Source organism: Actinosynnema sp. NPDC037264 (assembly GCF_055603705.1).
The window spans coordinates 396,908-452,701 of sequence record NZ_JBVJVK010000002.1 but is presented as its reverse complement, the minus strand read 5'-3'; the positions used below and the strand labels follow the sequence as shown (position 1 = coordinate 452,701).

Annotated in this window: 56 protein-coding genes (1 of these 56 running past the window's edge); 31 read left to right on the top strand and 25 right to left on the bottom strand. The window is 72.9% G+C overall.

From position 1 onward, the window contains the following. Together ACZ7GX_RS04595 and ACZ7GX_RS04590 are read right to left on the bottom strand one after the other, a co-directional pair. On the bottom strand, positions 1–410 hold the 5' portion of the coding sequence (locus tag ACZ7GX_RS04595) for a pectinesterase family protein (protein ID WP_498772793.1). Its footprint begins 1,582 nt before the window's first position; 410 of the gene's 1,992 nt are visible here — the first part of the coding sequence; it begins with the start codon at positions 408–410; its stop codon lies beyond the left edge, outside the window. Between the two features lie 595 nt (positions 411–1,005). Further along, positions 1,006–2,235, bottom strand: a complete 1,230-nt coding sequence (locus ACZ7GX_RS04590) for an NsdA family TPR-like regulatory protein (protein WP_498772791.1) — start codon at positions 2,233–2,235, stop codon at positions 1,006–1,008. A 211-nt stretch (positions 2,236–2,446) separates the two neighbouring features. Between ACZ7GX_RS04590 and ACZ7GX_RS04585 the strand changes: the two genes are divergently transcribed. Further along, positions 2,447–2,716 (top strand): hypothetical protein, encoded by a 270-nt coding sequence (locus ACZ7GX_RS04585; RefSeq protein WP_498772789.1) that lies wholly within the window; start codon positions 2,447–2,449, stop codon positions 2,714–2,716. A 4-nt stretch (positions 2,717–2,720) separates the two neighbouring features. Here ACZ7GX_RS04585 and ACZ7GX_RS04580 read toward each other — a convergent pair whose 3' ends face one another. Next, positions 2,721–3,431: an SDR family oxidoreductase gene (locus tag ACZ7GX_RS04580; RefSeq protein ID WP_498772787.1), complete on the bottom strand. Its 711-nt coding sequence runs from the start codon at positions 3,429–3,431 to the stop codon at positions 2,721–2,723. Positions 3,432–3,525: 94 nt separating this feature from the next. On the opposite strand from ACZ7GX_RS04580, the gene ACZ7GX_RS04575 reads away from it, so the two are divergent. Next, positions 3,526–4,077: a TetR/AcrR family transcriptional regulator gene (locus ACZ7GX_RS04575; RefSeq protein WP_498772785.1), complete on the top strand. Its 552-nt coding sequence runs from the start codon at positions 3,526–3,528 to the stop codon at positions 4,075–4,077. Positions 4,078–4,246: 169 nt separating this feature from the next. Here ACZ7GX_RS04575 and ACZ7GX_RS04570 read toward each other — a convergent pair whose 3' ends face one another. The 4 genes from ACZ7GX_RS04570 to ACZ7GX_RS04555 form a co-directional block, all read right to left on the bottom strand. Then, a complete protein-coding gene (locus ACZ7GX_RS04570) occupies positions 4,247–4,654 on the bottom strand; it encodes a DnaJ family domain-containing protein (protein WP_498772783.1) in 408 nt (135 codons plus the stop codon). A gap of 148 nt (positions 4,655–4,802) precedes the next feature. Next, a complete protein-coding gene (locus ACZ7GX_RS04565) occupies positions 4,803–5,894 on the bottom strand; it encodes a cellulose binding domain-containing protein (RefSeq protein WP_498772781.1) in 1,092 nt (363 codons plus the stop codon). 11 nt (positions 5,895–5,905) lie between these two features. Beyond that, a complete protein-coding gene (locus tag ACZ7GX_RS04560; RefSeq protein WP_498772779.1) occupies positions 5,906–7,525 on the bottom strand; it encodes a cellulase family glycosylhydrolase in 1,620 nt (539 codons plus the stop codon). Between the two features lie 305 nt (positions 7,526–7,830). Continuing rightward, positions 7,831–8,856 (bottom strand): LacI family DNA-binding transcriptional regulator, encoded by a 1,026-nt coding sequence (locus tag ACZ7GX_RS04555; RefSeq protein ID WP_498772777.1) that lies wholly within the window; start codon positions 8,854–8,856, stop codon positions 7,831–7,833. Positions 8,857–8,958: 102 nt separating this feature from the next. Here ACZ7GX_RS04555 and ACZ7GX_RS04550 point away from each other — a divergent pair, with 102 nt between their 5' ends. After that, complete coding sequence (locus ACZ7GX_RS04550) at positions 8,959–9,927, top strand: acetylxylan esterase (RefSeq protein WP_498772775.1); 969 nt, start codon at positions 8,959–8,961, stop codon at positions 9,925–9,927. Positions 9,928–10,026: 99 nt separating this feature from the next. Here the strand turns inward: ACZ7GX_RS04550 and ACZ7GX_RS04545 are convergent, their stop codons facing one another. Genes ACZ7GX_RS04545 through ACZ7GX_RS04535 form a run of 3 tightly spaced genes read right to left on the bottom strand, consistent with a single transcriptional unit; the run spans position 10,027 to position 16,374 of the window. Beyond that, positions 10,027–13,050: a glycosyl hydrolase 115 family protein gene (locus tag ACZ7GX_RS04545; RefSeq protein WP_498772773.1), complete on the bottom strand. Its 3,024-nt coding sequence runs from the start codon at positions 13,048–13,050 to the stop codon at positions 10,027–10,029. A gap of 7 nt (positions 13,051–13,057) precedes the next feature. Further along, on the bottom strand, positions 13,058–15,391 hold the full coding sequence (locus ACZ7GX_RS04540; protein WP_498772771.1) for a beta-xylosidase/alpha-l-arabinosidase: 2,334 nt from the start codon (positions 15,389–15,391) through the stop codon (positions 13,058–13,060). After that, positions 15,385–16,374: a LacI family DNA-binding transcriptional regulator gene (locus tag ACZ7GX_RS04535; protein WP_053716050.1), complete on the bottom strand. Its 990-nt coding sequence runs from the start codon at positions 16,372–16,374 to the stop codon at positions 15,385–15,387. The genes ACZ7GX_RS04540 and ACZ7GX_RS04535 overlap by 7 nt, the downstream gene beginning before the upstream one ends. Positions 16,375–16,618: 244 nt before the next feature. Between ACZ7GX_RS04535 and ACZ7GX_RS04530 the strand changes: the two genes are divergently transcribed. From ACZ7GX_RS04530 to ACZ7GX_RS04510, 5 genes are all read left to right on the top strand, one after another. Further along, positions 16,619–17,863, top strand: coding sequence for an extracellular solute-binding protein (locus tag ACZ7GX_RS04530; RefSeq protein WP_498772769.1), 1,245 nt, complete (start codon positions 16,619–16,621; stop codon positions 17,861–17,863). A gap of 32 nt (positions 17,864–17,895) precedes the next feature. Further along, positions 17,896–18,717, top strand: a complete 822-nt coding sequence (locus ACZ7GX_RS04525) for a carbohydrate ABC transporter permease (RefSeq protein WP_498772767.1) — start codon at positions 17,896–17,898, stop codon at positions 18,715–18,717. Then, positions 18,714–19,532, top strand: a complete 819-nt coding sequence (locus tag ACZ7GX_RS04520) for a carbohydrate ABC transporter permease (RefSeq protein ID WP_498772765.1) — start codon at positions 18,714–18,716, stop codon at positions 19,530–19,532. The genes ACZ7GX_RS04525 and ACZ7GX_RS04520 overlap by 4 nt, the downstream gene beginning before the upstream one ends. Before the next feature lie 24 nt (positions 19,533–19,556). Continuing rightward, positions 19,557–20,585: an endo-1,4-beta-xylanase gene (locus ACZ7GX_RS04515; RefSeq protein WP_498772763.1), complete on the top strand. Its 1,029-nt coding sequence runs from the start codon at positions 19,557–19,559 to the stop codon at positions 20,583–20,585. 341 nt (positions 20,586–20,926) lie between these two features. Beyond that, positions 20,927–21,970, top strand: coding sequence for a LacI family DNA-binding transcriptional regulator (locus ACZ7GX_RS04510; RefSeq protein ID WP_230570671.1), 1,044 nt, complete (start codon positions 20,927–20,929; stop codon positions 21,968–21,970). A gap of 10 nt (positions 21,971–21,980) precedes the next feature. Here ACZ7GX_RS04510 and ACZ7GX_RS04505 read toward each other — a convergent pair whose 3' ends face one another. Next, the gene (locus tag ACZ7GX_RS04505; RefSeq protein WP_498772761.1) at positions 21,981–22,526 is read right to left on the bottom strand and encodes a hypothetical protein; all 546 of its coding nucleotides are present in this window, start codon (positions 22,524–22,526) and stop codon (positions 21,981–21,983) included. Further along, entirely contained in the window at positions 22,526–23,761 is a 1,236-nt protein-coding gene (locus tag ACZ7GX_RS04500; protein ID WP_498772759.1) for a lytic polysaccharide monooxygenase, read from the bottom strand. Before ACZ7GX_RS04500 ends, ACZ7GX_RS04505 begins: the two co-directional genes overlap by 1 nt. Before the next feature lie 187 nt (positions 23,762–23,948). On the opposite strand from ACZ7GX_RS04500, the gene ACZ7GX_RS04495 reads away from it, so the two are divergent. Continuing rightward, entirely contained in the window at positions 23,949–24,842 is an 894-nt protein-coding gene (locus ACZ7GX_RS04495; protein WP_498772757.1) for a PfkB family carbohydrate kinase, read from the top strand. Here ACZ7GX_RS04495 and ACZ7GX_RS04490 read toward each other — a convergent pair. Beyond that, positions 24,819–25,358 carry a Scr1 family TA system antitoxin-like transcriptional regulator gene (locus ACZ7GX_RS04490; protein ID WP_498772755.1) on the bottom strand — a complete coding sequence of 180 codons (540 nt, stop codon included), beginning with the start codon at positions 25,356–25,358 and terminating at the stop codon, positions 24,819–24,821. The genes ACZ7GX_RS04495 and ACZ7GX_RS04490 overlap by 24 nt on opposite strands. A 146-nt stretch (positions 25,359–25,504) precedes the next feature. On the opposite strand from ACZ7GX_RS04490, the gene ACZ7GX_RS04485 reads away from it, so the two are divergent. The 4 genes from ACZ7GX_RS04485 to ACZ7GX_RS04470 all read left to right on the top strand — a co-directional run bounded on the left by ACZ7GX_RS04485 (position 25,505) and on the right by ACZ7GX_RS04470 (position 28,456). Then, positions 25,505–26,380, top strand: coding sequence for a helix-turn-helix domain-containing protein (locus tag ACZ7GX_RS04485; RefSeq protein WP_498772753.1), 876 nt, complete (start codon positions 25,505–25,507; stop codon positions 26,378–26,380). Next, complete coding sequence (locus tag ACZ7GX_RS04480) at positions 26,380–26,742, top strand: DUF397 domain-containing protein (protein ID WP_498772751.1); 363 nt, start codon at positions 26,380–26,382, stop codon at positions 26,740–26,742. Before ACZ7GX_RS04485 ends, ACZ7GX_RS04480 begins: the two co-directional genes overlap by 1 nt. Positions 26,743–26,931: 189 nt before the next feature. Then, on the top strand, positions 26,932–27,936 hold the full coding sequence (locus ACZ7GX_RS04475; protein ID WP_498772750.1) for a C40 family peptidase: 1,005 nt from the start codon (positions 26,932–26,934) through the stop codon (positions 27,934–27,936). Between the two features lie 172 nt (positions 27,937–28,108). Continuing rightward, positions 28,109–28,456 carry an STAS domain-containing protein gene (locus ACZ7GX_RS04470; protein ID WP_498772748.1) on the top strand — a complete coding sequence of 116 codons (348 nt, stop codon included), beginning with the start codon at positions 28,109–28,111 and terminating at the stop codon, positions 28,454–28,456. A gap of 12 nt (positions 28,457–28,468) precedes the next feature. Here ACZ7GX_RS04470 and ACZ7GX_RS04465 read toward each other — a convergent pair whose 3' ends face one another. From ACZ7GX_RS04465 to ACZ7GX_RS04455, 3 genes are all read right to left on the bottom strand, one after another. Continuing rightward, complete coding sequence (locus tag ACZ7GX_RS04465) at positions 28,469–29,233, bottom strand: ATP-binding protein (RefSeq protein WP_498772746.1); 765 nt, start codon at positions 29,231–29,233, stop codon at positions 28,469–28,471. Between the two features lie 83 nt (positions 29,234–29,316). Continuing rightward, on the bottom strand, positions 29,317–30,207 hold the full coding sequence (locus tag ACZ7GX_RS04460; protein WP_498772744.1) for a sunset domain-containing protein: 891 nt from the start codon (positions 30,205–30,207) through the stop codon (positions 29,317–29,319). A 200-nt stretch (positions 30,208–30,407) separates the two neighbouring features. Beyond that, entirely contained in the window at positions 30,408–31,055 is a 648-nt protein-coding gene (locus ACZ7GX_RS04455; RefSeq protein ID WP_230570660.1) for a hypothetical protein, read from the bottom strand. A 116-nt stretch (positions 31,056–31,171) separates the two neighbouring features. On the opposite strand from ACZ7GX_RS04455, the gene ACZ7GX_RS04450 reads away from it, so the two are divergent. Continuing rightward, on the top strand, positions 31,172–31,516 hold the full coding sequence (locus tag ACZ7GX_RS04450) for an ArsR/SmtB family transcription factor (RefSeq protein ID WP_053716034.1): 345 nt from the start codon (positions 31,172–31,174) through the stop codon (positions 31,514–31,516). Continuing rightward, positions 31,513–32,130: an SRPBCC domain-containing protein gene (locus ACZ7GX_RS04445; protein WP_498772742.1), complete on the top strand. Its 618-nt coding sequence runs from the start codon at positions 31,513–31,515 to the stop codon at positions 32,128–32,130. The genes ACZ7GX_RS04450 and ACZ7GX_RS04445 overlap by 4 nt, the downstream gene beginning before the upstream one ends. 4 nt (positions 32,131–32,134) lie before the next feature. Here ACZ7GX_RS04445 and ACZ7GX_RS04440 read toward each other — a convergent pair whose 3' ends face one another. After that, entirely contained in the window at positions 32,135–32,275 is a 141-nt protein-coding gene (locus tag ACZ7GX_RS04440) for a hypothetical protein (protein WP_498772740.1), read from the bottom strand. After that, on the bottom strand, positions 32,272–32,652 hold the full coding sequence (locus ACZ7GX_RS04435; RefSeq protein WP_498772738.1) for a hypothetical protein: 381 nt from the start codon (positions 32,650–32,652) through the stop codon (positions 32,272–32,274). The genes ACZ7GX_RS04440 and ACZ7GX_RS04435 overlap by 4 nt, the downstream gene beginning before the upstream one ends. A 116-nt stretch (positions 32,653–32,768) precedes the next feature. On the opposite strand from ACZ7GX_RS04435, the gene ACZ7GX_RS04430 reads away from it, so the two are divergent. Beyond that, a complete protein-coding gene (locus ACZ7GX_RS04430; protein ID WP_498772736.1) occupies positions 32,769–33,089 on the top strand; it encodes a DUF3140 domain-containing protein in 321 nt (106 codons plus the stop codon). Positions 33,090–33,092: 3 nt separating this feature from the next. Here the strand turns inward: ACZ7GX_RS04430 and ACZ7GX_RS04425 are convergent, their stop codons facing one another. Continuing rightward, a complete protein-coding gene (locus tag ACZ7GX_RS04425; RefSeq protein WP_498772734.1) occupies positions 33,093–34,400 on the bottom strand; it encodes an NAD(P)/FAD-dependent oxidoreductase in 1,308 nt (435 codons plus the stop codon). Between the two features lie 71 nt (positions 34,401–34,471). On the opposite strand from ACZ7GX_RS04425, the gene ACZ7GX_RS04420 reads away from it, so the two are divergent. From ACZ7GX_RS04420 to ACZ7GX_RS04405, 4 genes are all read left to right on the top strand, one after another. After that, entirely contained in the window at positions 34,472–35,188 is a 717-nt protein-coding gene (locus ACZ7GX_RS04420) for a beta-phosphoglucomutase family hydrolase (protein ID WP_498772732.1), read from the top strand. A gap of 23 nt (positions 35,189–35,211) precedes the next feature. Further along, positions 35,212–37,596, top strand: a complete 2,385-nt coding sequence (locus ACZ7GX_RS04415) for a glycoside hydrolase family 65 protein (RefSeq protein WP_498772833.1) — start codon at positions 35,212–35,214, stop codon at positions 37,594–37,596. Between the two features lie 348 nt (positions 37,597–37,944). Beyond that, entirely contained in the window at positions 37,945–38,109 is a 165-nt protein-coding gene (locus ACZ7GX_RS04410; RefSeq protein ID WP_498772731.1) for a hypothetical protein, read from the top strand. Between the two features lie 87 nt (positions 38,110–38,196). Next, positions 38,197–39,417 carry an ABC transporter substrate-binding protein gene (locus tag ACZ7GX_RS04405; RefSeq protein WP_498772729.1) on the top strand — a complete coding sequence of 407 codons (1,221 nt, stop codon included), beginning with the start codon at positions 38,197–38,199 and terminating at the stop codon, positions 39,415–39,417. A gap of 427 nt (positions 39,418–39,844) precedes the next feature. On the opposite strand, the gene ACZ7GX_RS04400 is transcribed toward ACZ7GX_RS04405, so the two are convergent. Next, on the bottom strand, positions 39,845–40,642 hold the full coding sequence (locus ACZ7GX_RS04400; RefSeq protein ID WP_498772727.1) for a hypothetical protein: 798 nt from the start codon (positions 40,640–40,642) through the stop codon (positions 39,845–39,847). Positions 40,643–40,704: 62 nt separating this feature from the next. Between ACZ7GX_RS04400 and ACZ7GX_RS04395 the strand changes: the two genes are divergently transcribed. After that, the gene (locus tag ACZ7GX_RS04395; protein WP_498772725.1) at positions 40,705–41,214 is read left to right on the top strand and encodes a DUF2087 domain-containing protein; all 510 of its coding nucleotides are present in this window, start codon (positions 40,705–40,707) and stop codon (positions 41,212–41,214) included. Between the two features lie 70 nt (positions 41,215–41,284). Here ACZ7GX_RS04395 and ACZ7GX_RS04390 read toward each other — a convergent pair whose 3' ends face one another. Further along, positions 41,285–42,109, bottom strand: a complete 825-nt coding sequence (locus tag ACZ7GX_RS04390) for an aldo/keto reductase (RefSeq protein ID WP_498772723.1) — start codon at positions 42,107–42,109, stop codon at positions 41,285–41,287. Positions 42,110–42,320: 211 nt separating this feature from the next. On the opposite strand from ACZ7GX_RS04390, the gene ACZ7GX_RS04385 reads away from it, so the two are divergent. The 6 genes from ACZ7GX_RS04385 (at position 42,321) to ACZ7GX_RS04360 (ending at position 48,861) form a co-directional block, all read left to right on the top strand. After that, positions 42,321–43,247, top strand: coding sequence for an NAD-dependent epimerase/dehydratase family protein (locus tag ACZ7GX_RS04385; protein ID WP_498772721.1), 927 nt, complete (start codon positions 42,321–42,323; stop codon positions 43,245–43,247). Between the two features lie 88 nt (positions 43,248–43,335). Next, positions 43,336–44,955: a carbamoyltransferase family protein gene (locus ACZ7GX_RS04380; RefSeq protein ID WP_498772719.1), complete on the top strand. Its 1,620-nt coding sequence runs from the start codon at positions 43,336–43,338 to the stop codon at positions 44,953–44,955. Then, positions 44,952–46,187, top strand: coding sequence for a glycosyltransferase family 2 protein (locus ACZ7GX_RS04375; RefSeq protein ID WP_498772717.1), 1,236 nt, complete (start codon positions 44,952–44,954; stop codon positions 46,185–46,187). The genes ACZ7GX_RS04380 and ACZ7GX_RS04375 overlap by 4 nt, the downstream gene beginning before the upstream one ends. A 2-nt stretch (positions 46,188–46,189) precedes the next feature. Then, on the top strand, positions 46,190–47,074 hold the full coding sequence (locus ACZ7GX_RS04370) for a glycosyltransferase family 9 protein (protein ID WP_498772831.1): 885 nt from the start codon (positions 46,190–46,192) through the stop codon (positions 47,072–47,074). Continuing rightward, complete coding sequence (locus tag ACZ7GX_RS04365) at positions 47,032–48,309, top strand: UDP-glucose dehydrogenase family protein (RefSeq protein ID WP_498772715.1); 1,278 nt, start codon at positions 47,032–47,034, stop codon at positions 48,307–48,309. Before ACZ7GX_RS04370 ends, ACZ7GX_RS04365 begins: the two co-directional genes overlap by 43 nt. A gap of 78 nt (positions 48,310–48,387) precedes the next feature. Beyond that, the gene (locus tag ACZ7GX_RS04360) at positions 48,388–48,861 is read left to right on the top strand and encodes a VOC family protein (RefSeq protein WP_498772713.1); all 474 of its coding nucleotides are present in this window, start codon (positions 48,388–48,390) and stop codon (positions 48,859–48,861) included. Positions 48,862–48,865: 4 nt separating this feature from the next. Here ACZ7GX_RS04360 and ACZ7GX_RS04355 read toward each other — a convergent pair whose 3' ends face one another. Continuing rightward, positions 48,866–49,570, bottom strand: coding sequence for an ABC transporter permease (locus tag ACZ7GX_RS04355; RefSeq protein ID WP_498772711.1), 705 nt, complete (start codon positions 49,568–49,570; stop codon positions 48,866–48,868). Further along, entirely contained in the window at positions 49,567–50,481 is a 915-nt protein-coding gene (locus tag ACZ7GX_RS04350; protein ID WP_498772709.1) for an ABC transporter ATP-binding protein, read from the bottom strand. Before ACZ7GX_RS04350 ends, ACZ7GX_RS04355 begins: the two co-directional genes overlap by 4 nt. Positions 50,482–50,590: 109 nt before the next feature. On the opposite strand from ACZ7GX_RS04350, the gene ACZ7GX_RS04345 reads away from it, so the two are divergent. Then, a complete protein-coding gene (locus ACZ7GX_RS04345) occupies positions 50,591–51,736 on the top strand; it encodes a sensor histidine kinase (RefSeq protein ID WP_498772707.1) in 1,146 nt (381 codons plus the stop codon). Beyond that, positions 51,733–52,335, top strand: a complete 603-nt coding sequence (locus tag ACZ7GX_RS04340) for a response regulator transcription factor (RefSeq protein ID WP_498772705.1) — start codon at positions 51,733–51,735, stop codon at positions 52,333–52,335. Before ACZ7GX_RS04345 ends, ACZ7GX_RS04340 begins: the two co-directional genes overlap by 4 nt. On the opposite strand, the gene ACZ7GX_RS04335 is transcribed toward ACZ7GX_RS04340, so the two are convergent. Further along, positions 52,293–53,684 carry an aldehyde dehydrogenase family protein gene (locus ACZ7GX_RS04335; RefSeq protein ID WP_498772829.1) on the bottom strand — a complete coding sequence of 464 codons (1,392 nt, stop codon included), beginning with the start codon at positions 53,682–53,684 and terminating at the stop codon, positions 52,293–52,295. The two genes, ACZ7GX_RS04340 and ACZ7GX_RS04335, sit on opposite strands and share 43 nt — an antisense overlap. 70 nt (positions 53,685–53,754) lie before the next feature. Here ACZ7GX_RS04335 and ACZ7GX_RS04330 point away from each other — a divergent pair, with 70 nt between their 5' ends. Continuing rightward, a complete protein-coding gene (locus tag ACZ7GX_RS04330) occupies positions 53,755–54,150 on the top strand; it encodes a ChaB family protein (RefSeq protein ID WP_498772703.1) in 396 nt (131 codons plus the stop codon). 146 nt (positions 54,151–54,296) lie between these two features. Then, entirely contained in the window at positions 54,297–54,776 is a 480-nt protein-coding gene (locus ACZ7GX_RS04325; RefSeq protein WP_498772701.1) for a DUF1772 domain-containing protein, read from the top strand. Here ACZ7GX_RS04325 and ACZ7GX_RS04320 read toward each other — a convergent pair. Next, positions 54,773–55,594: an SDR family oxidoreductase gene (locus ACZ7GX_RS04320; RefSeq protein WP_498772699.1), complete on the bottom strand. Its 822-nt coding sequence runs from the start codon at positions 55,592–55,594 to the stop codon at positions 54,773–54,775. The genes ACZ7GX_RS04325 and ACZ7GX_RS04320 overlap by 4 nt on opposite strands. Positions 55,595–55,794 lie beyond the last annotated feature (200 nt).

Here is a 55,794-nt window from a genome sequence, read left to right as displayed (position 1 = left end):
CAGTTGCCGGTGGCGCCGTCGGTCGGGTCCCACTGCGGGAAGCAGTCGCGCGTGTCGCGGAACGTGAGGTTGCGGACGATCACGTTGCTCGCGCCGTGGATGCGGACGCTCGCGCCGGTGATGCCCGCGCCCTTGCCGTCGCCGACGATCGTGGTGTCCGAGCCGACGGTGAGCGCGATGGCCTCCGCCTGGCGGCGGGCGGACGCCGCGCGGGCGTCCTCCAGCGGGCCGCTCGGCTCGGTGTCACGCCCCCAAACAGCGGGGTCGTATGCGGCCAAATAGCCCGCGAGCGTGTAGCCGTCCGTGGCATACGTTGCGCAATCAGCCCTGAAGTCGATGACGCCGCGCACCTTGATCAGGCGCGGGGCGGGCGACGCCAGGGCGGCCCGCAGTTCTGCCGCAGTGCGCACCACGTGCTCGGTGGTCGCGGCCGACCCACCGGTCGTGCCGGCACCGCTCGAAGCCCAGCCGTCACCGGGTTGGAGAACCTGTCTCCCCAGGTCATGGCCTGCGTGCGCGGGTGCCGCCGCGATCACGCCAAGGGCGCAGGAAAGCACGAGCGCAGTACTGAGTATCCGCATGACGAGGGGCCTTCCCCGGCGAATTTGTTCATAAATGTGAACACGTTCCAGATGTGCGAACAGAGTATTGCGAAAGTATCCGCCACACGTCAACGACGTAACTTCGTTCGATGGCTGTTCGACGACGTGATTCGACGCCTAGTCGAATTCGAGTCGAATTCGATGGCGCGACCGGCCCACCGCCGCGTCCGGTCGGCAGCGGTGTGGATGGTGGAACCGGTACCGGTGCGACGCGGGCGGATGTGGGACGCAGTACTGATGAAGCGTCGGACCGATAACCGACGACGGCGGCGCGGCGGGAAGCGGTCCCGGTGGGGCGTCAGACCGACACCCGACCCGGCGGCTTGCAGGCGGAAGCGGTGCCAGGCGGGACATCGGACCGCCCTCGAACGCGGCGGCGTCCGAGGGCGGTGGCGGTGGGCCGTCAGACCGGCGGGGTGAAGGCGCCGATCCGGGCGGACAGGGCTCGGGCGTGCGGGTTGGCCGGGTGGCGGTCGGCCAGGTGGCGCAGCGGTCGCAGCCGGTCGGCGACGCGGGTCGAGCGGATCGTGCCCGCCAGCGCCAGTGCCCGCCCGCCCACGTCGGCCGCGTGGTCGAAGTCCCCGTCCACCAAGTGGTTGGCGGCCAACGCCATCAGGCTGAACGCGCGGCTGCGCGTCATGGCCTCCGGATAGCCGGCCACGGCGGCGGTGAGCGAGTCGATCGCGGGCGCGGTGCGCGACGGGTCGACCGTTCGGGCCAGGTCGGTCAGCACCACGCCGGTCAACCCGCACAGGTCCGTCTCGTCGAAGAAGCGCGCCCATCCCGGCGCCGGGCCGGACGCGCGGGCGAACTCGTCCTGCGCCAGGTTCAGCAGCCGCACCGCCTCGTCCTTGTCGCCCAACCCCGCGCGCGCCCACGCCTGGTTCGCGAGCAGCATCGCGACGGCGCGCCGTGAACCCGCCCGCCGGGCCGCGACCAACCCGGACGCGAACGCCTCCAGCGCCTCGCGCCGCCGGCCGCCGTGCAGCCGCATCCGGCCGACGCGGTAGTGCACGTTGGCCGCCAGGTCGTGCCGGCCCGCCTCCACCGCCAAGTCCAGCGCCCGGTCCCAGTGCCGCGAGGCCGCCGGCTCGAAACCGGTGTCGAAGCACGTCCACGCGGCCAGGTTGTGCAGGTCGGCCAACGCCACCAGCAGCCGCTCGCGCACCGCGCCCGAGGCGGCGACGTCGAGCAGCCGGTCGTGCCGCGTCGCGCACTCGACCGCCGAGTCGCGGCACGCGCCGCCGCCCCGCCGGTAGTCCACGTCGCGCAGGCGTTCGGTCTCGGCCGCCAAGCGCTCCACGTCCTCGACCCCGATGTGTGCCGGGACGCGCTGAGGTTCTGCCATCGCCGCACCTCGCAATTCCACTAGAGCGGTGGAGGGGATCCAACTGGCATGTGGCTGCGGGGTACCCAGGGTGACAGCGCCACCACCCTGACGGGAGCCGCCGTCAGGGGCGCGCATCGGCCCCCTGCGCCGACGCCCGCGAGGGGGCCGGAATCGGGGGGTGGTCGGGTTCCGCACGGCCGGCGGACGCGCCCGTGGCCGGCCCCGATCACGGCGCCCCTCCCCTACCAGCGGCTCCGACGGCGTGGCTGCCCGCACTCGTCGTCGACAGGAGAGACATTCCATGCCAACGGGATCCTTCAACGCGCGAGCCCGGCAACTGGCCGACGGGCGGCACGTGCGGTTCACGCCCGTGACGCGCCGCCCGTGACACCACCGGCCGGGGCCTTGCGATCGCGCGGTACGAGGCGACCGGCGAACCGGGCGCCGCCGAGGTCGCGGTGGTGGTCGCCCCGCCGTGGCGGCGCGTGGGCCTGGCCACCGCGCCGTCGCCCGGATGCCGCGCTCGGCAGGCGGCGTCCGGGCGAGCGGCGGGTCCACTGTGGACTGGTCGGTGCCGTTGCCACCACAGTCAACCGGACTGGACCACTCGTCCGCCGTGCGCCGACCCGCACGTGACGACGAGGAACGCCGACCGCGACCGATCAGCGCCGTCCTCCCCGAACTGCGGCGCCGGCGCGGCTTGACGCAGCACGACCCGGCTCGACGACTGCACGCGGCGTCCGGGAACGTCAGCATCGCCCGGCGCAGCCGCCGCGGCGGGTGACGGACTACCGGCCCGCGCCGACCAGGGCCGGGTACTGCACGGCGACGTCCTGCGCCAGCGCGGCTTTCACCTGTCGCGTCAGCTCGTCGGCCAGCACCTCGAAGGCGTCGGCCTCGATGCCGTCCACCGCGAGCTCCGCGACGTCGCGCGGATCGCTCTTGGGCGCGTCGACGCCGGCGGTCATGTCGGTGTCCACGTAGCCGACGTGCAGCCCGGTGACCTGGATGCCGCGCGGGCGCAGGTCGAGGCGCAGGGAGTTGGTCTGCGACCACAGGGCGGCCTTCGAGGCGCTGTAGGAGCCGCTGATCGCCACCCAGGACAGGACCGAGGCGACGTTGAGCAGGTGCCCGCCGCCGTTGCGCTCGATGATCGGCACGAACGCGCGGGCCACGTGCAGCGGGCCGTAGAAGTTGGTCTCGAACTCGCGGCGGACGTCGTCCAGCGGCGAGTCCAGGAAGGACGCCTTCACCAGCCCGCCCGCGTTGTTGATCACGATCGTCACGTCGTCCGCCCGGGCCGCGGCGGCGGCGACCGAGGCGGGGTCGGTGACCTCCAGCTCGACCGGGACGGCGTCCGGGTGCGTGACGGTGCGCGGGTCGCGGGCGGTCGCGTAGACCTTCCGCGCGCCTCTCGCGTACAGGGCCTCGACCAGGGCCTTGCCGATGCCCCGGTTGCCGCCGGTGACCAGGGCGGTCGCCCCGTTGATGGTGGTCATGCCAATCCTTCCCAAGGTGGAAACCGATCGGTTTCCTCGGCCGACTGTAAACCGATCGGTTTCCCCACCGCAACTCCGGCGGTAACCTGCGGGGGTGACCACCACCCCACGGGACCGCCTGCTGGACGCGGCGGGCGAGCTGTTCTACCGGGAAGGCGTCGGCGTCGGCGTGGACGCGCTGTGCAAGGCGGCCGGCGTCTCCAAGCGGTCGATGTACGTGCTGTTCGACAGCAAGGACGAGCTGATCGCGGCCAGCCTCGACCGGCGGGCGCCGGGCTACGACGCCGCGCTGCTGCCCCCGGACGGCGGCACGCCGCGCGAGCGGATCCTGCACGTGTTCCGCGCGCAGGACGGGCTGACCGGGCAACCGGGCTACCGCGGCTGCCCCCTGGTCGCCACGGCGACCGAGCTCAAGGACGCCGGCCACCCGGCCAACGCGGTGGCCCGCCGGCACAAGCAGGCCCTGACCGACTTCTTCGCCGCCGAGGCGCGCGCGGCGGGCGTGGCGGACCCGGACACGCTGGCCGCGCAGCTGACGATCGTGTTCGACGGCTCGGGCGCCCGCGCCGTGGTGCGGGCCGAACCGCTGGCCGGCCTCGGCGTCACCACCGCGACGGCGCTGCTCGACGCGGCCGGGGTCGGCTGACGCGCGCCGTGATCCGACCGGGGCACGCGTCGCCGGCGGCCCCGGAGCCGTGGTCGTCGCTGCGCAGGGCCGGCGGGCGACCATCTCGCGCCGGCTGTTCCAAGGCGTGATCCGGCCCGGTGGCCGGGTCCGCGTCGCCGGCGGAGTCGGACGTCGCCGAGCGGCCCGGTCAGCCCCGGGCGGCCTGGTCGGCCCGCCACTGCTCGACCACGTGCTCGACGTCGTAAGGCATCAGGTTCAGCGGCGGTCCCGACATCGGCTTGCGGATCGCCTCGACGATCCTGGCGTTGATGTCGGCCAGGATCGAGCGCACCTCGGCCTCGGTGCGCGCCCGACCGGCGGCCTCGCGCGCGGCGGCGGCCTCCTTGCGCAGCAGCAGCGTCGGGGGGAGCGCGGTGCCCTCCTCGCGGCGCAGCTTCTCCTTCACCCACCACAGCTCGTCGTGCGGCTCGTGCAGCCCTTTCAACGGCCGGCCCGCACCGGGCAGGTCCTCGAAGTCACCGCGGTCCTGCGCCTCGCGGATCTGCCGCTCGATCCAGGTCTCGAAGCCGACACCGGCCGGTTTGCGCTCGGTCACGACGCACCACCCCCTGCCGAGGGTACCGGCGGTCGGGTCCGCCGGTCGCCGCTGCTCGGGGACGCCGGCCGGGCGCCCGCCGAGCCGTCACGTCGCCGGCTGACGGCTCGCGGGTGCGCCCGGTGCCGGGCGCACCCGCGAGGTCCGGTCAGGACAGCGTGCAGATCGGCACGGGCACCCAGCCGGTGGCGTCACCGGTGCCGTTGAACCCGACCTTGGTCGAGCCCGCCGGCGGGATGCCGCCGTTCCAGGACGTGTTGGACACCGTCACCGCCGTGCCGCTCTGGGTGAAGGAGCCGTTCCAGCCCTGGCTGAGGGACATGCCGGCGTTGAACGTGAACCCGATGCGCCACCCGCGGGTCGGCGAGGCGCCGCCGTTGCGGATGGTGATCTCCACCGTGAACCCGCCCGGCCACTGGTTGACGACCTTGATCTCGACGTCGCACGACCCGCCGGGGGCGGAAGTCGTGGTGGTCGTGGTGGTCGTCGTAGTAGTAGTGGTCGTAGTGGTCGTGGACGTGGGCGTGGTGCCGTTGAGCGCGGACACCACGGCCGGGATCCACTTGTCCGCGATCTTGCGATCACCGGACGCGTTCGGGTGAACGCCGTCGTAGGTGTCACTGGCGGTGTTGAACCCGGCCCACTGGTCCACCACGGTGACCGGCGACTGCGCGGTGGACTTGCCCGCCGCCCAGCCCGTGATCGCCGCGTTCAGGTCGACCACCCGCTGGGGGCACTCCGCGCAGGCGCTCGCCGCCATCGGGATGATCTTGGCGACGATCACCTTCATGCTCGCGTTGTTGGCGCGCATCTGGTCGACCAGCTTGCCGTAGGCGGCCAGGATGGTCGCGGTCGACCGGTTGCTCCAGACGTCGTTGGTCCCGAAGTGCATGAGCACCACGTTCGGGTTGGTGGCGGCCAGCCACCCGACGAGCTGGTTCTGGTCGGCCACCGCGGTGACCAGCGCGCCGCCGTGGCCCTCGTTCTCGCCGTCGTAGGCGAACCCGCAGCCGTCACCGGCGCGGGTGCCCACGAAGTCGATGTTCGTGTGCCCGGCCGCGCGCAGGTCGCGGTCCAGCAGGGCGCGCCAGCAGCCCGGCGAGCCCGTGATCGAGTCGCCCAGTGCCATGATCCGCGTCGGCGCGGCGGCCTCGACCGCCTGGCCGGGTGCGGCCACCAAGAGGCCGACGAACGTGGCCAACGCCGCTAACAGTGCCGCGACCGCGGCTTTTCTCGACATCGCGTGCTCCTCTAGGCCGTCGTGCAGGTGGCGCCGTTGAGCGTGAACGCGGTGGGCGCCGAGTTGGTGCCGTTCCACGACCCGATGAAGCCGAAGCTGACCGAGCCGTTCGCCGGGATGGTGCCGGTGTAGGACACGTTGGTCGCGCTCAGCGTGGAGCCGGACTGGGTCGTGGTGGCGCCCCAGGACTGGCTGACCGTCTGGCCGTTGGCCCAGGTCCAGCGCAGCGTCCAGCCGTTCACCGCGGCCGTGCCGGTGTTGGCGATCTTCACGTCGCCCTGGAAGCCGCCCTGCCACTGGCCCGCGATCTTGTAGGTGACCGCGCAGGACGCGGGGCCGCCGCCACCGGGCTGGGTGGTGACGTTGACCGTGCCGGAACGGGTGGAGCGGTTGCCCGCCGCGTCCCGCGCGTACACGGCGAACGTGTAGGTGGTGCTCGCCGACAGGCCGGTGACGGTGGCCGTCGTCGTGGCGGTGCTCGCGGCGGCGGTCTCGGTGGTGCCGTTCACGCGGACCACGTCGTAGCCGGTGACGCCGACGTTGTCGGTGGACGCGGTCCAGGACAGCGTGGCGCCGGTGGAGGTGACGCCGGACGCGGTCGGGGTGCCGGGCGTGGACGGCGCGGTGGTGTCCGGGCCGGTGCCGCTGTCGTAGACGGTGGCCTGGCGGGAGGTGGCCTTGATGCCGTTCGCGCCGTTGACCGCGCGCTGGCCCCAGCTCGTGAGCTGGGCGGCGTTGAAGCCGGTGACCATGTCGAGGTACTCGACGCCGCCGCCGTTGCCCGACCAGGACCACGCCAGGTAGCCCAGCTTGAGCGACTGGGTGGTGGCGAAGATCGTGTCCTCGTCCGGGTTGCCGTCGGAGTGGTCGTGGCCGAACTCGCCCACCACGATCGGCAGCTTCGCCGTGACGAACCGGTTCAGGTAGTCGTTGATCTCGGCGGCCGTGTCGAACACGCCGTACATGTGGATGGAGAACACGGTGTTCTTCTGGGGGTCGGCGGCGAACACCGACGCGGCGTTGTCGCGCATGGTGAAGGCCCAGTCCTGGCCCCAGTTCGGCGCGTCCACCATGATCGTGTGCTCGAAGCCCGCCGAGCGCAGCGAGGTGATGGCGTCCTTGGTCGCCTGGGTCCAGCCGGTGTAGCCGGTGTTGCCCCACGGCTCGTTGCCGATGTTGAGGATGACGTACTTCTCCTGGCCGGCCATGGCGCTCTGGATGCTCTTCCAGTACTCCACGGCGCGGGCCAGGCTGACGGCGCCGCTCTGCTCCTGGTAGCCGGTGGTGTCGTGCACCTCCATCACGCAGATGAGCTTGTTGGCCTTGCACTGGCTGATGACGCCCGCGACGTCGGCGGCGTTGTTCAGCGTCCACCGGTCGCCGGAGCTGAGGACGACGCGGACCGTGTTGGCGCCCGTGGCCTTGATGTCCTTGAGCGCCTGGGTGGTGCGGTCGGCGTACCAGGTGTGCGCGTGGTTCACGCCACGCATCACGAAGTCGTTGCCGTTGGCGTCGAGCAGACGCCCGTTGCTGACGGTGAACCCGGCCGCGGCGTGTGCCGGCGTCACCGTCAGCAGTGACAGGACCAAGGCGGCGACGGCGGCGCCCACCAAGGCGAATCGCTTGCGCATGGATGTACCTCGCGTAGTTGTCGACGTTGACGTAGCGAGCGCAGGGCAGCGCGCCTGCCTGCGGCAGGCCTCAACACCAAAGCAATTAACCGCTTAAGTGTCAACGCCCGGTTCGCCTCTCAACCCCGGCCCGCACCCGCTCCCCCACCCCACTGCCCACAGCTTCGACCGCACCGCGAAGAGACCGTCTGGGACCGCTCCCAGACCGCCTTGCGCAAGTCTCCTACACCCCGCGCCGGCACACCACCCCCACCCTTCGCGTGTCCCGCGCCGGCGCTGGCGGTTCGACTCGCGAGGGGCGTGGGTCAAGGGGTCGGGGGGTGGGAGGTGCTGGAGCGGGGGACCAGTTCGGGGTCCGAGGTCTTCACCTGTTCGGCCGGGGCGCCGTTGATCACGTCGAGGAGCAGCCGCACGGCGGCGGCGCCGCGTTCGGCGATCGGGCGGCGGACCGCCGACAGCGCCGGGCGCACCAGGCGGCACAGGGCCGAGTCGTCCCACGCCACGAGGGAGAGCTGGTCGGGCACGGTCAGGCCCAGCTCGTGGGCCACGCCGAGGGCGGACACGGCCATCACGTCGTTGTCGAACACCAGGGCGGTGGGCGCGATGCCGCTCGTCAGGACCCGCCGGGTCACGCGGGCGGCGGCCTCGTCGGAGTAGTCGGCGTGCACCACGCGGGCGTCGGGCAGGCCGAGGCGCGCGGCGGCCGTGGTGAACGCGCGGGACCGGGTCTGGGTGTGCACGAACTTCGTCGGCCCCGCGACCCGGACGATGCGGCGGTGCCCCAGCGCGACCAGGTACTCCAGCACCTCCGCCACGGCCAGCTCGTCGTCCGTCCACACGCACGGCAGGTCCGGCACGACCGGCTCGCCGAGCACGACCGCGGGCAGCCGCAGCTCACGCACCAGCTCCACCCGCGGGTCGTTCTGGACCAGGTCGACCAGCAGCACGCCGTCCACCCGCCGCTCGCCCCACCACCGCCGGTACGCCGCCAGCTCGGCCGCCGAGTTGTCCGTCACCTGGAGCAGCAACGACGTCGGCCCGCCCGCGAGCGCGCCCTGGATCCCGGAGATCAGCTGCATGAAGTACGGCTCGACGCCGATCACCCGCGCGGGCCGGTCGACCACCAGCCCGATCGCGTTCGCCCGACCGTCGCTCAACGACCGCGCCGCGCTGCTGGGCACCCACCCGAGGCGGTCGGCGATGTCCATGATCCGACGACGCGTCGGCTCCGAGACGCCCGGCCGGTTGTTGAGCGCGTAGGAGACCGCGCCGGTGGACACGCCCGCGGCCTTGGCGATGTCCGAGATGGTCGGACGCTTACCACCTACCACCCGCGCCTCCTCGGTCGGTGATCATCAAGTCTAGCGGCGGTACCCGCGGCTCAGCCCGGTAGGGTAATTAAGCGCTTAACGGATTATGGAAAGGGGACCGCCGTGCCCTGGTTCGACCTCTCCGAGCGGGAGCTCGCGCTGTACCGGACCGACACCGCCGAGCCGGACAACCTCGACCTGTGGTGGAAGGCACGGCTGGACGAGGCGCACGCCGCCGCGCTGCCACCGGTCCTCACCCCGTACGCGGCCGACGCCTACGGACCGCTCTCGGTCTGGGACGTCGAGTTCTCCGGCCACGGCGGCGACCGGGTGCGCGGCTGGTACCTCCGCCCCGCCGGCGCCGGCGTCGAGGCGCTGCCGACCGTCGTCTGCTACATCGGTTACGGCGGCGGGCGCGGCCTGCCGTCGGAGCACGCGCTGCTGCCGTCCGTCGGCTACGGGGTGTTCGTGATGGACACCCGCGGCCAGGGCGGTCGGTGGACGCTCGGCGCCACCCCCGACACCGGCTTCGCGGGCCCCGAGCACCCCGGCGTGATGACGCGCGGCATCGCCGCCCCCGAGACCTACTACGTCACGCGCCTGATGGTGGACGCCGCCCGTGCCGTCGAGGTGGCCGCCTCGCTGGACGGGGTGGACGAGACGCGGATCGCGGTGTCCGGCGGCAGCCAGGGCGGCGGGCTGGCGCTGGCCGCCGCCGCGCTCAACGGCGAGGCGGTGAAGGTCTGCCACGCGGACGTGCCGTTCCTGTGCGACTTCCAGCGGGCCATCACCCTGACCGACGCCGAGCCGTACGCGGAGATCGCCAAGTTCCTGGCGCAGCACGTCGACCTGATCCCCGCCGCCCGCGACACGCTGCGGTACGTGGACGGCGCGTTGCTGGCCAAGCGGATCACCGCGACGTCGCTGCTGAGCGTCGGCCTGATGGACGAGGTGTGCCCACCGTCCACGGTGTACGCGGCCTACAACGAGATCACCGCGCCGAAGGAGATGGCGGTGTTCCCGTTCAGCGGGCACACCACGCCGCGGGTGCACGACGAGCGCAAGCTCCGCCACCTGCGCGCGCACCTCTAGCCCCGGCGCGACGCACGGCCATCACGCTCGCCATGAGGTAGCGGGTTGGCGGGACGTGAGGGGGACCACCGCCATAGTCCCCCTCACGCCCCAGCCCGGTCAGTGGACTCGGCGGCTCTCCGGGGGCCCCAGGTAGCTCCACCTGAGGCCTCCCGTGTCCACGACCAGCTTCTGCACCACCACGGTGGGGTCGACCATCCAGAACTTGAGCGTGTGCGCGCCCGCGTCCAGCCGGTGCCCGGTGGCGGTTCGGTTGACGTTGTCCGACGTGTTGTGCTCCCACTGGCGGTTCATGGTGGTGTCGTCCGCGCCGGTGGCCGCGGTGATGTCGACGACCTGCGGCGGCTGGTCGTCGAACGACACCGCGTAGCGCAGGCCCGGCCCGGGCAGCACCGGGTTGCGCGGCGACAGGTACGCCCACACGGTCACCGGCCCGTCGGCCCGCACGGTCAGCTCGTACTCCAGCCGCGGCCCGGTCGGCGACCCCGGCTCACGGCTCGGCGCGGTCACCGGGAACGGCTCCACGCCGTCGCCCGTGCGGCCGATGTCGGGGATCCGCCGCCACCGCACGCCGTCGCCGTCCACGACCCGGGTCGCGTGGGCGGCCTCGATCGAGACGTAGCCGTTGGCCTCCACGAAACCCCGTGGCTCCACCAGGTCGTTCTCGACGACCGCCCGCACGGTCACCAGCGCGCCCGCGCCGGTGATCGTGATCGGCACCTCGACGCGCCCCTTCGGCGCGCGCGACCAGTCCACGCGCACGTCCAGCCGGACCTGGTCGCGCACCGTGCCGTGCGGCCGGTCGACCTCCAGCCACGCCGCGCCCGGCGTCGCCCAGTAGTCGAACGGGATCGCGCCCCGGTTGAACACCTCCACGTACTGCCCCGGCTGGGACTGGTGCGGGCTGAACGCGGGCAGCGTCGCGGGCCCCGGCGCGGCGGGCCACCACTGGTCCGAGCCGTCGACCGCCACGCCCATCTCCGCCACCCGCGGCAGGTCGAGGCGCTTGACGGCGGGGAACACCTCGTCCGGCAGCACGTCGCCGTCGCGTTCCGGCTGCTGCCACGACGCGCTCGGCCCGTACCGCGCGACGTCGCCGTAGCCGATCTTCGGCTGGGTCTGGAAGCCGCGCCACTTCCCGCCCGCGAGCACGGTGCCGTAGTGGTCCGACATCGCCTGGTCCTCGGCGAACCGCGCGTCGGTGGCGTCCGCCAACGCGTTCGCCGACGCACGGCCCTGCGCCGCGTGGAGCAGGTTGGTGAACTCGGCCAGCCGCAACGCGTACAGGTTCGCCGTCGCCTTCACCTGGTAGTGCACCAGCTGGTGGTAGGCGTCCCGCGACGACGGCGGCAGCGCGCCGCGGACCCGCTCGGCCCGGTCCGCCAACCGCCGCCACCGCTCGGTGACGCGTTCGCCCTCGCGGTAGTCGGTCAGGCTGAACGGCGAGGCCTGGTCGTCGTAGGTGATCGTGGCGCCGACGGCGGTGGCCTTGCGGTTGAGCAGTTCCGGCTTGCGGGCGGACTGGAGCTTGGCGTACTCGCGCAGGACCGACGCGATCTCACCGGCCTGCCGCGGGCCGAAGTTCTGCGCCGCGTAACGCCGCTCCCACTCCCCCAGCCTCTCCACCGGCCAGCGCCCCGGGTCCCAGGCGTAGTCCAGGAAGAACTGCAGCGGCAGCTCGTTGCCCTTCACGTCGCCCGCGTTGACGACCCACAGCCGGTCGACGCCGTACTCGTAGGACTGGTGCAGCTGGTCCCACACGTTCGGCAGCGAGGTGGTGTCGACCCACTTGTAGTTGCGCCCGCCGCCGACGTAGTCGAAGTGGTAGTAGAGCCCGTACCCGCCGGCGCGCGGGGGCGACGACGGGTCGGGCAGCTTGCGCATGTTGCCCCAGTTGTCGTCCGCGAACACGACCGTCACGTCGTCCGGCGGGCGCAGCCCTTTCTCCCAGTAGCGCTGGACCTCTTTGTAGAGGGTCTGCACCTGCGGGACGTCGGCCATGCCCTCGCGGGCCAGGATCTCCCGCTGCGCGGCCAGGATCTCCCGCATCAGCTCGATGCCGTCGCCGTCGGACAGGCTCGCGTCGCCGTTGCCGCGCATGCCGAGGGTGACCACGCCCTCGAAGCCCTCGTCCTTCATGCGCCGCACGCCGTCGGTCCAGTACCGCACGACGGCGTCGCGGTTGCGGCGGAAGCTCCACTCGCCGTTGCCGCCGTACGGGTCGCTCTCGCCCGCCTTCGCGTGCCGGTTCCACTCCTCGATGCCGCGCATCATGGGCGCCTCGTGCGAGGTGCCCATGACGACGCCGTACGCCTTGGCGGTCGCGTGGTTGAGCGGGTCGTCCTCGGCGAACGCCCGGCCCCACACCGCGGGCCACAGGTAGTTGGCCTTGAGCCGCAACACCGTCTCGAAGACCTTGGCGTAGAAGTGGTGGTTGAAGCCGGCCGGGAAGCCCGGCGCGCGACCGGCGCCGAAGTGCTCCGGCGCCCACCGGCCCAGCGCCGGGTTCTCGTCGTTGATGAAGAACCCGCGGTACTTCACCGCGGGCGTGCCCTGGCCGTGCCTGCCCGGCAGCACGTGCAACTCGGCGCGGTGGGCCGGGGGGACGTCGGCCCACCAGTGCCAAGGTGACACGCCGATCTCGCGCGAGACGTCGTACGCGCCGAAGATCGTGCCGCGCTGGTCGCTGCCCGCGATGACGAACGCGCGCCGCACGCCCGGCGCCGGGTGGTGCACGACCTGCTGGAGCGAGGTCTCCCACCGGCCCTCGATCGCCGACACGTCGAGCTTGCCGCGCGCCACCAGGTCGTCGATCAACGGGCTCCGGCCGACCGTGCCGACGATCACCACGTCGCCGCGCGGCGCCGAGGTGATCTCCGGCCGCACGCCGGTGACGCGCTCGACGTCGTCGCGCAGGTCGCCGACGACCCGCACGACGCCGGGGTGGTCGGCGTCGCTGACCACCAGGGCGGCGGCCTTGCCCCGGGACGTCAACGGGAAGCGTCCCGGTCCCGGTCGGTCGACGACGTACCCGTCGACCCTCGTCGGGCCGTCCGGTGTCGCCGTCGCCGGCGCCGGCGGCACGAGGAGCGCCGACGGCGACGGCAAGGGCACCAGCCTCATGGTCACCTCATCGTGACGTGGTGGTGACCGGCGTCACCAGCACGCGGTCGTGCCCGACCACGCGCGGCTCACCGGTGACCGGCACCGAGTGCTCCCAGCGGATGTCCTCGCTCGACGTGCCGACCTGCAGCACGACCTCGCCGGTCTCCACGACCCGCTTGCCGTCGCGGCCGGTGAACGAGGTGCGGTCGGCATGCACGCGGAACGTCACCTCGGTGGCCTCGCCCGCCTGCAACTCGACCCGGGCGAAGCCGACGAGCTGGCGCACCGGACGGGTCACGCTGGCCACCGGGTCGTGCAGGTAGAGCTGGACGACCTCGGCGCCGGCCCGGTCGCCGGTGTTGCGCACCAGGCACGACACCTCGACCTCGCCGTCGGCCGGGAGCTCCGCGCCACCGGCGAAGTCGGACAGCTCGAACGCCGTGTACGACAGGCCGTGCCCGAACGGGTAGGCGGGCGACGGGTCGACCGAGCTGACCCCGCCCGGACCGCCGAGCGGCGGGTGCAGGTAGGTGGTCGGCTGGGCGCCGGAGCCGCGCGGCACCTGCACGGGCAGCTTGCCGGACGGGTTGACGCGCCCGCTGAGCACGCCGGCGACCGCGCCCGCGCCCTCCTCGCCGGGGAAGAACGCCTGGACGATCGCGGCGGGCCGCCCGTCGGCGCCCGCGGCGGGCTCGAGGTAGCGGCCCAGCGCGTACGGGCGGCCGGTCAGCAGCACGAGCACGACCGGCACGTCCAGCGCCAGCAGCCGCTCCAGCAGCTCGCCCTGCACGCCGGGCAGGTTCAGGTCCTCGGCGTCGCAGCCCTCGCCGGACGTGCCGCGGCCGAACAGCCCGGCCCGGTCGCCGAGCACGGCCAGCACCACGTCGGCCTCGCGCGCCACCGAGACGGCGTCGTCGATGCCCGACCGGTCGGCGCCGTCGACCTCGCAGCCCTTGGCGGTGGAGACCTCGGAGTTCGGGAACTCCTTCAGCACCGCCTGGACCATCGTGTCCATGTCGACGCCGAGCGGCACGTCCGGGTGCTGCACGCCCACGTGGTTGGGGAACGCGTAGCAGCCCATCAGCGCCAGCAGGTCGTCCGCGCACGGGCCGACCACGGCGACCTTGCCGGTGTCCGCCAGCGGCAGCAGGCCGTCGGCGTTGTCCAGCAGCACCACGGAGCGCTCGGCCATCGTGCGGGCCAGGTCGCGCAGCGCGGGCGGGTCGAGGTCGACCGGCTCGCCGCGCAGCACCGCGGGCGAGTCCGGCTGCCAGCCCTCGTCCAGCAGGCCGAGCTCGCACTTCTGGGTCAGCACGCGGACGACCGCGCGGTCCACCAGCGCCTCGTCGACCTGGCCGGACCGCACCAGCTCGGCCAGCGGCTCGCCGTAGCAGCGCACGCTGGGCAGCTCGACGTCGATGCCGGCGGCCAGCGCCAGCGCGGCGGCCTCACCGGGCGAGCCCGCGACGCCGTGCGCGGTCTCCAGGAACGACACCGCGAAGTAGTCGGCGACCACCACACCGGTGAAGCCCCACTTGTCCCGCAGCAGGTCGGTGAACAGGGTCGGGTCCGAGCCCGCCGGCACGCCGTCGACCTCGGCGTAGGAGTTCATCACCGAGCGCGCGCCGCCCAGGCGCAAGGCCATCTCGAACGGCGGCAGCACCACGTCGGCGAACTCGCGCGGCCCCATGTGCACCGGCGCGTGGTTGCGCCCGCCGCGCGAGGCCGAGTAGCCCGCGAAGTGCTTGAGCGTGGCCACGATCCCGCTGGACTCCAGGCCCTTGGTGTAGGCGGCACCGAGGAGACCCACGAGGTACGGATCCTCGCCGATGGTCTCCTCGGTGCGTCCCCACCGCGGGTCGCGCGACACGTCCAGCACCGGCGCCAACCCCTGGTGGACGCCGACGTCGCGCATCACGAGACCCACCTCGCGTGCCATCCGCTCGACCGTCACCGGGTCGAACGAGGCGCCCCACGCGAGCGGGATGGGGAACACGGTCGCCTGCCACGCGGTGAAGCCGGCCAGGCACTCCTCGTGCGCCATGGCCGGGATGCCGAACCGGGTGTTCGCGACCAGCTTGCGCTGCGTCTCGGCCAGCACCTTCGCGCCGACCAGCGGCTCGACCGGCCCGGTGCCGAACACGCGGGTCAGCTGGCCGAGGCCGGGCTTGGTCAGCTCGTCCCACGGCGGCAGCGGCTCGGCGAACTCGTGCTGCGCGGGGGCGACCTCCTCACCCTCGGAGATACCCACCCACACGCCCACCAGCTGGGCCAGCTTCTCCTCCAGGGTCAGCTCGGCCAGCAGGGCGGCGACCCGCTCACCGGTCGGCCTTCCGGGATCGGCCCAGGGGTTCAGCACGGCGGCTCCTTCGTTGACGATCGGACGACGAGTTCGGTGGCCAGTTCCACCCGTTCGGTCTCCACGGGGCGACCCGCGATCAGGTCGGCGAGCATGCGGCCCGCGTGGCGGCCCATCTCGGTGAGCGGCTGGCGCACGGTGGTGAGGGCGGGCGAGGACCACACCGCGACCGGCAGGTCGTCGAAGCCGACCACGCTCAGGTCGTGCGGCACGGACAGCCCGACGACGCGGGCCGCCTCGATCACGCCTAAAGCCTGCTCGTCGTTGCCGGCGAAGATCGCCGTCGGCCGGTCCGGCAGCGCCAGCAGCTCGGCCGCGCGGCGGAACCCGCCCTCGTGCTTGAAGTCCCCGTGCTTGACCAGCTCGGGGTTGAACGCGATGCCCGCGCGGTCCAGCGCGGCGCGGTAGCCGTCGACCCGCGCGCGGCTGCACAGCATCCCGGCCGGTCCGCCGATGACGCCGACCCGGCGGTGACCGAGGCGCAGGAGGTGCTCGGTGGCCGCCAGGCCGCCGGCCCAGTTCGTCGCGCCGACGCTGGGCACGTTCGGCTGCGGCAGGTCGACCGGGTCGATGACCACGACGGGGATGCGGGAGTTGGCCAGCACGCGGCGGTCGGCGGCGGTCAGCTGGGAGGTGACCAGGAGCGCGCCCGCGCGCCTGGCCTCGACCAGCGACGCCGCCCACGACGTGTGCTGACGGGGTTTGTCGGTGGACGACACCACGACGTGCAGCCCGGTGTCGACGACGCCACGGATGATCTCCACCGCCCAGGGGCTGTCCAGGGCGGTGAACACGAGGTCCACCAGCAGGTGACCGGAGGCCCTGCGGGACCCGACCGGCACGTAGTCATACTCGGCCAGGAGCTGCCGCACGCGGGCCCGGGTCTCTGCGCCGACGTCGTCCTTCCCGTTGAGGACTTTGGACACCGTCGGGAGAGACACCCCCGCTGCTGCAGCAATCGTGGCCAACGTGGCTCGACGCATGGGCCGATAGTATCGAAACTCGATCGAAACACAAGAGTGACCTCCTGACGTGGGAAAACATCACTCGGACACGCCGAATGGTGACGCTTGACACCGGTTGGACACGGGCCTAAGGTCTGCGCAAGTCGTGGATGTTTCGAAATGTTTCGATGCCACGAACAAATCCGCAGCGTGGCAGAAGGGTGGCGGTCGCATGTCCCGCCGTTCATGGGTGCGTCCCCTCATCGCGATGGGGCTAGTCGCCGTGACAGCAGTGGTGTCCGCGTGTGGCACGTCCGGTCCGGGCGAGACCAACGCCGGCGCACTGAAGATCTGGGCACTGGAAGACCCGGTGCTCAACAAGATCGAGAACAAGTCGATCGACTCGTTCAAGGCGGGTGGCGGCAACGCCTCGCTGGAGACGTTCGGCAACGACCCGTACAAGCAGCGGCTCCGGGTGGCCATCGGCTCCCCGCAGGCCCCCGACCTGTTCTTCAACTGGGGCGGTGGCAACCTCAAGGAGTACGTCGACGCCGGCAAGGTGGCCGACCTCACCCAGGTGCTGAACGACAACAAGGCCGCCAAGGACGCGTTCATCCCGAGCGTGCTCAACGGCGCGAAGCTCGGCGACAAGTACTACGGCGTGCCGATGCGCGGCATGCAGCCCGTGCTGCTGTTCTTCAACAAGAAGGTCTTCAGCGAGGCGGGCGCGCAGCCGCCGACCACGTGGGACGAGCTGCTCGCGGCCGTCGACACCTTCAAGGCCAAGGGCATCACCCCGATCGCCCTCGCCGGCACGCAGGCGTGGACCGAGCTGATGTGGGCCGAGTACGTGCTCGACCGCGTCGCCGGCCCCGAGGTGTTCAAGAACATCCGGGACGCCGGCCCCGCGGGCTGGAAGGACCCGGCCGTGGTCGAGTCCATGACCAAGCTCAAGGACCTCATCGACCGGGGCGCGTTCGGCAGCAACTTCGCCTCCGTCGGCTACGACGCCGGTGGCGCGTCGACCATCCTGGCGCAGGGCAAGGCCGCCATGCACCTCATGGGTTCGTGGGAGTACACCAACCAGCTCGACCAGAGCCCGGACTTCGTGAAGAACGGCGACCTGGGCTGGGTGGCGTTCCCGTCGATCCCCGGCGGCAAGGGCGACGCGGGCAACCTCGTCGGCAACGTGAGCAACTTCTACTCGGCGACCCAGGACTCGAAGAGCCTGGACGCGGCGAAGAAGTTCGTCACCACCGAGCTGCACAAGGACTCCTACGTCGAGGCGCTGATCGAGGCCGGTGACGTCCCGCCGGTTGTGGGCGCCGAGGAGAAGCTGAAGAAGTCGCCGAACCCGGAGTACGCGTCGTTCATCTACGAGCTGGTGCTGGACTCGAAGAACTTCCAGCTGTCCTGGGACCAGGACCTGCCCGCCGATGACGCCACGTTCATGCTGACCCAGCTCCAGGAGTTCTTCCTGGGCAAGGTCTCGCCGCAGCAGTTCGTCGACGCGGTGGCCGCGCGCTGATGTCGTCCCAGCGGCCTTCGGCCTGGTATGCCGTGCCGGCGTTCGGATTCTTCGCCCTGTTCGCCGTGTTGCCCATGCTGCTCGTGATCTACCTGAGCTTCACCGCTTGGGACGGTCTGGGCACACCGGCGCTCAACGGGGGCGAGAACTGGTCCCGGCTGCTCGAGGACAGCGAGGCGCGTGCCTCGGTGTGGCGGACCCTGGTGCTGATGGTCGTGTCGTGGCTCGTCCAGACCCCGATCGCGTTGCTGATCGGGGTCTGGGCGGCCGGCAAGCAGCGGTCACGGGCGGTGCTCAGCTCGATCTTCTTCCTGCCGCTGCTGCTGTCCACGGCCGCCATCGCGTTGTTGTGGCAGGCCTTGCTCGAGCCGAACTTCGGCGCGTTCGTCGACGGACCGCTGTTCCTGGGCGACCCCGACATCGCGCTCTACACGGTGGTGCTCGTGATCTCGTGGCAGTTCATCCCGTTCCACACCCTGCTCTACCAAGGTGCGGCCCGGGCGGTGCCCGCCTCGCTGTACGAGGCGGCGACCATCGACGGCGCGTCACGGGTGAGCAAGTTCCGGCACATCACGCTGCCGCAGCTGCGGTACACGATCGTCACGTCGTCGGTGCTGATGCTGGTCGGCTCGCTGACGACGTTCGACACCGTGCTGATCCTCACCAACGGCGGACCGGGCACCGCGACCCGCATCCTGCCGCTGCACATGTACATCACCGGCTTCAGCGGGTTCGAGATGGGCTACGCGAGCGCGATCGCGGTCGTGCTGGTCGTCCTGGGCACCGCGCTGTCGCTGGCGGTCATGCGCTGGAGCGGGTTCCGCCAGATGAGCAGCCAGCAGGAGGGGTCGTGAAGTCTCGTCCCAACTGGCCCGCCGGGATCTTCGCCCTGGTGTGGCTGGCGATCGTCGTCGGGCCGCTGCTCTACCTGGTCACGGTGTCGCTGCGCTCCCGCGCCGAGTACCTCGGCAAGAGCGTGTGGGAGATGCCGGACGCGTTGTCGCTGGACAACTACGTCACCGTGCTGACCGGCGGCTTCGGCCAGTACCTGCTGAACAACGTGATCGTGACCGTCGCGACGGTGGCGATCGTGGTGCTGGTGGCCGTGCCCGCCGCGTACGCGGTGGTCCGCAACACCAGCCCGTTCGTGCAGCGCGGCTTCACCCTGCTCCTCATGGGCCTGGCGATCCCCGCGCAGGCCACGATCATCCCGGTGTACCTGATGATCACGCGGATGCAGCTGTACGACACGTTGACCGCGATCATCCTGCCGACGGCGGCGTTCGCGCTGCCGGTGGCGATGCTCGTGCTGGTCAACAGCCTGCGCGACGTGCCGCGTGAGCTGTACGAGGCGCAGGCCATCGACGGCGCGGGCCCGATGCGGGTGCTGGTGTCGCTGGTCCTGCCGCTGGCGCGGCCGGCGATCATGACCGTCGTCGTCTACACCGCGCTCAACGCGTGGAACGGGTTCCTCTTCCCCTTGGTGCTCACCCAGTCGGAATCGTCGCGGGTGCTCACCCTCGGGTTGTGGGACTTCCAGGGGCAGTTCGGCACGAACGTGCCCGCGCTGCTCGCGGCCGTGACGTTGTCCGTGCTGCCGATCTTCGTGGTGTACCTGGTCGGACGGCGGTTCCTGCTCAGCGGCCTCACGGCCGGTTTCGGCAAGTAGTCCGACCCGACTGGAGGGACGCTCATGCCCGACGGCGCGCCCGTTCCGGTCGCGGGTTCCGCCGCCGCCGCACCCGCGGCGGCGGTGGACCCGGCGCTCCGGCAGCTCGCGGCCCCGCACGGCCTCGCGTTCGGCACCGCCGTGAACCTCGCGGCGCTGGCCGAGGACGACGTCTACCGCGAGTGGGTGGCGACGCAGTTCGACAGCGTCACCGCCGAGAACGCCATGAAGTGGGAGGCGCTGGAGCCGACCCGCGGGCACTACGAGTGGGGTCCGGCCGACGCGCTGGTCGCGTTCGCCCGGGCCAACGGGCAGGGTGTGCGCGGCCACACGCTGGTCTGGCACAACCAGAACCCGGCGTGGCTGGCGGACGTGCCCGCGGACGAGCTCGGGGCCGTGCTGAAGGCGCACGTCCAGACCACCATGCGCCACTTCAGGGGCCACGTCCGGCAGTGGGACGTGGTGAACGAGGTGGTCGAGGAGGACGGGACGCTGCGCGACACCGTCTGGTTGCGGGCGCTCGGCCCCGGTTACATCGCGGACGCGTTCCGGTGGGCGCACGAGGCCGACCCGGACGCGCTGCTGTTCTACAACGACTACGACATCGAGGACGTCAACGCCAAGAGCGACGGCGTGTACGACCTCGTGCGCGAGCTGAAGCGGCAGGACGTGCCGATCCACGGCGTCGGCGTGCAGGGCCACTGCTCGGTGGAGCAGCCGCCGACGACGCTTGCGGAGAACCTGGGGCGGTTCGACGCCCTCGGGGTGCACACCGCGGTGACGGAAGCCGACGTGCGGATGGCCATGCCGCCCGATCCGGCGAAGCTGCGGGCCCAGGCGGACGTGTACCGCTCGCTGCTGCGGGCGTGCCTGCTGACGCCGGGCTGCCTGTCGTTCACGGTCTGGGGGTACGCGGACAGGTACTCCTGGGTGCCCGGGTGGTTCGAGGGTGCTGGTGCGGCCTGCATCCTCGACGAGAACTTCGCCGCCAAGCCCGCTCACCGGGCCCTGCGCGAGGACCTCTTGTCCGGCGGCGCACGCCACCGGAGCTGACCCGACCGGCTCGGGCCCGCCACACCTCTCCCAGCGGGCCCGAGCCTTCCCACCGTCGAACCCGGCTGCCTGAGCGTTCGACACGCGCGACGGGTAGCCCGGGTTGAGCGGTCAGGACGACGCCGGTTGGGCCGTTCGGGCTCCGTTTCCGGGCCGGCCGGGTGCCACGTTGCGCTAACCTCGACGGTGCGGCTGGGTGGGCGCAACCGGATATTCGACAGTTTCGATTCAAACGTCGAATGTTTCGAACGTGTTACGGACACTCCAAGTGACGAACAACCCACCACCGCTCCCCCGCGTCTAGCGGCCGGAACTGGGCGGGGCTGCCGTAGACTGCCCCCATGCCGACCAAAGCCGACCCGTCACCCTCGGATGGCACAGCCTCGGGCAAGATCACCATTGCCGCCATCGCGGCGGAGGCCGGGGTCTCGGTTCCGACTGTTTCGAAGGTAATGAACGGCCGCGCCGACGTCGCGCCGCACACCCGGGAACGGGTCGAGGCGATCATCCGACGGCACGGCTACCAGAGGCGGGCGGACGAACGGTCGCGGCGGTCCAACCTGGTGGAACTGATGTTCCACGAGCTGGAGAGCGCCTGGGCGCTGGAGATCATCCGGGGCGCCGAGCAGGTCGCCGCCGAGCAGGGCCTCGCCCTCGTGCTGTCGGAGTCCCAGGGCAGGCTCACCCCCGGCCACGGCTGGCTCGAAGGCGTCATCGCGCGCAAGCCCCTCGCGGTGATCTCCGTCTTCTCCGACCTCACGTCCTCGCAGCTGGCGAAGCTCCGCGCGCGGGACATCCCGGTCGTCGTGGTCGACCCGATCGGCGAACCCCAGCTGGAGACGCCCTCCATAGGAGCCACCAACTGGAACGGCGGCCTCACCGCCACCCGCCACCTGATCGAGCTCGGCCACCGCCGCATCGCCATGATCGGCGGCCCGGAGCGGGTCCTGTGCAGCCGCGCCCGCGTGGACGGCTACCGCGCCGCGCTGGAGACCGCCGGCCTGGCCTACGACCCGAACCTGGTCCGGTACGGCGACTTCCACGTCGAGTCCGGGCGCGCCCAGTTCGCGCCGCTGCTCGACCTGCCGGACCCGCCCACGGCGGTCTTCGCGGGGTCGGACCTGCAAGCCCTCGGCGTCTACGAGGCGGCACGCGCGGCCGGCCTGCGCATCCCCGAAGACCTCAGCGTCATCGGCTTCGACGACCTCCCGGTCGCGCAATGGGTGGGCCCGCCGCTGACCACGGTCCGGCAGCCGCTGCAGGACATGGCCGCGGCGGGCACCCGTCTCGCCATCACGTTGGCACGTGGTGAAGAGCCCGAACACCGCCGAATCGAGCTTGCCACCACGCTGGTGGTGCGTCAGAGCACCGCCGCGCCACGCTGACGAGCCGCCTCTAGTGGTGGTGGCCCGGCTTCTGGACGTAGGTGCACCCCTCCGCCTCCGCGGGCAGGGTGTGCCCCACCTCCTCGCCGGGTCCCACCGGTGTGCAACGCAGTTCGTGCAGTCCCAGCAGCTCCAGGCCGAGCGTGCCGCTCAACGCGAAGCCGTTGCCGAACCCGAAGTCCGGGTTGTCCGACACCTCGCCGCCGGCCATCGCGCCCTGCCACGCGCGCTGGAAGTCCGGCAGCTTCTCGCGCTGGAACACCACCAGCCCGAGCCGCTGGTACGGCCCCGCCTCGCACGTCGCCCACTCCGCCACGTACGGCGCGTAGAGCCTCGCCCGCAGCGGACCGACGAACTCGGCGAACTCCTCCATCGTCCGAGGCACCACCTCGTCGCACTGCCCGGTCTTCTCCCGCACCCACTCCCCGACCGCCGCCGGGGTGCCCAGCGGCGGGCCGAGGGCGTTGGAGCCCAGACCGGGGGAGTCGGTCGCCGCCGAGGAGCAGGCGACCGACCCCACCAGGAGCGCGACCAGGGCCGCGCACCGACCCAACATCAGGCCGCGGCGCAGGAAGCGCCGTTGAGGGCGAACGAGGTCGGGTTCGCGGGCGTCCCCTGCGACGTGCCGTTGAACCCGAAGCTCACCGTCTGGCCCGGCTGGATGTTCTGGTTCCAGCTGGCGCCCTTCGCGGTGGCCTTGCCCGCCGCGACGGCCACCTCGGCCGACCACGCCTGGGTGATCCCCTGACCCGAGGGGACGTCCCAGACCAGTTGCCACGCGCTGACCGCGCTGCTGCCCGTGTTCTTCACCGACACGTTGGCGGTGAAGCCGCCGGACCACGAGCTGGGCACGCTGTAGGTCACGGCGCAGGCGCCCGGCGTCGTGCCGCCGCCCGTACTGGTCCGCACCGACACCGCGATCGACGGCGACGAGGTGTTGCCCGCCGCGTCCCGCGCCACCACGTAGAACTGGTAGGCCGTGTCCGCGCTCAGGCCGGTGACCGTGGCCGTGGTGCCCGAGGTCGTCGCGACCGAGACGTCGGTCGCGCCCGCCTCGCGGTACACGGTGTAGCCGCTGACGCCGGTGTTGTCCGAGGCCGCGGGCCAGCTCAACGACACCGAGTCCGCCGTCGCGGTCGCGGTGGGCGTGCCCGGCGCCGTCGGCGCCTGGGTGTCACCGCCGCCGCCACCGGTGAAGTTCACGTCCGAGCAGCTGTAGAACGCCTCCGGGCTGTCGCTGCGCTGCCAGATCGAGTAGATGATGTGGCGGCCGGACTTGTTGGGCAGGGTGCCGTTCCACGAGTACTCGCCGCTGCCCAGCGGCGGGTTGGTGATGCTGTCGAACGGCGCGGGCTCCAGGTCCGACCACTTCAGCGGCTGCGTCACGTCGAAGCCGTCGCGGGTCACGTACTGGTCCCAGCGACCCGGGTGGGGAGCCCAGGCGTTGTACTTGAAGTTGATCGACGCGCCCGCCCGCAGGGTCGTCACCGGCCAGTCGCTGCGGGCCAGGTTGTAGGCGTCGTACTTGGTCGTGGGCCCGCACAGGTCGCCGTCGGCGATGATCTCGCGGTGCTTGCCGGCGGCCTGGCTGATCAGGTTGCCGTACCAGTCCCACAGCGGCTGCTTCCCACCGAGCTGCACCGCGGCGACGCACGCCGGGTTCGTCGGGTTCAGGTCGCCGCCGCCGCTGCCCGCCCTGCCGTCCTCGTAGCAGGCGTAGGTGCGGCTTGGGGGGTACGTCATCGACCCGTGCGCCACCGCTACGCCGCTCTGGACGAAGACGCTGGTCACACCGACGATACCGAGCGCGGCAACCGCCAACGCCCCAAAGCGCTTGAGTCGCAAGGACCTTCTCCTTCAGATCGACGGTGATCTGTGAACCACAGGACTGGGAGCGCTCCCAGAATTACGATCGCATTACCGGTGACGCCACGTCAACGACCCGTTTCAACTGGTGGCCACCGGGTACCGCTCGACCATGCGGATCGCGGTGGTCGGTCAGATAGCCCGTGACCTGGTCTTGGTGGTGCCCGCGGTGCCCGGATCCGGTGGCCGCGCGAGCGTGCTGGAACGTCGCGAAATGCTCGGCGGGAAGGGCGCGAACATCGCCCGGGGCACGAGGCAGCTCGGCGCAACGGCCGCGCTGGTCGGCGTCGTCGGGGACGACCGGGAGGGCCGTCTGCTGGTCGAGCGGCTCGGCGCGGACGGCGTAGCGACGGCCGCCGTGGTGTGCCGCGAGGGCGTCCGGACGGCGCTGATGGTGGACGTCGTGTGCGACGGCGGGTACCGGTACCTGGAGGACGTCCCCGGGCCGACGCTGGTGACGCCGGAGGACGTGCGGGCCGCGTCGGCGATGCTGCGCGGCGCGGACGCGGTGATCGTGCAGTTGCAGCAGCCGGCCGACGCGGCGCTGGCGGCGGCCCGCGCGGCGAACGGGCTGGTCGTGCTGGACGGCGCACCGGACGGGCGGGTGGCCGAGCTCCTGGCCGCGGCGGACGTGGTGCGGGCCGACCACCGCGAGGCGGAGGCGTTGACCGGGCGGTCGATCACCGGGACGGACGCGGCCCTGCGGGCGGGACGCGAGCTGCTCGCCAGGGGGCCGTCGGTGGTGGCGCTGGAGGTGCCGGGCGAGGCGAACGTGCTGACGTGGGACGGGGACTCGGCGGTGATCGCGTTGACCGACGAGGAGGTCGTGGACACGACCGGCGGCGGCGACGCGTTCGTGGCGGCCTTGACCGTGGCGCTGGTGCGGGGTGACGACCCGGGTGACGCGGGTCGGCTCGCGACGGCCGCCGCCGGTCGCGCGGTGGGCCACCCCGGCGGGCGGACGGACCTCACCGGGCTCGAGCTAGGCGCGCGCCAGTTCGGCTAGGCGTCGGAAGAACTCCTGCGCCGACCGGAGGTGGCTCGGGTCGTCGGTGAACATCGCGCGGTGCAGGTAGGCGTAGAACACCACGGCCGGGCCGTCCGCGAGGACGAACCGCGTCACCGGGTGCTCGACGCCGGGGCAGTGGCCCGCGCCGGGCCGGATCACGCGGACCGTGACGTCGGCGCGGTCGACGGTGACGCCCTCCAGGACGTAGGCCGTGCAGCGGTCGGCGTCCAGCCGTGCGAGGGACGGGTGCACGCCCAGCGGCGCGAAGACGTCGATCCGCTCGGCGGCGCGGCACAGCACGTTGATCACGCTCGTCGCCTCGGCGCCCCAGGCGCACCACATCGTCGGGTCCGGCGCCGGCGCGGCGGCCACGCCGTCCTCCAGCCGCTGGATCCGCTGCGGGCACTGCTGGGTGCGCGCGGCGAGTTCGGCCACGGTCAGGCCGGCGGCTTCGCGGACCCGGCGCAGCTCCCGGCCGAGCAGGCGGCCACGGAGCGTGGGCTGGTGGTCCATCAGGTCATCACCTCGAACCGCGAGACACTTCTCGTGCTTGACCTGAAGCTATATTGATAATTATCCCGGTGTCGATTCATCGGACGGGTGCGGTGTCGCTACTCTCGGTATCGCTCCGGACCACTAGATCCGACGGGACGAAGGACATGGGCGACGACGCCCCGATCTCCAGCACGGTGCAGGCGTGGGAACTCGGGCTGAGGCTCCGGGAGCACCGGGAACGGCTCGGGCTCACGGCGGCGGCGGTCGGCAGGACGACGGGGATCGGCGGCACGAACCTGTCCGCGATCGAGTCCGGCAAGCGCCGGCTCACGGCCGCGAAGCTCGGCGACCTGGCCGACGCCTACGAGCTGGCCGACGACGAACGCGCCGGGCTCGAAGCGCTGCGGGCGCGGACCGAGCGGCGGGAGTGGTGGTACGACTACGCCCGGCTCTACTCGGACGAGTTCCTGCGGTTGCTGGGGTTGGAGGCGGGCGCGGACAAGGTCTTCGAGTACGCGCCGGACATCATCCCGGGACTGCTCCAGACCGCCGACTACGCGCGGGCGGTGGTGCGGGCGGGCACGCCGTACATCCGGCCCGTCGACGTCGGCCCGAGGTTGGAGACGCGGCTGGCGCGGCAGGGCCGCCTGGACGGCGACGACCCGTTGCGGCTCGACGTCGTGCTGGGCGAGGCCGCGTTGCGGCAACTCGTCGGCGACGCCGGTGTCATGCGGCGGCAACTGGCGCACCTGCTGGACGTCCTGGACCGCAAGGGCGGTCACGTCCGGCTGCGGGTCATCCCCTTCGCGGCGGGGGCGCACCCCTTGCTCGGCGCGGCGTTGAAGATCCTTTCCTTTCGCTCCAACAGGCTCGGCGACCTGATGTACCAGGAGACAGCGATCAGCGGTGTCATCATCGACAAGCGCCAAGTGATACTCGAGTCGACGGCGAGCTTCGCGGAGACGTTCGACCGCGCGCTCGACGACCGCGACTCGCGCGGGTTCATCGACGCGGTCTACCACGAGATGGAGCGGTTCTGATGCCTCACAACCCCTCGGCCACCTGGTTCAAGAGCAGCTTCAGCACGGCGTCGGGCGACTGCGTCGAGGTCCGGTTCGACGGCGACGTGGTCCAGGTGCGCGACACCAAGGACCAGGGCGCCGGACCGGTGCTCACCGTGGACGCCCCGGCGTGGGACGACTTCCTCCGCCAGTTGGTGGCGGGTTCGGTCGAGGCGGACGGCGCGTTGACGGTGCTGCCCGCGCCGCGCGGCGGCGCGATCCTCCGCGCACGTGACGGTGATGCGGCCCTGCGCTACACGCGCGGCGAGTGGGAGATGTTCATGCGCGGCGTGCGGGCGGGCGAGTTCACCCACTCCGCCGTCGTCGCGCGGGCGAGCTGACCTTCTTCGCGCCGGGTCGGCCCGAGACCGTCGGACCGCAGCGGGCGAAGAGCGATGGCGGACGTCCCCGGAACCGGCTGAAGTGGACCCCTTATGGACTGGCTCCGACGGGTTCCGTAACCTGTCCGAGACCCTGGGCGGGTGTAACCCGTTCGGGGCCCAGCCGGCTCAAGGAGGATTGCGCGAACCGTGGCGTCGAAATCCGCTCAGCGCACCGTCCGCGCAGCCCTGACGGCCACGGCCGTCTCCGCGCTGCTCGGCGCCGCCCTGCCACTCCCCCAAGCCGCCGCCGACCCGGAGACGTCGTCCAACGCCTCCGAGGCGTTGAAGAAGTACAACGACCTCTCCCACCAGGCCGAGGCGCTGAACGAAGAGCACCTGCGCGCGCAGGAGACGCTGGCCAACGCCCAGGGCTCGCTCGACCAGGCCAACCGCGACATCGCCACGGCCCAGCAGGCGCAGGAAGCGCTGCGCGGCCAGGTCGACCTGCTCACCGAGGCCTCCTTCGAGGGCGCCCGGTTCGGCCAGCTGTCCGCGTTGCTGGTCAGCGACTCGCAGCAGGACTTCCTCAACCGCATGTCCGCGCTCGGCGTGCTGGCGGGCGACAACGCCGAAGCCCTGCAAGGGCTCAGCGACGCCGTCGACCTGGCCAACGACGCCGCCCGCCGCGCGAACGAGGCCGCCGACGCGGCGAACAAGGCCATCGCGGACATCGACCAGCGCAAGGCCGCGCTGGACGGGCAGATCACCGAAGCCCGCGAGGCCTACCGCTCGTTGAGCTCGGCGGAGCGGGCGGCGTTGAACAACGCGGGCGACATGGGCCCGATCCCCGTCCCGGCGGGCAAGGCAGGCGAGGCGCTGGCGTTCGCGCTGGCCCAGCGCGGCAAGGACTACGTGTACGGCTCGAACGGCCCGAACACCTGGGACTGCTCCAGCCTCATGCAGGCGGCGTACCGGTCGGTCGGCATCGCGATCCCGCGCACCACCTACGGCCAGGCCACCATCGGCCGGTCGGTGTCGCGCAACGACGTCAAGGCCGGCGACCTGATCATCTACTACTCCGGCCAGACGCACGTGGCGATGGCGATCGACGGCATCCGCGCCGTGCACGCGTCCACCGAGGGCGTGCCGGTGAAGGTGCAGGACATCGAGTCCATCGGGCCCGTGAACGTCATCCGGCGCGTGGTCGGCTGAGCCCACCACGACGGCCGGCCCCGAGAACGCCTTCGGGGTGGCGGGTCGTGGTCGGGTCGGGTGGGTCGGAGGAGTTGCACCGGTCCTGACGGGCGCTCACAGTTCTCCTGGGCCTAGGCTGAACGCGGTTGAGCAGGCAGCCGCACTCTGCCGACCACACCCAGGGGTGGACATGGACGATTTCACCGACGCCGTCACGCTCACGGCGCGCGAGGTGTCCGCGGGCGTGGTGGTGGTCGCCGTGGCCGGTGAGCTCGACATGGCGACGGCGCCGGGCGTGGAGGAGTACGTCCGGCACCGGCTCGGCGACGCGAGCCGGGTCCTCGTGCTCGACCTCTCCGGGGTGACGTTCCTCGGGTCGACCGGCATCAACCTGCTGATCGCACTGCGGTCGGCGTGCGAGTCGGTCGGCACGGCGCTGCGGTTGGTCGCGACGACGAAGGTCGTGCTGCACCCGTTGGAGCTGACGGACCTCGTCGACCACTTCACGATCGTGACGGCGGTGAGCGAGGCGAGCTGACGGGCTCGGCGTTCAGTCGCCGAGGACGGCCCAGACGACCTTGCCGCCGTGCGGCCACGGGTAGCAGCCCCACGTGCGGCTCAGCGACGACACGATCGTGAGGCCCCAGCCGCCGGAGCGCGGGGGTTCGGCCTTCGGCTCCTGGGGCGGGTCGGGGCTCTCGTCGCGGACCGCGACGGTCAGCCGGTGGCCCCGCAGTTCCACGCGCAGCACCGGTGCGGAGCGGGCGTGGCGGACGGCGTTCTCGACGAGCTCGGTGGCGATGGTGACCGCGTCGTGGACGAAGTGGGTGACGTCCCGGCGTTGGCACGCCTCGCGCACGAAGTGCCTCGCCAGCAGGCCGCTGAGCAGCGAGTGGGGCAGCTGCGTCTCGTCGCGCGTGCGTTCGGACGGTAGTTCGACGGCGGCCAGGGCGGCGTTCAGCGCGGTGAACCGGGGCACGGCGCCCGTGTCGCCGGTCGCCAGCGCGCGGCGGTGGCCGGGCGACTCGCCGACCAGCATCACCGGCACGCCCGGCCACTCCGACACGCGCAGACCCACCGTGGTGAAGACCGACATGAAGGCGGGCGTGGCGCACTCGAAGCCGTCGTCGAGCCGCACGATCACGGCGGTGGGCTCGTCCACGGCGCACTTGAGCAGCCCGTCGCGCAGTTCGCGATAGGTGGTCAGGTCGAGCCGACCGGTCGGACGGACCACCGCCGCGCCGTCGACGTCCGTGCGGTGGAGCGCGAGCGCGGCCACGTCGCCGGCTCCCCGCCCACCATCTCGCGTTGGCATCAGGTCACCCCGATCGGTGAATACCCGAGCGGTGTAACGCTATTCGCCTGATCGCGACGCACGAGTGGTCCGGACGGCCTACCTCAGCGCGCGGGCGAGGCGACCTTCGGCTTCGGGGTCCATTGGGTGTAGCCGGCGCGCTCGGCCTCGGCGACCGAGTTGAAGGTGACGTCGCCCTTCATGCGCTTGTAGTACGGCGAGTCGGGGGTGTGGAAGATCATCGACTTGGAGTTCGCCTTGACCTCCAGGACCACCTCGGCGACCTCCTCCGCGACCACGGGTGCGGCGACTGACGCGGGCGCGGCGATGGGGTCTGCGGCGGCGGCTTCCTCGACCGGCTCCTCGACCGCGACGGGCGCGGCTTCCTCGGCGGGCTGCTCGCCGGCGACGGGCGCGGTTTCCTCGGCGGGCTCCTCGACCGCGACAGGCTCCGCAACGGCGACGGGCTCGGCAACGGCCGCAGGCGACTCGACCGCAGCGGATTCCTCGACCGCGACGGGCTCTTCGACCGGCTGGCCGACCTCGGGCTCGGCCTCGACCTCGGGCTCGGACTTGGCGGCGGGTTCCTCGGTGACGGGTTCCTCGGCGGCCTGAGGCGCTGCGGCTTCCGCGGCGATCTCGGGCTCCTGCGCGGACTTCGGTGCCGAAACGGTCTCGGGTTCTTCGACGGCCTCGGGCTCGACCGCCTCGGGAGCCTTGGCGGGCGCGGGCTCCTCGGCGACCTCGGTGGCCTTGGCGGGCTCCGGGGTGGTTTCGGCGGCCGGGATCGCAGCGGCGGCAGTGTCAGCGGTGTCCGTGGCGTCAGCGGCAGCGGTGGTGGTGGCGGCGGGAGTGTCGGTGGTCGCCTTGGGGGCGGATGGCTGGTTCAGTTGGGCGCGCAGGTCGCGGATGGTGGGGTCGAGGCGCAGCCAGACGACGGCCGCGCCGGCCAGGAATGCCGCCACGCACAGGATGATGGTGAACAACCAGGACACTGCCAACTCCTACGGCCACAGCTTGCGGAACAGGGACGTCGACCGGACGCGTCACGACAGGCCGCGCGCAGCTCGGTCCGCGAGCAGGGCGTCACGGGCGTTGCCACCCGAAGTCACGACGCCACACCACCAGCTCGACCCGAAAGCACACGACCCGTCGGCCGAATTCACCGTGTCGGGTACCACAGACTAAGGACGCGTCAAGCGGCGTTCGGCAGCACCCCCTGCCTGCAGCCGCACCGACTGCACACGGGGTGCGCGGGCAGCCGCACGTCGGCCAGCAGTTTGCGGGCGTCGTCGAACGTCGGAACCCGCTGCCCCGGCACCAACAACCCGTCCAGCACCTCCTGCCGCCGCCGCGCCAACTCGCGCGACCGCTCGACCGGGTCCTTCAGCCGCGCCCGCACCCGCTCCCGCGACTGCTCGCGCGCCAAGCTGCCCGCCGTGCTCAGCGGCCGCCGGGCGCGCGGCTCGGTCAAGCGGGCGTTGCGCCGGTTGATGCGCCACCAGGCGCCCAGCGTCATGCCCGCCACCGGGGGGCGCGCACGCCGCGCGCCCCCCTGCCACCACGACCTCAGCCGCGCACGGAGGAAGTCGTGCGCTACCTGGTCGCGGCTCCTCGGGCTGCCCTGCCTGGTGCCGTCAGGCCTGCGGTCGACCGCCGCCAGCAGGGCATCGACGCTCCACCCCTCGGCGAACCAGGGCTCGACGACCCGGCGCACGGCGGCGCGGTGGGCATCGGGCCAGGTCGCACGCAGGCAGAGCGCCTCGACCGCCGTGTCGATCTCGGCGTCGGTCTCGGGGATGACACGGCCGGGCCACTGACGGGGATCTAGTCGAACTCGCATCGCATGGCTCCCTTCGAACGCGTACCGAACATCCGTTCGAGATAGTGCCACCGACCACCGACAATTCCTGAGCCTTAGATTTGACTTATATAAGCCCAGGCTGAAAGATGCTGGTCGTGCACGCGTTCGACGTCCTCGGCGACCCGGTCCGTCGCCGCATCTTGGAGCTGCTCGCCGACGGCGAGCAGACCTCCGGCGCGGTCACGGAGGTGGTCCGCCGGGAGTTCGGCATCTCGCAACCCGCGGTCTCCCAGCACCTGCGGGTGCTGCGCGAGAACGGCTTCGCCCGCGTCCGCGCCGAAGGCACCCGACGCCTCTACGCGGTGGACGACCAGGGCCTGCGCGAGGTGGACGAGTGGCTCGACCGGTTCCGCCGGTTCTGGAGCGGGCACCTCGACGCGCTGGCCACCGAACTCGCGCGCGGCAAGCGCGAGAGGCGACTCAAGGAGGAACAACAGTGATCGACATCGCCGACCAGCTCAAGGCCATCCACCGGGAGGTGGGCGCGGGCTCGGACGAGACGATCGGCGTGCTGCTGCGACGCACGTACGACGCGGCGGCGGCGGACGTGTGGGACGCGCTCACCGACCCGGACCGGCTCAAGCGCTGGTTCCTGCCGGTCAGCGGCGACCTGCGGGAGGGCGGGAGCTTCCAGGTGGAGCACAACGCGAGCGGCACCGTCCTCACCTGCGCGCCGCCGAAGCTGCTGCGGCTGACGTGGGGCGCCGACACCAGCATCGTCGAGCTGCGCCTGACCGAGGACGGCGACGAGCGCACGACGGTCGAGCTGGAGCACACGGTGCCCAAGGCGATGGCGGGCAGCGGCGCGGGCGCGCTGTACGTCGGCCCCGGCTGGGACGGCGCGTTCCTCGGCCTCGGCCTGTACCTCGCGGGCGAGGTGAGCGACGACTTCGACCCGGTCGCCGCCGCCAACGCGCCGGAGACCCAGCGGTTCAACGCCGGGTCCATCGACGCGTGGACGGCGGTCGTCCGCGAGTCGGGCACCGCCTCGGAGGAGGAGCTGGCCGGGGCGGTCGCGGTGGCGAAGGGGCAGTACACGCCGGACGTCGGCTGACGCCCTACGGCTCGGAGACCTCGGCTTCGACGGCGTCCAGCGTCGCCTCGATCCCGTCGAAGCCGGGGTCCGCGGGCGGCGCGCCCTCGGCACGGCACCCGGCCACCGCGAACAGCAGCACGACCGCTGCCGCCAGGACCCTCACTTCACACCGCAGTGCGACGCCTGGAACTCGTCCACCCGGCGCTGCGCGTCACCGAGCCTGGTCAGCTGCCCCTCGCGCCGCTCCAGCCGCCGTTCCAACCGCTCGGCACGGGCGGTGTTGCCCGCGTCGCGCGCCTGCTGCGCCTGCGCCCGCAGCCACGCCGTCGACCCGGCCACCTCCGGCCCGCCGTTGATGCGCGTGGTGATCCGGGTGACGCGCTCCTCGATCCGCGGCGCCCGCTTCTCGCACAGCTGCTTCACCTGGTCGGGGCTGATCGTGATGGGCGCGTAGCTGCTCTCCTGAGCCGCCGCGACCCCGGCCGAGCAGAGCCCGAACGCGGCGGTGACGACGACGGCGAGGCGAATCGGTGTCTTCATGACGACCACGATCGCCGGTCGCGGTGTGGAGCGCGTGCGGCGAATGTTCGGATCGCGCAAAGGTCGCGCCGACGGCCCGCGTTTCACCCTCCGCCGCAGCGGCAACCCTCTCCCCCATGACCGACAGCTTGTGGGACGACTTCCACCGCGTGGTGAACATGACCTCGCACGAACTGGAGGACTGGCTGCGCACCCGCTCGGCCGACGAGGACAGCGAGACCGTGCCCGACCAGGCGGGCACGCCGACCGGCCAGGACGTGCTGCGCGTCCTGCGCAAGCGGCGCACGGACCTGACCACCGAGGACGTCAAGGTGATGCAGAAGGTCGTGGACCGGGTGCGGGAGCAGCGGCGCGACGACCTGGAGCCGACGGCGGGCGAGGCGCACTGGAGGCACCGGCTGATGTCCATCGGCCACGACCCGCTCAAGCCGGCTTGAGCCTCACCCCCGGTTGGCGGCGCCGGCTTTCTCGGCGTCCCCCAGCCGCACGCCCGCCTCGGGGACCAGCCCGAACTGGACGACCTGGCGGCGGGCGAGGAGGTCGGTGAGCCAGTCGACGGCGACCCGCAGCCGGTTGCCGGGCATCGCCAGCAGGTGGTAGCCGCGCGCCACCGCCTTCGCGGGCAGGCCGGTCAACGGGACGTGCAGCGGGTTGGCCACCGCCTGCGCGCCGGCCAGGTCGACCACGAACCCCAGGTCGCGGTGCCGGTAGGTGCCCACCGGGCCGTGGCCGAGGGAGGCCGCGACGTTGCGCCCGGCGAGCTTGCCCTGGCGCTGCGCGTGCTGCGCGGTCATCGGCGTCGGCTTCCCGCCGTTGAACACGTCCGGCACCGCCGCCACGTCACCGGCGGCGAACACGTGCGGGTGCGTCGGCACGGCGAGCGTGGGGTCGACCACCACCCGCCCCTTCACCGTGGCCAGCGAGACCGAGCCCACCAACGGGTCGGGCCGCACGCCGACGCACCACACGAGCGTGCGCGTCGGGATCCGGCTGCCGTCGGTCAGCTTCGCGCAGTCCGCGGTGACCTCCTCGACGCTGGTCCCCAGCCGCACGTCCACGCCGCGCGACCGCAGCACCCGCGCGGCGGGCCCGGACAGCCGCTCGTCCAGCCCCGGCAGCACGCGCGGCGCCAGGTCCACCAGCACCCACTTCACCTCCGACTCCGCCAACCCGCTGCGCCCGCGCAACGCCGAGCGGGTCAGCTGGAGGCCCTGCGCCACCAGCTCCGTGCCCGTGTACCCGGCGCCGACCACGACGAACGTCGCCCGCGCCGCCCGCTCGGCCGGGTCGTCGGCCTGCTCGGCCAGCTCGACCTGCCGCAGCACGTGGTCGCGCAGGAACACGGCTTCGGCGACCGACTTGAACCCGAACGCGTGCTCGGCCACGCCCGGGATCGACATCAACCGGGTGACCGAGCCCGCCGTCAGCACGAGCCGGTCCCACTCCAGGACCTGCTCTCGCCCTTCGACGTCGACGGCCGTGCACGTGCGCGCGGCCAGGTCGAGCGCGGTGGCGTGCGCCTGCACCAACCGCGTGCGCGGCAGCTTGGGCCGCAGCGGCACGGCCACCCGGCGCGGGTCGAGCGAACCGCCCGCGACCTCCGGCAACAGCGGCACGTAGAGCATGTAGTCGGTGGGGTTGACCGCCACCAGGTCGGCGGCGTCGGCCGGGAGCACGCGCTCCAGCGCGCGCAGGCAGTGGTAGCCCGCGAAGCCCGTTCCGACGACCAGCACGCGCGGCTTGCCCATGGCTCGATCCCTCCGCCGGTGTCCACTCCGCCAGCGGGTACCCCGGACGGAGAAGGGGTAGACAACTGGGCATGGCCCTGGGACTGCCCGACGCGATCACCGCCTGCCTCTTCGACCTCGACGGCGTGCTGACGAGCACGGCCGTGCTGCACCGCCGCGCGTGGCGGCGCACGTTCGACGACTTCCTGCGCCCGCACGGCGAGCCGCCGTTCGCCGAATCGGACTACCTCAAGTACGTGGACGGCCGGCCGCGCTACGACGGCGTGCGCGAGTTCCTGGCCTCGCGCGGCATCACGCTGCCCGAGGGCGAGCCGGACGACCCGCCGGACGCCGACACCGTGCACGGCGTCGGCAACCGCAAGAACGCCCTGCTGGAGGCGATCATCCGGCACGAGGGCGTGTCGCCCTACGCGGGCACGGTGCCCTACCTGCGCGCGGTCGAGGCCGAGGGGCTGGGCATCGGCGTGGTGACGTCGTCGGCGAACGCGCGCAAGGTCCTCGACGCGGCCGGCCTCAGCCCGTTCGTCCAGGCTTTGGTGGACGGCGTGGTGATCAGCCGCGACGGGCTCAAGGGCAAGCCCGCGCCGGACTCCTTCCTGGCGGGCGCGCGCCTGCTCGGCGTGAGCCCGGAGCACGCCGCCGTGTTCGAGGACGCGCTGGCGGGCGTGGCCGCCGGGCGCGCGGGCGGGTTCGGGCACGTGGTGGGCGTGGACCGGACCGGGCAGCGGGAGGCGCTGCGCGCGCACGGCGCGGACGTCGTGGTCGAGGACCTGGCGGAGCTGCTGTGACCGGTTGGGAGATCCACCCCTGGATGGTGCGCTGGGACGGCCTCGCGGTCGACCAGCTGCGCCGGACCGAGTCGGTGTTCGCGCTGTCCAACGGGCACCTCGGGCTGCGCGGCACGCTGGACGAGGGCGAGCCGCGCGGGCTGCCCGGCACCTACCTCAACGGCTTCTACGAGGAGCACGCGCTGCCGTACGGCGAATCCGGCTACGGCTACCCCGAGGCGGGCGAGACCGTCGTCAACGTCACCGACGGCAAGGTGATCCGGCTGCTGGTCGAGGACGAGCCGCTGGACATGCGCTACGGCCGGGCGCACGCGCACCAGCGGGAGCTGGACTTCCGCACCGGCACGCTGCGCCGCTGCACGGAGTGGGAGTCGCCGACCGGCCGCCGGGTGACCGTGCGCAGCGAACGGCTGGTGTCGCTGACCCAGCGGGCCGTCGCGGCGATCCACTACGAGGTCGTGCCGGCCGAGGACCTGCAGCTGGTGGTGCAGTCGGACCTGCTGGCCAACGAGCCGGTCGAGAACGAGGGCGACGACCCGCGGGTGGCCGCGGCGCTGAACGAGCCGCTGGTGGCGGACTTCGCGCACGCCGAGGACTACCGGGCCGTGCTGGCGCACCACGCGCGCAACTCCGGGCTGCGGATGGCCGCCGCGATGGACCACGAGCTCGACGTCGAGGACGGCGTGCGCACGGAGATCCGCGCCGAGGGCGACCTGGCCCGCTTCACCGCGGCCGTGGACGTGCCGGCGGGCGGGCGCCTGCGGCTGGTGAAGTACCTGGGTTACGGCTGGTCCGCGCAACGGTCGGTGCCCGCGCTGCGCGCGCAGGTGGAGGCGGCGTTGGCGGGCGCGCGGCAGACCGGCTGGGAGGGCCTGCTGACCGAGCAGCGGCGGTTCCTGGACGACTTCTGGGAGGTCGCGGACATCGAGCTGCACGGCGACGACGAGCTGCAGCAGGCGCTGCGGTTCGCGCTGTTCCACATCATGCAGGCGGCGGTGCGCGGCGAGACGAGGGCGATCCCCGGCAAGGGGCTGACCGGGCCGGGGTACGACGGGCACGCGTTCTGGGACACCGAGATGTTCGTGCTGCCCGTGCTGGCCTACACCGTGCCGGAGGCGGCGCGGGACGCGTTGCGGTGGCGGCACTCGACGTTGGGCAAGGCGCGCGAGCGGGCCCGCGTGCTCGGCCAGCTCGGCGCGGCGTTCCCGTGGCGGTCGATCAGCGGCGCGGAGTGCTCGGCGTACTGGCCCGCGAGCACGGCCGCGTTCCACGTCAACGGCGACGTCGCGCACGCCGTGGCGCAGTACGTGAACGCGACCGACGACCGGGCGTTCGAACGCGAGTGCGGCGCGGAGATCCTGGTCGAGACCGCGCGGCTGTGGACGTCGCTGGGGCACCACGACCAGCACGGCGGGTTCCGCATCGACGGCGTGACCGGGCCGGACGAGTACTCGGCCGTGGTGGACAACAACGTCTACACCAACCTCATCGCGCAGAAGAACCTGCGCGGCGCGGCGGACGCGTGCGACCGGTGCCCGGACGTGGTCGAGCGCCTGGAGGTCACCGCCGACGAGGTGCGGGGCTGGCGCGAGGCCGCCGACAAGATGCTGGTCCCGTTCGACGAGCTGCTCGACGTGCACCAGCAGAACGAGGGGTTCACCTCGCACGCCGAGTGGGACTTCGAGGCCACCGACCCCGACGAGTACCCGCTGCTGCTCAACCGGCCGTACTTCGACCTGTACCGCAAGCAGGTGGTCAAGCAGGCCGACCTGGTGCTGGCCATGCACGTGCGCGGCGACGCGTTCACGCCCGCGCAGAAGGCCCGCAACTTCGCCTACTACGAGCCGCGGACGGTGCGCGACTCGTCGTTGTCGGCCGGCACGCAGGCGGTGCTGGCCGCCGAGGTCGGCGCGGTGCGGCTGGCCTACGACTACCTGGCCGAGGCGGCGTTCACCGACCTGCACGACCTGCACCGCAACGTCCACAACGGACTGCACATGGCCTCGCTCGCGGGCGCGTGGATCGCGCTGGTGGCGGGCTTCGGCGGCATGCGCGACCACGACGGGGAACTGGCGTTCGCGCCGCGCCTGCCGCCGGGGCTGACCCGGATGGCGTTCCGCATGTCGTTCCGCGGCACCCGGCTCGCGGTGGAGGTCGAGGAGGGCTCGGTCACCTACCGGATCGTCGCGGGGGACACCCTGCGCGCGAGCCACCACGGCGAGCCGATCGTGGTGCAGCCGGGCGCGCCGGTCACGATGTCCACACCGGACCCGCCCGAGCCGCCCGAGCTGAGCCAGCCGCCGCACCGCGCGCCCGCCCGGAGGTCGCCCTCGGTCCGCGGGTCGTTCACAGTCGTTCCGGGGGATCCCGGAACGGAAACCACGGCGTCGCAACAAGATCGACGATGAGGTGCCCGGCCGGACTCTTGGGGGGAGGGGAGCCCGGCCGGGACTTGTCAGGCGGCCGACTGGGGGGGCGGCGGCCGCCTACGGCCTCATCGTAGGGGCGGGTACCCCTGTTACCGGGGTTCAATCACGGATTCCGATGGCAGTGGCGTGATCCGCGTCATCACCGCGCCCGCACGACCGCGCGCCGAACCGTCCACGATCGCCCGGCAGCACCGGTGACCAGCGCGAACGATCTCCGCAACCACCGGCGCGGCACCGCGCCGCCCGCCGGTCCGCCCCAGGCGGGAGGTAACCCACAGGAGTGAGAGGGGCAGCGCCGCGGGCCTCAGCCGGACAGGATTCCCGAACGTGAGCTCAACACCGATCTACGACGAGTTGGCGGCCACGTACCTCGCCGACCTCATCCCCACGCCCGGCGAGCCCGTCGAGCCGGAGCCACCGGGCGGGCAGGCGCCCGCGCCCGCCACCGGAACGACCGACCGGCCGCAGCCGCGCCCCCGGCCGAAGGTCTGAACCACCTCCGATCTTGACACCGCCTCACGCAGCGGAGTAGGACGAGCGCAGCCCGTAAAGGTCGCCTACCCCGAAGGGTGGAGCGGAATGCGTGGACGAGCGCTGCTCCTGGCAGCGATCCTGGTCGCCGCCGGTGCGTGCAACGCAGAGCAGACCGAGACCCCCGACCAGGTGACACTCACCTGGTGGGACTACCTCAACCACTCCCCCATGGCGAACCAGGCCGTGGACAACCTCCTGACCCGTTACCGGCAGGAACACCCCGACGTGCGGATCGAGCGCACCTCCCTGCCCTACCCCGAGTTCCGGGCCAAGCTCGCCGAAGCGACCGCGTCCGGCGTGTTCCCCGACATCGCCGCGGTCGACTCCACCGACCTGCCGCGGTTGGCCGAGGGCAGCGCCCTGGCCGACCTCACCGATCGCTTCGACCGGTGGGACCTGGGGGACGAGTTCCTCGCGCCGGTGCGGGAGAGCGTCACCCACGGCGGACGCGTGCACGGCGTGCCGCTGCGCAGCACCACCACCGCGCTGGTCTACGACCGGGACCACTTCGCCGCGGCCGGCCTCACCGACCCGCCGACGACGTGGGAGGAGCTGCGGACCGCCGCGAAGGCCCTGACCACGGCCGACCGGGCCGGCCTGTGCTTCGGCGGTAAGGACGACGACCTGACCGTCACGTTCCTGCCGCTGCTGTGGCAGGCGGGCGGTGACGTCGACGGGATCGGCGACCAGGCGTCGCTCGACGCCCTCGCCCACCTGGACGGCCTGGTGAACACCGACCGCAGCACGCCGGCGGAGGTGCTCGGCTGGACGGACGCCGACGCGCGGCAGCGGTTCGCCGAGGGCCGGTGCGCGATGGCGATCACCGGGCCGGCCGCGATCCCCGACCTCAACCAGGCGGGGCTGGACTGGGCGGCGGCGCCGTTGCCGGAGGGGGCGGCGGGCGGCGCGGGCCAGCTCGGGGGCGAGGCGTGGGTGATCGGCCGCAGCGGTCGGGTCGACGAGGCGTGGGACGTGCTGACGTGGCTGGCCGAGCACCCGGACAACGTCACCGAGTTCGGCGGCGGCCTCGGCGCGCTGCCCAACCGCGCGGACACCCTGGACGACCTGGCCTGGCAGTGGGACCCGAACGTGGTCGGCTTCACCGGCGGGCTGCGGGAGGCGCGGACGCGCACCGCGTACGGCGCGCGGTACCCGGAGGTCTCACGCGCCCTCGCCACCATGGCCACGCGGGTGCTCACCGGGGAGCGCCGACCCGATCAGGCGACGGCCGAAGCCAGGGCGGAGATCGACCGGCTGCCGCGCTAGGCCGCGCCGCCGGGCGTGCCGGTGCTGGTCGCACGCCGAACGCGCTGACCGTGACCCGGCGATTAGCCGTAATGCCGGAACGTGGTCGGCGATATGACCCATAGGGGGAAGACGCGGGGGGCGAGGATGAGCCGAACGGGCGCGGGTAACCCCAGGTCATGCGGAACGAGGCGGCCGTGCGCGAACGGCGGACAGGGAAGAAGGCCGGGCAGCGGCCCGAGGCCGGCGAGCGGACGTTCAGCCGGGCGCAGCTGCTCGCGCTCGTGGTCGGCCTGCTCCAGGTCGTCTCGGCCTCCATCCCGTTCCTCCCCATGGGCGACGGCGCCATCCACACCCTGTACGTGTGCACGGGGCTGGCGGGCGTCGCGCTCGCGTGGCAACACCGGCACGCGCGCTGCTACGGAGTCCTCCTGCTGCTGCTCTACGGTCAGCTGTTCATCACCGACGCGGAGGACACCGGGACCATGGGCCTGCCCACGTGGGAGACGCTGGCGTACGGCCGGGCCGCCCTGGCGGGCGTGGTGATCGCGCTGATCCCTGCGTTCAAGCGGCGGTAGTCGCCCGCGGTCATCGTGCCGTCCGGGTGGAAGCGCAGCTTGGCGTCGCCGCTGAGGGCGATCGACTCGAACATCGCGAGGTCGGACTTGGTGGTCGGCCGCCAGTACATGTGCGCGCCGTGGGTGACGCCCATGTCCATCGACATCATGGTCGCGACCGCCCGGTCGTACCGGCGGCGGCTCAGGTCCGCGCCGCCGGAGGCGCGGATGTCGAACACGTCGTGGTCGCCGGTCAGGGGCCGCAGCCCGCCGCGCCGGTCGAATCCGTGCACCACGCCGTCGCGCACGACGTACTCCCCCCGGCGCTCGAACCGGTCCATCTTGTCGCGCAACGCCTCGAACTCGACCCGCCGCTGGTCGTACCGGCGCAGCAACCGGTCGTGCAGGTCGTGGTGGGGTAACTCGGGCCGGAAGTAGCCGACGAGCCCCCGGTGGCGGCGGGCCGCGCCCAGTCGGACGTCGAGGTCGTCGATGGTCTTGGCCTTCACCGCCTCGGGTTTGGGCAGCGCGCCCTCGCGCAACCACGCCACCGCGTGCGGGTTCGTGGCCCGCACGTCGATGACGAGGTCCTGCTCGGCCGCCACCTGCTGGAACTTGCGGGCGTTCTCGGTCGGCATGCCGAAAACCGGCTCCACCGACGCCAGGGGGAAGAGGTGATCAGTGCGCACGGCTATTAAGGTCCGCCCGAAATGGGCGTGCACCAGACCGCGGGGTTCGGTTAGCTCGAAGCGTGACCCCTGATTCACTGATCGGACTGCTGGCCGAACCCGAGCGGTTGCGCGTGGCCGCCGCTCTGGTGCTCGGCGCCCGCACGACGGCGGACATCGTCGGAGCGACCGGGTTGGACGCTCGGCGGGTCGAGAACTCGTTGCGCCGACTGCGGTCGGCCGGTCTCGTCGTGACCGACGGTTCGGGCTTGCGGTTGCGCGAGGAGCTGTTCAAGGAGGCCACCCGGGTCGAACAGGCGAACCGGGTCCAGGAGGACCCGTTCGTGCGAGATGGGCGGCTGGTGAAGCTCCCCGCGCAGCGCGGGCGCAGGCGGGCGGTGCTCGAACAGGTGAGCACCGCGTTCGAGCCGGGTAGACGGTACCCCGAGCGGGAGGTCGTGGAGGTGTTGAAGCGGTGGTGCGAGGGCGGTGAGGTCGACCACGTGACCGTGCGCCGGTACCTCGTGGACGAAGAGCTGCTCAGCCGGGACGACGGCGTGTACTGGCGTACCGGCGGCCCGGTGAGCGTCTAGCGGTCGTCGACGTCCGCGCGGACGTCTGGTCGTGTGTCGTTCGGTGGTGGGATCGTCGGCTGTCCGGCGGTCAGCCGAAGGTGTCGGGATCGGGGCCGGTGCGCTCGCCCCGGTCCAGTTCCCTGATGCGACCCAGGTCCTCGTCGTCGAGCTCGAAGTCGAACAGGGCGAAGTTCTCCGCGATCCGGCTCGGCGTCACCGACTTGGGGATGACCACGTGGTCCAGCTGCACGTGCCAGCGCAGCACGACCTGGGCGGGCGTGCGGCCGTGCTTGGCCGCGATCCCGGTGATGACCGGGTCGGACAGCAGCGCGCCCTGCGCCAGCGGGCTCCACGCCTCGGTCGCGATGCCCAGCCGGGCGTGGACGGCGCGCAGCTCCGCCTGCTGGAGCCTGGGGTGCAGCTCGACCTGGTTCACCGCGGGCACCGCGCCGGTCGCGTCCACGATCCGCTCCAGGTGCGCGGGCTGGAAGTTGGACACGCCGATCGCCCGCACCCGGCCGTCGGCGTGCAGCTTGCCCAGCGCGCGCCAGGTGTCGACGTACCGGTCCTGCTTGGGCGCGGGCCAGTGCACCAGGTACAGGTCGACCCGGTCGAGGCCGAGCCGCTCGGCGCTCGCGTCGAACGCGCGCAGCGCCTCGTCGTAGCCCTGGTCGGAGTTCCACAGCTTGGTGGTCACGAAGATCTCGTCGCGCGGCACGGGCGACTCGGCGACGGCCCGGCCGACCTGCTCCTCGTTGCGGTAGGCGGCGGCGGTGTCGATGCTGCGGTAACCGACCCGCAACGCCTCGGCCACCGCGCCGGGGGTGTCCTCAGTGGACACCTGGAAGACACCGAAACCGAGCTGCGGCATGGTGACGCCGTTGTTCAGGGTGATGGTCCTCATGGGCCTCATCATGCCCGCTGTCACCGCCTCCCACGTGCTGGAACGCGCCGACCGGCGGCCCGCCCCTCCGGTCCGGTCGCCACGCGAGGGCGTTGTCCGAGGTGACGGAGGTGCCGAACGCGTGGTCACGGGTCGACGCGATCACCCGTCGTTCGGACACCGGCGAGTGCTACTCCGGGCAGTGGTGGTTACTCATCGGCTCCACGGGTAGGCCCAGCGCATGGGATTCGAACGAGCGGTGGTGACGGGTGGGGCCGGGTTCCTCGGTTCGCACGTGTGCGAAGCGCTGCTCAAGCGCGGCACGCGGGTGGTGTGCGTCGACGACTTCCGCACGGGGTCGCCGGACAACCTGCCGGACGACACGAGGCTGGGCGTGGTGGTGGAGGACGTGGCCAAGCCCCTCGACCTGCTCGGCCACGTCGACCTGGTGGTGCACCTGGCCTGCCCGGCCTCGCCGGTCGACTACCTGCGCATGCCCGTCGACACGCTCAAGACGGGCGGTTTCGGCACCCTGCACGCGCTGGAGCTGGCGCGGCGCAAGAACGCGCGGATCGTCATCGCCTCCACCAGCGAGGTGTACGGCGACCCCTTGGAGCACCCCCAGCGCGAGACGTACTGGGGCAACGTCAACCCGGTCGGCCCGCGCAGCGTCTACGACGAGGCCAAGCGCTTCGGCGAGGCCATGACCTGCGCGTTCCGCGGCGAGTACGGCGTCGACACGGGGATCGTGCGCATCTTCAACACCTACGGCGCCCGGATGCGGCCCGACGACGGCCGGATGATCCCCACGTTCGTGCGGCAGGCGCGCGCGGGCGAGCCGCTGACCGTGCACGGCGACGGCGCGCAGACCCGGTCGCTGTGCCACGTGGACGACCTGGTGCGGGGCCTGCTGTCGATGGCGGAGTGCGACCACCCCGGTCCGGTGAACCTCGGCAACCCCGAGGAGGTCACCGTGCTGGAGGTGGCGCGCAAGGTCATCGAGCTGACCGGCAGCACGTCCACGATCGAGCACGTCGACGCGATGACCGACGACCCGCGCCGCCGCCGCCCGGACATCTCGCTGGCCCGGCGGGTGCTGTGCTGGCAGCCGGAGATCGGGTTGGACGAAGGGCTGCGGCGCTCGTTTGACCGGCACCTCGTCGGGTAGTCGGACGACACCGGTTCGCGACGGTCGCTCCCCGGCGGAGGTCGCGCCGGGTGCGGTCCACACAGGAGTCGAGCGAAAGGGGAGAACCGTGCGGGTGCTCGGTGTCAACGCGGTCTTCCACGACCCCGCCGCCGCCCTCGTGGTGGACGGCGAGGTCGTGGCCGCCGCGGAAGAGGAACGCTTCTCCCGGCGCAAGCACGGCAAGCGGCCGGTGCCGTTCTCGGCGTGGGAACAGCCCGAGCAGGCCGCCCGCTGGTGTCTGGAGCACGCCGGGCTGACGCCGGCCGACCTCGACGCGGTCGCCTACTCCTACGACCCGGACCTGGTCGAGCCGAACGACGTGCCGTGGGAGGACCTGCGCACCCAGTACGCCCGCCGCGCGCCGTACTTCCTGGCCACCGCGCTGCCGGGGCTGGACCCGGCGATCGTGCGGTTCGTGCCGCACCACGTGGCGCACGCCGCGTCGACGGGCTTGGCCGCGCCGTTCGACGGCGACTGCGCCGTGCTGGTCAACGACGGTCGCGGCGAGTGCCGCTCGCACCTGGCGGGCAGCTACCGCGACCACAAGCTGGAGACGTTGGCCGCCCAGCACCTGCCGCACTCCCTCGGCCTGCTCTACGAGGACCTGACCGAGCACCTCGGCTTCCTGCGCTCCAGCGACGAGTACAAGGTGATGGCCCTGGCCTCCTACGCCGAGCCCAAGCACCTGGACCTGCTGCGCGAGCACGTCCGGGCGACCGAGGACGGCGGGTTCGCGGTGACGCCGCTGGACTGGGCGACGCTGGCCAAGCGCCGCGACCCGGACGGCGAGGTGACGCGCGAGCACGCGGAGCTGGCGGCCAGCGTGCAGGTGCGCGTCGAGGAGGTGCTGCTGGACCTGGTCCGGTGGCTGCACGAGCGGACCGGGCAGAAGCGGCTGACCATGGCGGGCGGCGTGGCGCTCAACTGCGTGGCGAACACGCGGATCTTCGCCGAGGGGCCGTTCGACGAGGTGTGGGTGCAGCCGGCGGCCGGTGACGCGGGCACCGCGCTGGGTGCGGCGTTGCAGGTGGTCGCGGACGCGGGTGAGCCCGCCGGCCCGATGCCCGGCGCCGACCTGGGCCGGTCGTGGACCGACGCGCAGGTCGAGGACTACCTGCGCACGGCGAAGATCGCTTACGAGGAGCCGGACGACGTGGCCGTCGCGGTGGCCGAGGCGTTGGCCGACGACCAGGTGGTCGCCTGGTTCCAGGGTCGCAGCGAGTACGGGCCGCGGGCGCTGGGCCGCCGGTCGCTGCTCGCGCACCCCGGGCGGGCGGAGAACCTGGAACGGCTCAACAACGTGAAGGGGCGCGAGCAGTTCCGGCCGATCGCGCCGATGGTGCTGGCCGACCGCGCGGCCGAGCTGTTCGAACGAGGGCCGTTGCCGAGCCCGTACATGCTCTTCGTGCACGACGTGCGCCCGGAGTGGCGTGACCGGATCCCGGCGGTGGTGCACGTGGACGGCACCGCGCGCGTGCAGACCGTCGACCCGGGCGCGGAGCCGCTGATGGCGCGGGTGATCCGCGAGTTCGACCGGCGCACGGGCGTGCCCGTGGTGGTGAACACGAGCCTGAACACGGCCGGGCGGCCGATGGTGGACGACCCGCGTGACGCGCTGGAGTGCTTCGGCTCGGCGCCGGTCGACCTGCTGGCGATCGGCCGGTTCGTGGTGCGGCGGCGGCCGTGAGCGTCGACTACGCGGTGGTGATCCCCACCGTGGGGCGGGACAGCCTGCGCGTCGTGCTCGACGCGCTGGAGCACGGTGTCGGCCCGCCGCCGCGCGAGATCATCGTGGTGGACGACCGGCCCGAGCCCGGACCGCTGCCGGCGACGCACTCGGCGCGCGTGCTGCGTTCCGGCGGTCGCGGCCCGGCCGCCGCGCGCAACGCCGGGTGGCGTGCCGCGTGCTGCGAGTGGGTGGCGTTCCTGGACGACGACGTGGTGCCGCCGCGTGACTGGAAGCTGCGGTTGGCCGAGGACCTGGGCGGGCTGGGGCTGGACGTCGGCGCGTCGCAGGCGCGGATCGTCGTGCCGCTGCCCGAGGACCGCAGGCCGACCGACTGGGAGCGCGGCACGGCGGGGCTGGCCGACGCGCGGTGGATCACCGCGGACATGGCGTACCGGCGGGCTGCTCTCGTGCACGCCGGCGGCTTCGACGAACGGTTCCCGCGCGCGTACCGGGAGGACGCCGAGTTGGCGTTGCGGGTGCAGGCGCGCGGGTACCGGATCGTGAACGGTGACCGCGTGACCACGCACCCGGTGCGGGAGGCGGGGTTCTTCGCCAGCCTGAAGCAGCAGCGGGGCAACGCGGACGACGCGCTGGTGCGGCGGTTGTTGGGGCCGCGGTGGCGTGAGCGGATCGGTGGCGCGCCCGGACGGCTGCCCTGGCACGCGGCGACCACGGGGGCCGGCGGGTTGGCACTCCTTTGTGGACTGCTCGGGTGGCGGAAGGCGGCGGTGGCGTTCGGCGGGGCGTGGGCGGGGTTGACCGGGTGGTTCGCCGCGCGTCGCATCCTGCCCGGGCCGCGGACCGGGGACGAGGTGGCGCGGATGGTCGTGACCAGCCTCGCGATCCCGCCCGCGGCGTGCTGGCACCGGCTGCGGGGCGAGGTGCGCCACCGGGCCGTGCCCGTGGTCGGAGGGCCGGGTCGGCGGGTCGTGCTGGTGGCCGACGCGCTGGGCCGGCTGCGTTCGCGGGTCGACCTGCGTGCGACGGCCCGTGCGGCCGGTGCGGCGGCGGGCGGGACGCGCGGGGCTGCGGCCTCGCCGCGCGGGGCCGGCACGGCAGGCGGGCGCCGGGCGGTAGGCAGGTCTGCGGAGGCGGCGCGCGGAGCCGGGACAGCCGGTGGGTCGGCGGCGGCCGGGGCGGGTGAGGCCGGCATCGAGCCCGGGTCCGGGACCGGGACGGTGCGGTCGTGAGGATCCTCGTGTTGCGCGCGCTCGGGCTCGGCGACCTGCTGACGGCCGTGCCGGCGCTGCGCGGGCTGCGGCGGGCGCACCCCGGCGCCGAGATCACCCTGGCCGCACCCAGCTGGCTGGCCGACGCGGTGGCCCGGATCGACGCGGTCGACCGGCTGCTGCCCACCGAAGGCCTCGTGCCCATCGACTACAGCTCACCGGACCTGGCGGTCAACCTGCACGGGCGCGGGCCGCAGAGCACCGAGCTGCTCCGCGCCACCCACCCCGCCCGGCTGATCACCCACGGCGTGCACGTGCCCTGGCCCCGGCACCAGCACGAGGTGCTGCGGTGGTGCCGGCTGCTGGCGCAGTTCGGCATCGCCTGCGACCCCGCCGACCTGCGCCTGCCGCCGCTGCCCCACCACGACGCGATCGTCGTGCACCCCGGCGCGAGCCACGCCGCCCGCCGCTGGCCCGCCGACCGGTTCGCGGCGGTGGCGCGGGCGTTGGGCCCGGACGTGGTGGTGACCGGCAGCCCGGCCGAGGAGCCGCTGGTCCGCGCGGTCGCGCCGGGGCGGACGCGGATGGGGGACCTGGCCGGGCTGCTCGACCTGGTGGCCGGCGCGCGACTGGTCGTCTGCGGCGACACCGGCGTCGCCCACGTCGCCACCGCCTACGGCACGCCGTCCGTGGTGCTGTTCGGGCCCGTGCCCCCGGCCGAGTGGGGTCCGAGGTCGGGGCCCCACCACGTGCTGTGGCACGGCACGACCGGCGACACGTTCGCCGACCGACCAGACCCGGGCCTGCTCGGGATCACCGTGGACGAGGTGTTGGACGCCGCACGATCGCTGCTGGGAGGTGGACCGTGGCCAGGATCGGCGTCATCGGCGCGGGCTATGTCGGGTTGACCACCGCCGCCTGCTTCGCGCGCCTCGGGCACACCGTGGTCTGCGCGGACGTGGACGAGGCGAAGGTCGCGGCGCTCGGCCGGGCCGAGGTCGGCGCGCACGAGCCGGGGCTCGCGGAGCTGGTCGCGGAGGGGTTGCGGGCCGGGCGGTTGCGGTTCGTGCTCGGCAACGCCGACGCCCTGTCCACGGTGGACTTCGTGTTCCTCTGCGTGCCGACGCCGACCGGCGCGGACGGCGCGGCCGACCTCGCCGCGGTGCACGAGGTGCTGCGCGAGGCGCGGGACGCGGTCCGGCCCGGCTGCGTCCTGGTGATCAAGTCGACCGTGCCCGCGGGCACCACCGAGCGGGTGGCGGAGCTGGTGGGCCGGCCGGACGTGCGAGTGGTGTCCAACCCGGAGTTCCTGCGCGAGGGGCACGCGGTGGACGACTTCCTGCGACCCCAGCGGGTCGTGGTCGGGTCGGAAGCGGAGGACGCGGCACGCCGGGTGGTCGCGCTGTACGCGGGCACCGGCGCGCCGGCGCTGGTCACCGGCAGCGCGAGCGCCGAGCTGGTGAAGTACGCGAGCAACTGCTTCCTGGCGATGAAGCTGTCCTACGTCAACAGCCTGGCCGAGCTGTGCGAGCGGGTCGGGGCGGACATCGGCGACGTGACCGAGGGCATGCGGCTGGACGACCGGATCGGCTCGGCGTTCCTGGAGCCGGGTCCCGGCTGGGGTGGTTCGTGCTTCCCCAAGGACACCAGGGCGCTGCTGTCCACGGCGGAGGACGCGCGGGTCGACTTCCCGCTCCTGCGCGCGACCATCGGCACGAACGGCCACCAGGCGCACCGCGTGGTCGGGTTGGTGCGCGAGGCGGTGGGCCGCGCGCTGGCCGGCGTGCGGCTCGGGCTGCTCGGGCTGACGTTCAAGGCGGGCACCGACGACCTGCGCGACTCCCCCGCCCTGGCCGTGGCCTCGCTGCTGGCCGCGGAGGGCGCGTGGCTGACCGGCTACGACCCGTGCGTCGCGGAGGACTGCGACCCGGTGCGGGTGCTCGACTCGGCCGAGGCGGTGGCCGAGGGCGCGGACGGGCTGGTGGTGCTGACCGAGTGGCCCGAGTTCGCGGAGCTGGACTGGCCGAACCTGGCCGCCTCGATGGCCCGCCCGGTCATCGTGGACACCCGCAACCTGCTGCCGGTGGAGAAGGTGGCCGAGGCGGGGTTCCACCTGGTCTCGCTGGGCCGTCCGCACCCCTAGTAGGACCGGATCCGACCTACATCGTCACTACCGTCCCTCCTCGTGGAGAACCGTCACCCGGAACGAGGAGACGATCAAGTGAACGTTGTGCCCGACGGCTACCACACCGTGACGCCCTGGATCATCACCGCAGGCCGCACGGCCGAGCTGATCGACTTCACGGTCGCCGTCCTCGACGCCGTCGAACTGGGCCGCGTCGAGGTCGACGGGGTGATCGGCCACGCCGAGGTCCGCGTCGGCGACTCGGTGGTGATGATGTTCGACAAGCCGGGGTGGCCGGCCACCCCGGCGTTCCTGCGGCTCTACGTCGCCGACGACGCCGAGGTGCTGCGGCGCGCCGTGGCCCGCGGCTCGGTCGTGGTGACCGAGCCGACCGAGCTGTTCTGGGGCGACCGGGTGAGCCGCCTGCGCGACCCGTTCGGCAACCTGTGGTGGGTCCACCAGCGCGTCGCGGAGCCGACCCCGGACGAGCTCGCCGCCCGGATGGTCGACCCCGCGTTCGTCGCGGCGATGGAGTACGTCCAGAGCGCGGACTTCTCCCCCGTCGGCTGACGGCCTACCCGCGCGGGTCCCAGCGGAAGAAGCGGGCGGCCAGGGCGGTCGCGGCGACGGTCCACAGCGCCACGGACAGCGCCGCCGGGCCGATCTGGTCGGCCGGTCCGCCCCACGCCGCGCCGACCAGCGTGCCGAGGCCGGTGCCGGGCACCAGGAACACCGGCAGCTCCAAGTTGCCGTTGGACCCGATCAGGCCGCCGACGATCAGGGCGAAGAAGAACGGCGCCGTGGTGATCTGGGCGAGTTCCGCGGTGCCGGTGACACCGCTGGTGCACACCCCCGCCGCGCAGCTGAGCGCCACGCCGCCGACCATGGCGAGCACCAGCAGCTCGGGCCGGTCGGGCATCGGCGCGCCCGCCGCCACGCTGATGCCCAGCAGCACGAGCGCCTGCGCGAGGCCGAGCACCACCACCGGCAGCAGGACGCCGGTCAGCACGACGACGTCCGACGCCGCGCCCGTCCGCAGCCGCTTCAGGTAGAGGTCCTGCCTGCGGGCGGTCAACGAGGTCGTCACCGTCACGTACACGGTGAACCCGAACGAGAACAGCAGTTGGAGCGTGACGACCATCGTCCAGCCGGCCTGCTCGCCGTCCATCGTCAGCGCGAAGTAGACACCCGCGGCCATCGGCATCAGCACGGCCAGCGCGGCGGCGGTCCGGTTGCGCAGCAGGAGCTTCAGCTCGGCCACGCCCAGTGCGGCGATCATGCGGCCACTACCTCCTTGCCCGTCCGGGCACTGTGGAACACGTCCTCCAGCGACGCGTGGTGCGCGCGGATCCGGCCCAACCGCAGTCCCTCCCGCCGCGCCCACGCCAACAGCTCCGCCATGTCGTCCTGCAACTCGCCCGTGCGCACCTCGACCCGGCCGGTCGGCCGGTGCACCACGTCACCGGACAGCATCGGCAGCGCGCCCACGTCGAGCCGGTCCGGCAGGTCGAACTCGATGCGGGCCGGCTGGACGGCGAGCACGTCCACCAGCGCGCCGGACACCGCGACCAGGCCCTCGTGCAGGATCGCGAGCCGGTGCGCGAGCGACTCGGCCTCCTCCAGGTAGTGCGTGGTCAGCACCACGGTCGTGCCCTCGGCCAGCAGCCCGCGCACGACCTCCCACGTCCGCTGCCGCGACTCGGGGTCCAACCCGGTCGTCGGCTCGTCCAGGAACAGCAGCTCCGGCCGGCCGAGCACGGCCAGCGCCAGGTCGAGCCGCCGCCGCTCACCGCCGGAGAGCTGCTTGATCCGCACGTCGCGCCGGTGCGCCAGGTCCAGCCGCTCCAGCACGTCCTCGGTGGCGCGCCGACCGCTCGTGACGCCCCACAGCGCCACCATCTCGCGCGCGGTCAGGTCGGCCGGGAACCCGCTGTCCTGCAACATGATCCCGGTGCGCGAGCGCAGCGCCGCGCGTTCGCGGAACGGGTCGAGCCCCAGCACCCGCACGGTGCCGCCGAACGGGGCGCGCAGCCCCTCCAACGTCTCCATGGTCGTGGTCTTGCCCGCGCCGTTGGTGCCCAAGAGCGCGAACAGCTCACCGCGCCGCACCTCGAAGTCCACCCCTCGCACGGCTTCGAAGTCACCGTAGCGGCACCTGAGGTCCGCCACGTCGATCACCGTTTCTCCCATGGCCACCATCGTGGTCGCGGGCCCGCGCCGCACCCAGTGCCGTCGCGCACCGGTCCCTGTGACAGATGTCAGCAGACAGGGGTGCGATCCGACTCGTAGATTCGTCGGTGTGACTCCCTTGAACGGGCTCCGCCGCTACACGTGGTGGACCGTCGTGACCGGCGGCGTGGTGGTCGGCCTGGGCACGGTGGCCGACCTGTTCGCGCACGACTACGGCGCGCTGACGTCGGTGCTGCTGGCGGCGGCCGTGGCCCTGGTGATCGTCCAGCACGTCCGGTACATGCGCCACGCGATGGTCGGGCTGGGCCGCGGCGACGGCCCGCCGTGGGAGCACGCGGCGACGTTCGCGGTGGCGCTGGTGGCGTGGGCGGTGACCAGCAGCGCCCACGGCTTCATGCCCGTCTGGGCCGTGATGCCCGCCCTGGTGGTCGCGCACGTGGGCGCGATCCTGCCGGCCCGCCGCCGGTGGCCGGTGGTGGCGCTGATGGCGGTGCTCTCCGTCGCGACGGGCGGGCTGTTCGGCGGTGAGGACGCCGGTCCGGCGATGCTCATGGCCGGGGTCATGGTCGTCGCGCTGGTGTTCGCCGACCTGGCCCAGCTGTGGATGTGGGACCTGGCGGTGAAGCAGGAGCAGAGCCGCAAGACCGCCGAGGCGCTGGCCGTGGCCGAGGAGCGGCTGAGGTTCGCCGCCGACCTGCACGACGTCCAGGGCCACCACCTGCAGGCCATCGCGTTGAAGGGCGAGCTGGCGCAGCGGCTGATCGGCCGGGACGACGAGCTGGCCAGGCAGCACGCGGGCGAGGTGGCGGAGCTGGCGCGGACGGCGCTGAAGGAGACCCGCGAGGTGGTGCAGGGCTACCGGCGGGCGAGCCTGGGCACGGAGATCACGAACGCGGTGGGCGTGCTGCGGGCGGCGGGCATCGAGACGACGGTCGAGGGCGACGCGGCGGGCGTGCCGCCGCCGTTGCAGCCGCTGTTCGGGGCGCTGGTGCGGGAGGGCACGACGAACGTGCTGCGGCACAGCCGGGCGCGGCACTGCGCGGTGCTGATCGAGGTCCTCGACGGCCAGGTGTGCGTGCGGCTGCGCAACGACGGCGTGCCGGCCGATTTCGCGGGCGCGGGCGACGTGGGCGAGGGCGGCGCGGGGCTGGCCGGGTTGCGCGAGCGGTTCGCCACCGTCGGCGGGCGGGTCGACGTCGGTCCGGCGGGCGCCGACGGGTTCGAGCTGGTCGGCAAGGCGGGGGTGGGCCGGTGATCCGCGTGGTGCTGGCCGACGACGAGGACCTGATCCGGGGCGCGCTGGCGGCGTTGCTGGAGCTGGAGGACGACATCTCGGTGGTCGCGCAGGCCAGCGACGGTGACGCGGCGGTCGCGGCGGTGCGGGCGCACCGACCCGACATCGCGGTGTTCGACCTGGAGATGCCGCGGCGGGACGGCGTGCTCGCGGCCGAGGCGGTGCGCGGGCTGGACGGCGTCGCGGTGGTGATCGTGACGCGGCACGCGCGGCCGGGCGTGCTGCGGCGGGCGTTGAGCGCGGGTGTGCGCGGGTTCGTGCCCAAGACGACGCCGGCCGCGCAGCTCGCCTCGATCCTGCGCGACGTGCACGCGGGCCGGCGCTACGTGGACTCCGAGATCGCCGCCGCCGCGCTGACCGAGGGCGCGTGCCCGTTGACCGCGCGGGAGCTGGACGTGCTGCGGTACGCGCTCCGGGGCGGCACGGTGGCCGCCATCGCCGGTGAGGCCCACCTGGCGGCGGGCACGGTGCGCAACTACCTGTCGTCGGCGATGACGAAGCTCGGCGTGGACACCCGCTACGAGGCCGCCCGGCTCGCCTGGGACGAGGGCTGGATCTGAGCCTGCCCGAGGTGCACGACCTTCACCGTCGTCATCTCGTCGAGCAGCTCGGGACCGTAGCCGAACCCGGTGCCGGACAGCCGGCGCGGCTGGGCGGCGCCGCCGGGAGCACCGCCGAACACCGCGTTGACCTTCACCGTGCCGACGGGCAGCGCCCGCCACGCGTGCTGCGCGTTGGCCATCGACCCGGTGAGCACGGTCGCGGCCAGGCCGTGCTCGTCCACGCACGCCTCGGCCAGGCCCTCCTCGAACGACGGCACCACGCGCACGGGCGCGACCGGCCCGAACGTCTCCTCCCTCATCACGCGCATGTCGGGCGTGCAGCGGTCGAGCACGGTGGCCGGGTAGTACGCGCCCTCGCGGTCCGGGACCTCGCCGCCGACCAGCGGTTGCGCGCCGTCCGCCACCGCCTCGGCGACGTGCGCGTGCACGTGCTCCCTCATCCGGAGGTCCACCAGGGGTTGCGGGTCGGCGTTCCACCGTCGGGCTTCCTCGCACAGCGCGGCCAGGAACCCCTCGGCCACGGCCTGGTGCACGAAGATCCGCTCCACGGACGTGCACAGCTGGCCGGCGTTGGTGAACGCGCCGATCGCGGCCTGTTCGGCGGCCCAGACCGGGTCCACGTCGGCGTCGACCAGCAGCGGGTCGTTGCCGCCGTTCTCCAGCAGCGCCTTCGCGCCGGTCCGGGCGCACGCGGCGGCGATCGAGCGGCCGGTGGCCGTGCCGCCGACGTGCGCGACGACGTCCACGTGCGGTGACGCGGCCAGCGCCGCGCCCACCGAGGCGTCGCCGGTGAGGCTCTGGAGCACACCCGGCGGGAAGTGGTCGACCATGAGCTGCGCGAGCAGCACGCCGGTGTGCGGGCAGCGTTCGCTCGGCTTGTGCACGACGGTGTTGCCGGTCACCAGGGCCGCGCCGAGCAGGCCGCAGGACACCGCGACCGGGTCGTTCCACGGTGTCAGCGCGACGACCACGCCACGCGGTCCGGGGATCATGAAGTCGGCCGCGTCGTGCGAGCCCTGGAGCGACCGGCCGCGGTGGACCGGGCCCAGCTCGGCGTACTGCTCCAACGTGGACACACCGGCCAGCACACCCTCCCGGGCGGACGTGAAGGGGCGGCCGGTCTCAGAGCGCAGGACGTTCGCCAGGTCCGTCGCGTGCTCCCGGATCGCCTGCGCGGCGGCTTTCAGGGCGGTTCCCCGTTCGGCGGCGGGCGTGGCCGCCCAGCCGGGTTGCGCCTCGCGCGCGGTGAGCACCGAGCCGGCGACGTCCTCGTCCGTGGCGGTGGGCAGCCAGCCGATCAGCTGACCGTCGACCGGGCTGTGGACGTCGAGTGCGTCGACACGCATGTCCGTCATGGCCTCCGGGTACCCCGGTGGCCGAGGTGAAACCCGAGGCGAAGCCCCGAGGAGGAGAGCCATGCCCGGACGTGAGGAGTTGCCGAGCACGATCGCCCGGTCGCCGAAGAAGGCGCAGCGGACGTGGATCAAGGCGCACGACTCGGCGGTGCAGACCTACGGCGAGGGCCAGCGCTCGCACCGGACCGCGTTCGCCGCGTTGAAGCACTCGTTCGAGAAGGTCGGCGACCACTGGGAGCCCAAGGACCGCAAGGGCCCGTCCGACAAGCAGGCCGCGCGCAGCACGCCGAAGCAGGGCCGGACGGCGGGCGGCGTGGACGCCAACGCCAGCAAGCAGCACCTCTACGACCTGGCCAAGAAGCTGGACGTGCCGGGCCGGTCGAGCATGACCAAGCAGCAGCTGGTGGAGGCGATCGGCAAGGCGAACAACCGCAAGACCGCCAAGGCCCGCTCGTAGCCCGGGACCCCGGTTGCGGCCCGGCTGTCGCGGCCCCGTCGCAGCCCGGTCGCGGCCCCGCCGGTCGCGGCCCTCGGCAGTCGCGGCCCTCGCCGGTCGCAGCCCGGTCGCGGCCCCGTCCGGGACGCCGGTCGTAGTATCGGCGGATGGGATTCCGGATGCCGTGGGCCGCGATCGCGCGACTCGGTCAGGCCCACTGGTTCTTCGGCAACGTCTACGAGGCCGTGGTGGACGTCCCCCGGCTCCTCGCGGACGCCCGGCCGAACCGGGCGCCGGGGCTCCTGGCGGCCGGGAGCCCGGTCCGGTACTACATGCCGGCGGCGCCCGTGACGCTCGCGGCCACGGCGGTCGCCCTGGCCCGCTCCGGCGGTGACCGGCGGGACGTCGCCACGGCGGCGGCCGGCACGCTGGTGGCCGCCGCGCTCACCGGCTACCTGGTCCGGACCGTCAACCTGCGCCTGCTGCGCGACACCGAACCGCTGACCGACGACGACCGCCGCCGCCTGACGACCACCTGGCACCGCGGCAACCTGCTGCGCCTGCTGGCCCTGGCCGTCGCCGCCTCCGCCACGCGCCGCGCCACCCGGCGCTCCGACCGGCCCGCCCGCTTCGACCAGCCCGGCTAGGGCTGCGACCAGCTCCGGTCGGTGAGGAGCTGGCTCGCCTGCGGGCCCATCAACGTCATGCCGCCGTCCACCACGAACGACGCGCCCGTCACGTACCCGGCTGCCGGTGTCGCGAGGAACGCCACCACGGCGGCCACCTCGCCGGCGTGCCCCGGACGTCCCAGCGGCACGCCCGGTCGGGGTTCGGTGCGCGGGTCGACGTCGGCCTGACCCGTCATCGGCGTGGAGATCTCGCCGGGCGCGACCGAGTTCACCGTGATGGCGTGCTCGGCCAGCTCCAGGGCCAGCACCTTGGTCAACGCCCCGAGCCCGGCCTTGGCCGCGCAGTACGGCGCCGCGCCCACCCGCGGCTGGTGCTCGTGGACGCTGGTGATGTTGATGATCCGACCGCCCCGACCCGCCTTGATCATGTGCTTGGCGGCGCGCTGCGCGCACAGGAACGCGCCGTCGAGGTCGACCGACAGCACACCGCGCCAGGTGTCGAAGTCCATGTCCATGGCCTTCTGCGCGGTCCCGGTGCCGGCGCAGTTCACCAGCACGTCGATCCCGCCCAGCTCGGCGGCCAGGTCGTCGACCACGGACGCGGCGGTCGGCAGGTCGGTCAGGTCGAGCCGCCGCACGGCCGCCTGGACGCCCTTCTCCCGGACCTCCCGGGCGGTGGCCGAGGCGCCGTCGGCGTCGGAGTGGAACGTGATGCCGACGTCGACCCCGCCGCCCGCCAGCGCGACCGCCACGGCCTTGCCGATGCCGGAGTCCGACCCGGTCACGACCGCGCGCTGGGGCGCGCCCGCCCGGTCCTGCGGAAGTGGTGCGCTCATGGGCTGCGGGTACCCGGGGCGGTGTTTGCCACACGCCGTGCCGGGAACCCGAGGCTCGATCGCGAGCCCCCGCGAGCCCACCCGCGAGGTCACGTCGGTCCTTCGCGGCCCCCCGCGAGGTCGCGGGGGGGGGGGGGGGGGTTCCCTCCCCCCCCCCCCCCCCCCCCCCCCCCCCCACACCCCCCCACCAAAAAAAACAC

Bases quoted from the DNA above. Each gene is read 5' to 3' on its own strand.
- ACZ7GX_RS04350 (WP_498772709.1), bottom strand. From the start codon at position 50,481: ATGGGAGAAACGGTGATCGACGTGGCGGACCTCAGGTGCCGCTACGGT.
- ACZ7GX_RS04385 (WP_498772721.1), top strand. From the start codon at position 42,321: ATGGGATTCGAACGAGCGGTGGTGACGGGTGGGGCCGGGTTCCTCGGT.
- ACZ7GX_RS04435 (WP_498772738.1), bottom strand. From the start codon at position 32,652: ATGAAGACACCGATTCGCCTCGCCGTCGTCGTCACCGCCGCGTTCGGG.
- ACZ7GX_RS04420 (WP_498772732.1), top strand. From the start codon at position 34,472: ATGGCCCTGGGACTGCCCGACGCGATCACCGCCTGCCTCTTCGACCTC.
- ACZ7GX_RS04480 (WP_498772751.1), top strand. From the start codon at position 26,380: ATGCCTCACAACCCCTCGGCCACCTGGTTCAAGAGCAGCTTCAGCACG.
- ACZ7GX_RS04415 (WP_498772833.1), top strand. From the start codon at position 35,212: ATGGTGCGCTGGGACGGCCTCGCGGTCGACCAGCTGCGCCGGACCGAG.
- ACZ7GX_RS04405 (WP_498772729.1), top strand. From the start codon at position 38,197: ATGCGTGGACGAGCGCTGCTCCTGGCAGCGATCCTGGTCGCCGCCGGT.
- ACZ7GX_RS04485 (WP_498772753.1), top strand. From the start codon at position 25,505: ATGGGCGACGACGCCCCGATCTCCAGCACGGTGCAGGCGTGGGAACTC.
- ACZ7GX_RS04515 (WP_498772763.1), top strand. From the start codon at position 19,557: ATGCCCGACGGCGCGCCCGTTCCGGTCGCGGGTTCCGCCGCCGCCGCA.
- ACZ7GX_RS04590 (WP_498772791.1), bottom strand. From the start codon at position 2,235: ATGGAATGTCTCTCCTGTCGACGACGAGTGCGGGCAGCCACGCCGTCG.
- ACZ7GX_RS04455 (WP_230570660.1), bottom strand. From the start codon at position 31,055: ATGCGAGTTCGACTAGATCCCCGTCAGTGGCCCGGCCGTGTCATCCCC.
- ACZ7GX_RS04585 (WP_498772789.1), top strand. From the start codon at position 2,447: ATGCCGCGCTCGGCAGGCGGCGTCCGGGCGAGCGGCGGGTCCACTGTG.
- ACZ7GX_RS04565 (WP_498772781.1), bottom strand. From the start codon at position 5,894: ATGTCGAGAAAAGCCGCGGTCGCGGCACTGTTAGCGGCGTTGGCCACG.
- ACZ7GX_RS04390 (WP_498772723.1), bottom strand. From the start codon at position 42,109: ATGAGGCCCATGAGGACCATCACCCTGAACAACGGCGTCACCATGCCG.
- ACZ7GX_RS04510 (WP_230570671.1), top strand. From the start codon at position 20,927: ATGCCGACCAAAGCCGACCCGTCACCCTCGGATGGCACAGCCTCGGGC.
- ACZ7GX_RS04425 (WP_498772734.1), bottom strand. From the start codon at position 34,400: ATGGGCAAGCCGCGCGTGCTGGTCGTCGGAACGGGCTTCGCGGGCTAC.
- ACZ7GX_RS04560 (WP_498772779.1), bottom strand. From the start codon at position 7,525: ATGCGCAAGCGATTCGCCTTGGTGGGCGCCGCCGTCGCCGCCTTGGTC.
- ACZ7GX_RS04320 (WP_498772699.1), bottom strand. From the start codon at position 55,594: ATGAGCGCACCACTTCCGCAGGACCGGGCGGGCGCGCCCCAGCGCGCG.
- ACZ7GX_RS04465 (WP_498772746.1), bottom strand. From the start codon at position 29,233: ATGCCAACGCGAGATGGTGGGCGGGGAGCCGGCGACGTGGCCGCGCTC.
- ACZ7GX_RS04490 (WP_498772755.1), bottom strand. From the start codon at position 25,358: ATGGACCACCAGCCCACGCTCCGTGGCCGCCTGCTCGGCCGGGAGCTG.
- ACZ7GX_RS04355 (WP_498772711.1), bottom strand. From the start codon at position 49,570: ATGATCGCCGCACTGGGCGTGGCCGAGCTGAAGCTCCTGCTGCGCAAC.
- ACZ7GX_RS04545 (WP_498772773.1), bottom strand. From the start codon at position 13,050: ATGAGGCTGGTGCCCTTGCCGTCGCCGTCGGCGCTCCTCGTGCCGCCG.
- ACZ7GX_RS04335 (WP_498772829.1), bottom strand. From the start codon at position 53,684: ATGCGTGTCGACGCACTCGACGTCCACAGCCCGGTCGACGGTCAGCTG.
- ACZ7GX_RS04430 (WP_498772736.1), top strand. From the start codon at position 32,769: ATGACCGACAGCTTGTGGGACGACTTCCACCGCGTGGTGAACATGACC.
- ACZ7GX_RS04535 (WP_053716050.1), bottom strand. From the start codon at position 16,374: ATGCGTCGAGCCACGTTGGCCACGATTGCTGCAGCAGCGGGGGTGTCT.
- ACZ7GX_RS04495 (WP_498772757.1), top strand. From the start codon at position 23,949: ATGCGGATCGCGGTGGTCGGTCAGATAGCCCGTGACCTGGTCTTGGTG.
- ACZ7GX_RS04580 (WP_498772787.1), bottom strand. From the start codon at position 3,431: ATGACCACCATCAACGGGGCGACCGCCCTGGTCACCGGCGGCAACCGG.
- ACZ7GX_RS04325 (WP_498772701.1), top strand. From the start codon at position 54,297: ATGGGATTCCGGATGCCGTGGGCCGCGATCGCGCGACTCGGTCAGGCC.
- ACZ7GX_RS04330 (WP_498772703.1), top strand. From the start codon at position 53,755: ATGCCCGGACGTGAGGAGTTGCCGAGCACGATCGCCCGGTCGCCGAAG.
- ACZ7GX_RS04505 (WP_498772761.1), bottom strand. From the start codon at position 22,526: ATGTTGGGTCGGTGCGCGGCCCTGGTCGCGCTCCTGGTGGGGTCGGTC.
- ACZ7GX_RS04470 (WP_498772748.1), top strand. From the start codon at position 28,109: ATGGACGATTTCACCGACGCCGTCACGCTCACGGCGCGCGAGGTGTCC.